Source organism: Sphingobium limneticum, assembly GCF_008710165.1.
GTDB classification, from domain to species: Bacteria; Pseudomonadota; Alphaproteobacteria; order Sphingomonadales; family Sphingomonadaceae; genus Sphingobium; species Sphingobium limneticum.
Map to the genome: position 1 here is coordinate 1 of NZ_VYQA01000014.1, position 57,671 is coordinate 57,671.

The window sequence follows — 57,671 nt, forward strand, 5'->3', positions numbered from 1 at the left end:
CGGACAACTATGCCACCCCGATCCTTGCGTTTCGGAGGACTGTCGTCCGTCTATGTTGGCGACCGTTCCGAGCGCTCCCTGATGGCAGCGCCCCGTCCGGTGAAAAGCCCTCTAAGTGGACCTGATGATTCGGTCAATAACGTTTTTGAACTTTCTGTTGCAGCCATCGAGAATGCCGACGCCTTCGCACGCAAGGCCCCGTATTTCCGGCCATTTCGCAATCGCAAAATAATCGGGCGTGGAAAGGCCATCGCCCATCCACGCCCCCGTAAAAGCCCATTCATCCGAATCAACCGACTGAACGGACAGGAGAATCATTCTCTCCGATTCAGACGAGCGGTTCACCCGCCCATGTTTCGGTATCGACCTGTGCCTGCGCTTCGCGGGGATAGCGCGGCCCCGACGGCGCATCGAAACTGAAGAGGTCGTCCACAGCCGCAATCAGATCCGCCGGCCATGCGCGCGACAGGGTCGCCAGATCCTTGTCGAGATGGGCGATGCTGGTCGTACCAGGGATCGGCACGACATGATCGCCCTTGGCCAGCAACCAGGCCAGGCAAAGTTGCGCTGCCGTACAGTCAGCCTGATCCGCCAGCCCCTTGAGTTGCGCGATCAGTTGTAAATTGGCTTCCAGATGCGGCTGCTGGAAACGGGGCATGCTACCACGAATATCGCCCGGCAGCAGGTTGGCGGCATTGGGATTGCCGGCCAACAGACCACGCCCGAGCGGTGAAAAGGCCACGAATGCCGTGCCCAATTCTGCACAGGCATCCAATACGGCGATTTCGGGATTGCGAACCCAGGGTGAATATTCGGTCTGCATCGCCGCGATGGGATGCACAGCATGGGCACGACGCAGCGTCGCTGCTGACATTTCCGACAGGCCGATCGCGCCGATCTTGCCGGCCTCGATACCACGCACCAAAGCGCCGACCGATTCCTCGATTGGCACCTTGGGGTCCAGTCGGTGCAGATAATAGAGATCGATATAATCGACTTTCAGTCGGCGCAGTGAATCTTCCAAGACGCGGGTGATCGCAGCTGGCGAACCGTCCAGTCCGCGCTTGCCGTCAATCTCTCCCAACACGCATTTGCTCGCCAGGGTGAACTCATCCCGGCGATCCATCAGCGTCCGACCCAGCAACTCTTCATTCGCGCCAAAACCATAAAGGGCCGCCGTGTCGAAGAATGTCACGCCCACATCCAGCGCATGGCGCAGCAACCGTTCCGCATCTGCCGCGTCGGGGCGCGGCAGATAAGCATGAGACAGGTTCATACAGCCAAGGCCAATGGCCGAAACGGTGAAGGGGCCGATATTGCGGGTGGGAAGGCTGGTCATGTTTACAGGGGTAATCCTACATAATTTTCCGCGATCGTCGTCTGCGCCGCGATCGAGGATGCGATATAGTCGAGGTCGGCGACCTGCATCCGGCGATCGAACGCATCGCTATCGGGGAAGCGGTGCATCAGCTTCGTCAATTGCCATGAAAAACGTTCGGATTTCCAGACGCGGGCCAGCGCCTTGTCCGAATAGCCGGCCACCGCGTCGCTGTCATGACGTTTGAAGTAATCGATCAACGACTGAGACAGGTAATGCACGTCCGACATGGCCAGATTCAGCCCCTTCGCGCCGGTCGGCGGCACGATATGGGCGCTATCGCCCGCCAGCATCAGCCGACCGTGGCGCATCGGTTCGAACACGAAACTGCGCAGCGGCGCGATCGATTTTTCCAGTGCCGGGCCACGAGTGATATGGGCGGCCGCTTCCGGCCCCAAACGGGTGGCCAGCTCGTCCCACAGCCGATCGTCCGGCCATTCCTCGACCTTCTCGTCCAACGGCACCTGAATATAATAGCGGCTGCGCGTTTCCGACCGCATCGACGCCAGCGCGAAGCCACGAGCATGATTGGCATAGATAAGTTCATGATTGCAGGGTGGCACGTCGGCCAGGATGCCGAGCCAGCCAAAAGGGTACAGCTTCTCATAAGCCGTTGCGACCGAGGCCGGGATCGCCTTGCGCGATGGGCCGTGGAAGCCGTCGCAGCCGCATAGAAAGTCCGCGTCGATCCGATGGGTCGCGCCATCCTTGGCATAGGTGAGATAGGGCGTGTCGCTATCGACATCGTGCAGCGCGACGTCCGCTGCGTCGTAGACGATCTCCAGGCCACGGCCCGCCGCCGCCGCCATCAGATCGCGCGTTACCTCAGTCTGGCCGTAGACCATCACCTGTCGCCCCGTCAGTTCGGCGATGTTGATGCGGATCAGCCGCTCGCCGTCGGCCAGATGGAAGCCGTCATGCGGCAGCCCCTCAGCATGCATCCGTGCGCCCAGTCCCAACCGGTCCATCAGATCGGTCGTGGTGCGTTCCAACACCCCGGCGCGAATGCGGCCCAGCACATAATCGGGCGACGCCCGTTCGACGATCACGGCCTCGATACCCTCGGCGCGCAGCAGATGACCGAGCATCAGGCCGGCGGGGCCAGCGCCGACGATGGCAACTTGGGTCTTCATGATATCCTCTCCAATCCATACGGAATGAGAGGGATGGTGCAGCCTGCGGAGCAAGACGCCCATGGCTGCATCACCTTAACATTTGGATGATCCACCAGCCCTACACGCCGAATCGCGAGCCTTCAGCCTGTAAACAGGTAGGATATGGGCGGGATATGCCAAATCCTTGATGGATGATGCGACAGCCTGGCTTACGCCGCAGGCAAGGTCACCACGCTGTCGGGGGCATCGCGCAGACGCAAATAGAGCTTGCCGTCGAGCGGCGCGGGCGCCTTGAGCGCCGATCCGGTATAGCCCTGCGCCACCTGCGACGCCTGATCGAGCGAAGACGTCGCGCCTACAGCATCGATCAGGAACAGATCGCGACCCCGGATGGTGCATGCCTGCGCGTCGCCTTCGCACGCCACCGCATCGATCTGCGGCAGGCGGGCCAGCGTCACCAGCGGCTGCCAGTCGCTGGCCTCATTGCCGTGCAGCAAACGAAAGTGGAGTGGGCCGAAAAGTGCGGGGGCCATCGCCTTGGGGTCCAGCCGCGCCACCATAACCTTGGGGCCTTCGAGGCGCAAACCATTGGCCGCGGTCAGTCGGATCGGCGCCGCATCCTCATCCATCCGCGCTACTTCGATCACGTCGCTGGCACTCAGCTTCGTACCTTCGCCTGCCCGCACGGAAAAGACCAACTGACCATTGTCCGGCAACAGATTGTCGCCGTTCAGCGCCAGCGCCTTGCCATTTACCGGCGGCGCACCCAGGCTGATATCCTTGCTGAGCAACCCGACCTGGGGTCGTGCTGCCGCCATCGTAACCGCCAGAGTTACAGTGCGTCCGTCGCGAAGCCGGATCCGCGCCGCCATCTCGCTTCCGGCCTCACCCGCGCCTTTGTCCCCTTGCGCCACGAGCCGCAGCCGGTCCACAGCCCCGTCCCGCGTCAGTCCGTCCGGACGTAACAGCAGGCCACCGGCCTCCACACTCTCCACCTGATCCAGCCGCTGACCGGACAGCAGTGCCGCCTTATCCCCAGCATGGAACAACAACCCATCCAGCCGACTGGCTTGCGCATAGCTGCGCAACGACAGGGCGGCGGGCTGTGCAACGCCCTGATACTTCACCTCGATGCTGAGCGCGCCTGGCTTGCGGTCCGTCAACGGCACTGTCAGCGCCAGCCGATCGCGCCCCTGCACCTTCCAGTCCATCGGGCGGGGCGCGCCATCGCCCTGACGCAACATCACGCTTTCCACGCATGCGGGTGCACCGCCCTTCAGCACCAGCCCATTGTCGCGGCCAACCACCAGAGCGGCGTCATCGCCATCGACCTGCCAGCCCCCTTCGTCGGGCATCTGCAACATGAAGTCCGGCCCCTCGAAGCGGTCGAAGCCCCAGCGGCCATAAACATGACCCTCCACAGACCCCTTGAAAGCAGGAGGCAGGCCAGCGCCCGTCAGCACATAGCCACCGCGATCGGCCCTCGCGTCCAGTGACAAATCCGCAGTTTCGCCCGAAGGCGCCTTCAGCGCCAATTTTACGTCGCGCGCATAAGCGGTGGAAAAAATCAGCGGCGCCCCTTCCACCGGCAACACGGTTCCGGCCCGTGCCGCGCACACCGGCGCATCACCGGCACGGCGCAGGCGCGGTGGGCTGTCCGCTTCGATCGCAGGCATCGCCACGACCATTACGGACTTGGGCTTCTGGAAGGAGGGCGCGGCATTGAGCAGCAGCGAAATGCCCTCAGGCTTGCGCACGCTCAGTGTCGGCAGATAGTCGAATTGCGGGCTGCTGAATGCGCCGAATATCTTTGCGATGTCGCGCACCACACCGATATAGGGACTGTAGAAACCATAGCCCGCTTCCCGCGTGGAGGCGAGCTGCATGGCAAGGTCGGTCGGCGCGCCGGTCAGCGTTTCGGCCAGAGAACTGCTGTGCACATCTGCCAGCACCAGCGATTCCCGATTGTCGAGCAGGCAGGAGGCCTGCATCTCGACCACCTTCGACAGGCAATCCTCGTTCAATTTGATCGAAAGACTGCGCGCCAGCGTCGGCGCGACGCTGCGCAGATATTCGGGATGGCTGTTTTCCTGCGCCTTGATCGCCAGCATGAACGCGTCCAGCCGCGACCGGTCGAGCGATGCCTGGTTGAGATCTTGAGTCGCACGCACGAATTCGCCCGGCTTACCCCGCACCGCGTCAGACAGCACGCTTTCCGCGCCACCGGTATCGGGTACCAGAAACAGCACCATCTGGCGCGCACCCTTGGGCACGGTCAGGACCAGCGCCTTGTCCTTGTCCTTCTTCTTCCATGTTTCGGCAAACTGCACCCAGTCCTTGGGCGGCGGGTTGGTCGCCCCGCGCAGGAAGGCCGACACCAGGATGAAGCGCGCGCCCTGATCGGTCGGCAGGTCCGCCTCGACCGACAGGCGATCGCCTTCGGACAGGCTGGGCACCTGCGCGATCGGCAAACTCTGGTCGCCGCGCATCACCAATATGTCCAGCGCAGGGCCAGGCATTTCGAACGGCGCAGGCTCGGCTGCTCCCAGGGACAGCGGCGTCAGGATAGCCAGCGCCATCGCCCCCCAAGCACAGCGGGTGGCTCGCGTCATCCTGTTGATCGGCATTGGCGTCATCTGTTCGTCCGGTATCCTGTTGGCGCGACCCAGACTTCGCCTTTCCCACATGGGCCGGCACAAGCCAAGAGTGGAAGGGTAACGCCCCACCCAGCGCGCGGTTCACTCCGCGCCCGCTTCGCCTTCCTCGGCGATCAGGCGTAACGCCTCCCGCAACAGGGTAACGTCCTTGCCCGCCAGCAACCGCTCGAACCGGGCCTCATGCCTGTCCATGATTTTGTCGACCTGCGCCCGTAGCGCCTCGCCACCTGCCGTCAGCGACAAGGCCAGACTGCGGCCGTCGACCGGCGATTTTTCCAGCAAACCACGTCCTGCCAACGCAGCGATCAGCGGCACCATATTGGCCCGCTTGATGCCCAGCATCCGTCCGATATCGCTCTGAATACAGCCGGGATTGGCGCCGACCAGAATCAGGATCGTCCCTTCGACCGGCCGCAGCCCGATGTCTGCCAACGCCGACCCCAGCCCCGCCATCATCGCCGCAGAAGCGCGCCGCAGCATGTAGCCAAGGCGTGCCGCAACCGGGTCTTGCAGGCGGTCGACGGGGGCGATGGGCTTGTCCATGGCGCCGGCAATAATGCTATTGCCTAGAACAATCAACATTGCTATGTTTCATAACAATAAGAAGGAGACGGGATATGCCTGCATCTGAGATCGCCCTGCTGATCGGGGGCGAATCGCGCACTGCCGCCGCCAGCTTCGAACGCATCAACCCGGTGACGGGCGCCGTCGCGACCATCGCGTCCGCCGCCAGCATCGCGGATGCCACCGCCGCCGTGGACGCAGCGCAGGCGGCCTTCCCTGCCTGGTCGGCGATCGGCCCCAACGCCCGTCGCGCTGCTTTGATGAAGGCGGCCGATGCGCTGGACGCGAAGGCCAGCGACTTTATCGATGCGATGATGGAGGAAATCGGCGCGACCGAAGGCTGGGCGCGCTTCAACCTAATGCTGTCCAGCTCCATGGTGCGCGAAGCCGCCAGCCTTACCACCCAGATCGGCGGCGAAATCATTCCTTCCGACAAGCCCGGTTGCATCGCCATGGCCATTCGTGAAGCGGCAGGCGTCGTCTTGTCCATGGCGCCCTGGAACGCGCCGATCATCCTTGCCACCCGCGCCATCGCCGTGCCGCTGGCCTGCGGCAATACGGTCGTGCTCAAGGCGTCGGAACAATGCCCCCGAACTCATGGCCTGATCGTGCAGGCCTTCATCGAGGCCGGCCTTGGCGGTGGCATCGTCAACCTCATCACCAACGCCCCGCAGGATGCGGGCGATGTTGTCGGCGCGATGATCGACCATGTGGCCGTTCGGCGGGTCAACTTCACCGGTTCGACCGCCGTGGGAAAGATTATTGCCAAGCGCTGCGCGGAAAACCTCAAGCCCGTCCTGCTGGAACTGGGGGGCAAGGCACCCCTGATCGTGCTGGAGGATGCGGATCTGGATGAAGCGGTGAAGGCGGCTGCCTTTGGCGCCTTCATGAATCAGGGTCAAATCTGTATGTCGACCGAGCGGATCATCGTCGTCGATGCAGTGGCGGACGAATTTGCCGCCCGGTTCCAGGCCAAGGTCGCGACCATGATCGTGGGCGACCCGCGCGAGGGCAAGACTCCTCTGGGTGCCGTGGTCGATACGAAGACCGTCGCCCATGTCCAATCGTTGATCGACGACGCTCTGGCCGCCGGCGCGACGCAACTGAACGGCGGGCAGGCCCATGGCGTGCTGATGCCCGCTCATGTCATCGACGGTGTGACGCCTGAGATGAAACTGTTTCGCGACGAAAGTTTCGGCCCGGTCGTGGGCATCATCCATGCCCGCGATGAGGCCCATGCGATCCAACTGGCGAACGATACCGATTACGGCCTATCGGCGTCCGTTTTCACCCGCGACACCGCACGCGGCTTGAAGGTCGCGCGCCAGATCCAGTCGGGCATCTGCCACATCAACGGTCCCACCGTGCATGACGAAGCGCAAATGCCCTTCGGCGGCACCAAGGCGTCGGGTTACGGCAAGTTCGGCGGCCGCGCGGGGATCGACAGCTTCACCGAGCTGCGCTGGATCACCATGGAAACCGAGCCAGGCCATTATCCCATCTGATTTTATCCCTGTTTTTGCGGAGACTTATTCCCATGACCAACATCCTTCATGTCGAGGGCGTCGAGCAGACCGAACTCGAAACCGTTGCCTATACCGTCGAAGGCGGCATCGCCTGGGTCAGCTTCAACCGGCCGGACAAGCGCAACTGCATGTCGCCCCGCCTCAACCGGCAGATGATGCGTGTGTTGGACGAGCTGGAATATCGCGCCGATGTCGGCGTTCTCGTCCTGACCGGCGAAGGCACGGCCTGGTCGGCGGGCATGGACCTCAAGGAATATTTCCGTGAAACCGAATCGCAGGGCCTGGCCGGTACGCGCGGCGCACAGCGCGAAAGCTATGGCTGGTGGCGCCGCCTGCGCTGGTATCAAAAGCCGACCATCGCCATGGTCAACGGCTGGTGCTTTGGCGGCGGCTATGGGCCGCTTTTCGCCTGCGACCTCGCCTTCGCGGCCGAAGACGCGCAGTTCGGCCTGTCCGAAATCAACTGGGGTATTTTGCCCGGCGGCGGCGCGGCCAAGGTCGCAACCGAACTCACCAATTTCCGCAACGCCATGTATCATTCGCTGATGGGGGAGAATGTCGATGGCAAGAAGGCCGCCGAATGGGGCTTCGTCAACGAAGCGCTCCCGCTCGACCAGTTGAACGCCCGCGTCACCGCGGTCGCCAATGTGCTGCTAAGCAAGAACCCGATCGCCTTGAAGGCGACCAAGGATGCCATCCGCCGCGTCCGCGAGATGACCTATGACAATGCCGAAGATTATCTGATCCGCGCGCAGGAATCGGCCAACAGCTTCGACAATGAAGGCCGCAAGGAAGGCATCAAGCAGTTCATCGACGACAAGACATATAAGCCCGGCCTGGGTGCTTACGACAGGTCGAAGCAATCGGTCTGACCGCATAGCCGGGTCGCCTTCACCGGGCGACCCGGCCTCAGGTCGCCGGACATCCGGCATCGTCATGATCCGGCCATAGATAAGGGAGAGGATATGACCCACGATATGCATCGCCGCAGCCTGTTGAAGGCCATGCCTATATTGCCGCTGGCCGGCACGGCTTCGGTGGCCGCTGCTGCCGAGCCTGCGCCGCTGGCAACGCCCGGCCTGACGCTGGCGATGCGCCTGCACGTGCTGATCGGCGCGCCCCAGGAACTGGGCATGGTGGATGGCGTGCGCAAACGGGTCATCCCCATTACCGGCGGCAGCGTCGATGGCCCGCGCCTGACCGGTAAGGTACTGCCCGGCGGTGCCGACTGGCAATCGATCCGTGCGGACGGCACCGCCGACATCCTTGCCCGCTATTCGCTTGAGGCCAGCGACGGCACGATCATATCGGTCGTCAATCCCGGCTATCGCCATGGCCCGGCACCGGTCCTGGCCCGCATCGCGGCGGGCGAAATCGTCAATCCTGCCCTCTATTATTTCCGCACCGCCCCGCGGTTCGAGGTGGCGGCCGATAGCCCCCATGGCTGGTTAGGTCAAACGCTGTTCCTGTGTACCGCCGCGCGCTACAAGGACCATGTCGCGCTGGACATTTTCGCGGTCGGCTGACACGCACAAAATCATAAGAATTCAAGGGCAGGAGCAGGCATGACCGACATCAGGCGGCAGTTGGACGCGGCACCCATGGGCCGGCTCCAGATCGCGGCGATCATCCTTTGCATCCTGCTCAACGCACTCGATGGGTTCGACGTGCTGGCGATCAGCTTCGCCTCGCCCGGCATCGCGACGGAATGGGGCATTGATCGCGCCGCGCTCGGCCTCGTCCTGTCGATGGAACTGATCGGCATGGCGGTGGGGTCCGTATTGCTCGGCAACCTTGCCGATCGCATCGGCCGCCGACCGACCATATTGGGTTGCCTCGTCGTCATGGCAGCCGGCATGGCGGCCGCGACCCAGGCATGGGATGTTCTATCACTCTCCGCCATCCGCCTTGTCACCGGCCTTGGCATCGGCGGGATGCTGGCCTGCACCAACGCCATGGTCGCCGAACTGTCCAACGCCCGCGCTCGCAGCCTGGCCGTCGCGATCATGGCGGCCGGCTACCCGGTCGGGGCGATCCTGGGTGGATCGGTTGCCTCGCAATTGCTGGTGTCGGGCGGCTGGCGCGACATCTTCCTGTTCGGCGGGATCGTCACGGCCATTTTCCTGCCCGTCTCGCTCTGGCTGCTGCCCGAATCGATCGGATTCCTGTTGCAAAAGCGCCCCGAGGGTGCACTGATGCGGATCAACCGCCTGCTCGTTCGCATGGGCCACGCCCCGGCCAGTACCCTGCCGCCGCTTGACAGCACAGCACCGAAACCCGCTTTCGCCACCCTCTTCTCACCAAGCCTTGCCCGCACCACCATAGTGCTGACGCTCGCCTATTTCTGCCACATCATGACCTTCTACTTCATCTTGAAATGGGTGCCGAAAATCGTCGTGGACATGGGTTTCGCGCCGTCGGCCGCAGGCGGCGTACTGGTCTGGGCCAATGTAGGGGGCCTCGCAGGATCGCTGCTTTTGGGCGCGCTCAGCTGGCGCCTGCCGGTGCGCGGCCTGGTCATGGTCGCCATGGTCGCCTCCACCGTTTTGGTGACCCTATTCGGTCAGGGGCAAACGACGCTGGCCGGCCTCAGCCTCGTCGCTGCCTGCGCTGGCTTCTTCACCAATGGCGCGGTTGTCGGCCTCTATGCGCTTGTCGCCCAATCCTTCCCCACGGCAGTACGTGCCGGCGGGACCGGAATCGTCATCGGCATCGGCCGAGGTGGGGCAGCACTCGGCCCGATCCTCGCCGGCTTCCTCTTCACCCTCGATTTCGGCCTGCCGCTAGTCGCGCTGGTCATGGCATCAGGTTCGCTGGTCGGCGCCGCATTGTTGGCGGGACTGCGCCCGCGCCCCGCCTGATAACTTGCAGCCGGACGGCAACAGGCGCATGATTGGACGATCCATCATGTCGACCGCGCCCGTCCCCAGCTTCTACCTTTATGGCGAACCGCAGCGTAGCGTGGCGGAAGGCTTCGTCCATGTCGAAAGCCTGGACGATCGTTCCCGCCCCAGCGAATGGACGATCCGCCCGCATGTCCATCGCGATCTCAACCATATCATCCTGATCGCACGAGGCGGCGGCGCCATGCAGGCGGAGGCGGCCAAGTTCGTTTTCGACGCGCCCTGCCTGCTGCTGATCCCGGCCGGCATCGTCCATGGCTTTACCTGGCACAGCGAATCCAGCGGCCATGTCATCACCATCGCCGATTCCTACCTGCGCCATCTGATCGCCCGTGATGCCGATTTAGCCCCCCTCTTCGTCCATCCCCATGCCGTCGCCCTGCCGCCCGGTGAAGGCTCCGGGGCTGAGGCGATCATTGCGCGCATGGCTCAGGAGTTGGACTGGGCCAGCCCCGGCCAGCGCGCAGCTGTCGAGTCCGCGCTACTCGCACTGATGGTGCTAGCGCTTCGCCATGCGACATTGGTTCAGACAAGCCAGTCCGGCACTGCCCGACAGGCCGCTCTGGTCGCTCGCTTGCGCGAGCGGATCGAGCAACGTTTCCGCCAGCGCGAGCCGGTGGCGGATCATGCACAGGCGCTCGGCGCCAGCCTCACCGCCCTGCGTCAGGCCTGCGCCCATGTGGCGGGCAGTTCCCCCGCCCAGATGCTCGACGACCGCGCCCTGCTGGAAGCGCGTCGCCTGCTGCTCTATTCGCAACTGTCGGTGACGGAGATCGCTTACGCGGTCGGCTTTGAAGACCCCGCTTATTTTTCGCGCTTCTTCACCCGTCATGTCGGCCAACCGCCGCGCGCCTATCGCGCCGCGCGCGAAGGTTGACGCCGCGCGCGGGGGCCCTACATGCGCAGCCATGACCGCGGACAAGCTCATCGACCTGCTGGTGGCCCGGCTGCTGCGCGACCATGGCAAGAGCAAGCATCATTGGCGCAAGGCGATCGGTCCGCTGCGCCTCTACGGCCGCGACACCCATCCCCATTGCAACTGGAACGCGACCCCCACCGGCAATTTTCAGGATATCGCCTTGATCGAGAGCCTGCTCGACGACCTGCGCATGACCCATCCGTTGCTGACCAACTGAAAATCAGAAAGGGCGCAGCGGATGGTTCCGCCACGCCCTTCCTTGCGACCCCGAAGGGAACCCACAGTTAGCCCAGCTGAGTCTCCAGCTCGCCCAGCACGCGATAGCAATCGAACACCTTAGCGACGCTCGAATTGGGGTCGCGGCCTTCGCGGATGGCGCTGATGAATTCGCGGTCCTGCAATTCGATGCCATTGTTGGACACGGCGACACCGGCGAGGTCGATCGGCTCTTCCTTGCCGTTCACCAGATCGTCGTAGCGCGCGATATAGGTGTCGGTATCGCCGATATAGCGGAAGAAGGTGCCGAGCGGACCGTCATTGTTGAAGCTCAGCGACAGGGTGCAGATCGCGCCCGTCTCACTCTTCAGCTGGATCGACATGTCCATGGCGATGCCCAGTTCGGGATGGATCGGCCCCTGCAATGCATGCGCCGACACGATCTTACCCGCCTGATAGGCGAACAGGTCGACCGTATGCGCGGCATGGTGCCACAACAGATGGTCGGTCCAGCTACGCGCCTCGCCCTTCGCATTGATATTCTTGCGACGGAAGAAATAGGTCTGCACGTCCATCTGCTGAACGTTGAACTCGCCCGCCTGGATACGGTTGTGGACGAACTGATGCGACGGGTTGAAGCGACGGGTATGGCCGACCATGCAGACCAGCCCGGTTTCCTGCTGCTTGGCCAGCACGGCCTGCGCGTCCTTCCAACTGTCCGCCAGCGGAATTTCCACCTCGACATGCTTACCCGCATCCATGCACGCGATCGCCTGGGCCGCGTGCATCTGCGTTGGCGTGCACAGGATTACCGCGTCCACATCATCGCGCGCCAGCGTTTCGTTGAGGTCGGTGGTGACATGGCCGATGCCATATTTTTCCGCGACCTTCTTCGTGGCTTCCAGCTCGCGGCCGATGATCGAGGTGACGGTCACGCCGTCGATATTCTTCAGGCCATCAAGATGCTTTTCGCCAAAGGCGCCGGCACCGGCCAGGGCAATACGCATAAATTATCTCCCTCTCCCCTTCAGGGGAGAGGGCCGGGGAGAGGGGCTGTCTCTCGATCCGACCCATATAGTGGTTGAAGGACAGCCCCCACCCAGACCCCTCCTCTGGAGGGGTGGGGCTTAAATTGCTTTACTCCGCCGCGATCGCACTCCCCGTATCGCTGCCGGTCATGTCCAGCCCCTCGCCATTGTCAGGGCGCAGCACCATATGGCCGATCGCGGTGTTGGAGCAGGGCACATGATAATGGCGGTGGAGCGCACGGGTATTCTTGCCCAGCGCCCCGCGCATCACCAGCCACATCACCATTTCGATGCCTTCGCTGCCCGTTTCGCGCAGATATTCGATATGCGGAATCCGGCGCAGATGGTCGCTGTCACCGACCAGACCGTCCAGGAAGCGGTTGTCCCACTCCTTGTTGATCAGGCCCGCGCGCGGCCCCTGCAACTGGTGGCTCATGCCGCCCGTGCCCCAGATCTGGACGTTCAGATCCTCGGGGAAACTCTCGACCGCCTTGCGCACGGCTTCGCCCAGCGCCCAGCAGCGATTGCCCGACGGCGGCGGATAAGTGACGACGTTCACCGCCAGCGGCACGACCTTGCACGGCCAGGCATCAGGCTTGCCGAACATCATGGAGAGTGGCACGGTCAGGCCATGATCGACGTCCATCTCGTTGATGATGGTCATGTCGAATTCGTCCAGCACCAGGCTCTGGGCGATATGCCAGGCAAGGTCGGGATGCCCCTCCACGTCCGGCACGGCGCGCGGCCCCCAGCCCTCATCGGCCGACTTGTAACGCTCGCCGCACCCGATCGCGAAGGTCGGGATGATCTTCATGTCGAAAGCGGAGGCATGATCGTTATAGACCAAAATGACGACATCGGGCTTTTCGGCCTTTTCCCATTCGCGGGTCCAGTCATAGCCTGCAAAGATCGGCCCGAAATAATCGTCCCGGTCCTTGTTGAAGTCCGACGCCACGCCCAGCAGCGGCACATGGCTCGACGCCACGCCAGCAGTAATCCGCGCCATATCAGCGATCCTCTTTCTTCGCGGCAGCGGCCGCTTCATTGGCCTTGATCGACCGCACGCCCTCGGGCGAACGGCCGCCCTTCATCATCATTTCCCGATATTCGGGGAATTTCATGTCGGTCATCGTGCTAACCGCCTCGGCAAAGGGAATGCCATCGGTCGAAAACAGCTTCGCCAGGAAATAGACATTGCCGCCCATGTCCAGACAGCGATTATAATCGCGGGCGATCAAGGCGTCCTTCTGATCCTCGGTCAGCGGCCATTCGTCCATATAGGCGCGCTCGTCCGCCTTGAACTTGGCGCGATTTTCGTCCTTCATCAGGCTCATCGCGAACTGGTTCATATGATAGCCTTGCCGGGCGCGCTTCGCGGTGAACACGCGGGTGCCGGGAATATCTTCCATCTCGGCCAGATATTCGTGGATATCCTGATGCTTGGGATCTTCTGTTATCATAGTCCCCTCTCCTTCAATTTGGCGTCGAGGCGCGGGAAGACGCGGCGGGCATTGCCCGCGAATATCGCGGCGCGCTCCTCGTCACTGATCTCCAGCGCATCGACATAGCGTTTGGTGTCGTCGAAATAGAAACCGGTGGTCGGGTCGATGCCGCGCACGGCGCCCACCATTTCCGACCCGAACAATATATTCTTATTCTCGATCACGTCAGCCAGCAGGTCCACGCCCGGCTGATGATAGACGCAGGTATCGAAGAAGATATTGTTCATCAGGTGCATCGACAGGTCGGGCTTCTTGAGCATGTCCGCCAAACCACGATAGCGCCCCCAATGATAGGGCACAGCGCCGCCGCCATGCGGGATGATGAAACGCAGCGTCGGGAAATCCTTGAACAGATCGCCTTCCAGCAACTGCATGAAGGCAATCGTGTCGGCCGCAATATAATAGCCGCCGGTCGCATGCATCGCCGGGTTGCAGCTGCCCGACACATGGATCATCGCCGGCACGTCCAGCTCGACCATCTTCTCGTAGAAGGGGTACCAATATTTGTCGGTCAGCGGCGGATGGGTGAAATGGCCACCGCCCGGATCGGGATTGAGATTGCAGCCGATGAAGCCCAATTCGGTGACGCAGCGCTCCAGTTCCGCGATCGAATTGGCCATGTCCGCCTTGGGCGACTGGGGCAGCATGCACACGCCGACAAAAGTTTCGGGGAACATTGCTACGACGCGCGCGATCAGGTCGTTGCAGCGGATCGCCCATTCCTTCGCGACGTCGGCATCGCCGACATGCGGTGCCATCGCCGAAGCGCGGGGCGAAAAGATAGTGAGGTCGGCGCCGCGCTCCTTGATCAGGCGCAACTGGTTCGCCTCGATCGTCTCGCGAATTTCCGCATCGGTGATTTCAGGATAAGCTGGCGCAGGCACGCCCGCCTTGAACGCCGCCTTCTGCTCCTCGCGCCAGGCATCATGCCCCTTGGGCAAAACGGTGTAATGACCGTGGCAATCGATAATCAGGCTCATCCGCTTTCGTCTCCAACCTTATTGTGTCACCCCAGCGAAGGCTGGGGTCTCAGGCGTCGGCGCATCACGCCCGCCCAGAAAAATCCCGTCATTCCCGCGAAGGCGGGGATCCATGTCCCAACGATTCCACGATAGCGAAGGCCGGAGCTGGCTTCCCGCCTTCGGGCGAATGACGAAGAGAAAATTCTTCGACTTTACGATTCACAATCGCATCCATCTTCGCGCCCAGCCCTTCCGGCGGCACCTTCACGCCCAGCGCACCGATCGCCCGCTGCCGCTCCACCGTGCCGCGCGTCATCGCCGCGCCGGTGCCAAGGCCCTCCAGCGTCTTGACGACTTCCTCCATCTCGGCGGCGCGGCGCAGCCCATGCACCAGCATCCGGTCGAGATTATAATCCGCCCGGACATCCCATGGCCTTGGCCGCTCGCTCGCATCCAGCGAGGCCAGCACCTCGTCCAGCACGTCCGCCGCGCTGGCCGCCAGCACGCATTCGGCGGTCAACGCCTCGATCCCTTTGATCATCACCGATCGGATCATCTTGATCGACGACGCCCGACCGACAGCCTCACCCACCACCCGGGTCTTGGCAAAGCCCAGCGCCTGCAACCGCCCTTCGGCCTCACCAGCCCGTGCCCCACTCAGCAGCAGCGGTACATTCAACCGCGCCGGATCGACCGGCGCCATCACCGCCACATCGACATAATAGCCGCCGGCCGCCTCGATCGCCTGCGCCGCTGCCAGCTTGGTCTGCGGCGCAACGCTGTTGAGGTCGCAATAAAGCGCTCCAGGCGCGATCAGTGGCGCAGCCGCCTGCGCCACGGCCAGAGCCTGATCCGCCGTCACCAGTGACATTATCAGCGATACGCCGTTCAGCGCATCTGCCAGATTGTCAGCCGCCGGAACGCCGGCTTCGACATAACGAGCCAGCATCGCGTCCCGCGTAGCGGCATCGTCCGTCTTTACATCGAATATGTGCGCAGCCGCCGCCCAGTCCCCTGCCCTTGCAAAGGTGGACCCTGCTTCGCCAAATCCGATCAGACCAATTACCTGCTCCATGGTGACGATCGATGACCCATCGGACCGGAAGCCGCCAATCGAATCCGACACGGCATCATAAGAATTTACGAAGTCATCTCTCCGACGGAAGCCTCTACCGCCGTCATGAACTGCCGCTGCAGGCGGGTCGGTCGCCAGTCGGCGCGGGTGGTCAGGCCGATGGTCCGGCTGATCGCGCCAGGCGCCGGACCGATATCCGCCAGCAACCCCGCGTCCAGCTCCAGCGCCAATTGATCGTAGGAGAGCAACGTCAGATAATCCCCGCTCACCAGCAATTGCCGAATCGTCATCACCGATCCGCATTCGATCGGCACCGCGGGCATATCGCCACCCAGTTCAGCGAACATCGCCTTCCACAATTGCCGCAACGGCGTGCCTTCCGGTGGCAATATCCACGGAAAACGGCGCAGCGCATCGGCATCCCAGCCCGCCGTCAACGGATGGCCGTGCCGCGCCAGGATGGTCGGACGATCCTCGAAAAGCGCGCGCTGCTCCAGGTCCAGCGCCATCGCCGGATCGCGCAGTGCGCCGATCATCATGTCGATTTCGCCGTCCCTGAGCGGCCCCACCAATTCGGCATGCGCGCCTTCGGCCACGCTGATGTCGACCTGCGGAAAATCGGCCCGAAACCGCATGATCGCGTCCGGCAACAGTCGCGCGCGCGACAGCGGCATCGCGCCCACCAATATCCGCCCGCCCTCTTCCCCCTTCAGGTCGGCCAGATCCGCCAGTCCCTGCCGCAATTCCGCGAGCGCCAACCGCAATCGCTGCGCGAGAGCCATGCCCGGCTTGGTCAGCATCACCCCCCTGCCCCGTCGATCGACCAGCCTGCTGCCGACCGCCAGCCCCAGATCGCCGACCGCGCGATGCAGCGAGGGTTCCGCCACGCCGGTCGCCGCCGCCGCCGCCGCATAGCTGCCCGCTCGCGCCAGCGCCACGAACGCCCGCACCTGCGCCGCCGTCACCCGATTGCTGCCAATCAGCCGCAACGCCACGTCGATCCGGGGTTTCAACCGCTGCGCCGCCTCCAGCGCTGCCATGCCGCCCGGCTGCCGGTCGAACAGCTTTACGCCCAGTTGCGCCTCCAGCTTGGCGATACCCTGCGTTACCGCCGGCTGCGTCAGGTTGACCGCGCGCGCGGCCAGGCTGACGCTGCCCTGATCGACCACGGCGGCCATGGCGGCGAGGTGACGGATATTGAACTGATCGGGTTCCATATTTGATGATTATCAAAATTTAATGGCATCGCGCCAGTTCGGATTTGAGCATCCCGCAGCAACTGTCCATGTCGCTGTCCATCTTGGGAGAAGGAACCGGTCCATGTCCAACATCGTCGTCCAGAATATCCAGCGGGCGGACCTCTCCGTCATAGACGGCCTTGCCAAGGCCGGCGTCGCCACGGTCCATGAAGCGCAGGGCCGCACCGGTCTGCTCGCTCCCTATATGCGCCCGATCTACAGCGGCGCCCGCATCGCCGGCAGCGCCGTCACCATTTCGGCCGCGCCGGGCGACAACTGGATGGTCCATGTCGCGATCGAGCAGTTGCAGGAAGGCGACATCCTTCTGCTCGCCCCGACCAGCCCCTGCACGGACGGCTATTTCGGCGATCTGCTGGCCACTTCGGCGCAGGCGCGCGGCTGCCGTGGCCTTATCATCGATGCAGGGGTCCGCGACGTACGTGACCTCACGCAGATGAACTTCCCGGTCTGGTCGAAGGCCGTGCATGCGCAGGGCACGGTCAAGAATACGCTGGGCAGCGTCAATATCCCCGTCATCTGCGCCAATGCGCTGGTCAATCCGGGCGATGTCATTGTTGCCGACGATGACGGCGTATGCATCGTGCCGCGCGCCGACGCCGCGTCCGTGCTGGAGAAGGCACAGGCCCGCGAAGCCGCCGAAGAAGCCAAGCGCGTCCGCCTCGCCGCCGGCGAACTTGGTCTCGACATCTACAATATGCGCCCGCGCCTGGAAGAAATGGGCCTGAAATATGTCTGACAGCCAGACCAGCGCCCGTGTTATGTGGATGCGCGGCGGCACGTCTAAGGGCGGCTATTTCCTGGCCGAAGACCTGCCTGCCGACACCAGCGACCGCGATGCTTTCCTCCTCCGCGTCATGGGCTCGCCCGATCCGCGCCAGATTGACGGCATGGGCGGCGCCGACCCGCTGACCAGCAAGGTCGCCGTCGTCAAGAAATCGGAGCGGGATGGAGTCGATGTCGACTACCTCTTCCTTCAGGTCTTCGTGGACAAGGCTGTCGTTACCGACGCGCAGAATTGCGGCAATATCCTGGCCGGCATCGGTCCCTTCGCCATCGAGCGCGGCCTTGTCGCCGCGCAGGACGGTGAGACTTCGGTCGCCATCTTCATGGAAAATACCGGGCAGATCGCAATCGCCACGGTACGGACGCCCAACGGCACGGTCCGCTATGACGGCGACGCCAAAATCGACGGCGTCCCCGGCAGCGCTGCGCCCATCCCGTTGGAGTTTCGCGATACGGCCGGCTCCTCCTGCGGCGCACTACTCCCTACCGGCAATGCCTTTGACGAGGTGGAGGGCGTGCGCGTCACCCTGATCGACAATGGCATGCCCTGCGTCGTGATGAAGGCGCAGGATGTCGGCGTCACCGGCTATGAAGATCGCGAGACGCTGGACAATGACACGGCGTTGAAGGCCCGGATCGAAGCCATCCGTCTGGCCGTCGGCGAGCGGATGGATCTGGGCGACGTCACGGACAAGTCCGTGCCCAAGATGATGCTGGTCGCCCCGCCGCGCGACGGCGGCGCGGTCACGGTGCGCAGTTTCATCCCCCATCGTGCCCATGCGTCGATCGGCGTGCTGGGCGCGGTCAGCGTGGCGACGGCCTGTCTGATCGAAGGATCGCCGGCGGCCGAAGTCGCGTCGATCCCCGATGGCAACCGAAAGACGCTCTCGGTCGAACATCCGACCGGCGAAACGACCTGCGTCATGGAACTGGATGATAGCGGCACGGTCATCAGCGCGGCCATGCTGCGCACCGCCCGCAAGTTGATGGATGGCGTGGTCTTTTCCTGATCCAGCCATTGAGAACCGTTCGCCCCGAGCTTGTCGAAGGGCCGTTCTTCTGAAAAAAAGGGCCGGGCTTCGACAGGCTCAGCCCGAACGGAGTTTTGGGATATGTCTCGTATCACGTCTTGGCACGGCAATCCGTCCAAACCGCTCTATACGCCACCCGCCGGCGCGATCGACGCCCATTGCCATGTGTTCGGGCCGATGGCGGATTTCCCCTTCAGCGCGAAGGCGAAATATCTGCCGGAGGATGCCGGTCCGGACAAGCTGTTCGCCCTGCGCGATCATCTGGGTTTCGCTCGCAATGTGATCGTGCAGGCCAGCTGCCACGGCACGGACAATGCCGCGACATTGGACGCCATCGCCAGGTCGAATGGCAAGGCGCGCGGCGTCGCCGTGGTCGATCCTGCCATTTCGGACTCCGATCTTGCCGCCCTGCATGATGGCGGCATTCGCGGCATTCGCTTCAATTTTCTGAAACGCCTGGTCGACGACGCGCCCAAGGACAAGTTTCTGGATGTCGCCAAGCGCCTGCCCGCCGGCTGGCATGTCGTCATCTATTTCGAGGCCGACATATTGGAAGAATTGCGTCCCTTCTTGGATGCGATCCCCGTCCCTCTGGTGATCGACCATATGGGCCGCCCCGATGTGACCCAGGGGCCGGACGGCGCCGACATGAAGGCCTTCCGCGCCTTCTTGGAAAGCCGCGATGACATCTGGTTCAAGGCGACCTGCCCCGACCGCCTCGACCCAACGGGTGATCCCTGGAACGCCTTTGCCGATGCGGTCGCGCCACTCGTCGCAGACTATCAGGATCGCGTCCTGTGGGGCACCGACTGGCCGCACCCGAACATGCAGGACAATATCCCGGACGACGGCCATCTGGTCGATATCATCCCGCGCATTGCGCCCACCGTCGAATTGCAACGCAAGCTGCTGATCGACAATCCGATGCGCCTTTATTGGCCCGAGGAAATCTAACCGCCTGGCTTGATATAAGGCACCGTCGCGAAGAGCAGCCGCTCTTCGCGACGCGGGTCGTTTTCGATGGCGACCTGACGGTCGAAGATCATCGTCGGCCGCGTATCGAGATCAAATTGTGGCCAGTCGGCAATGGCGCGATGGTTCGGGTTGCCGGTCCGCGCGAATGCGATGAAACTGTCCGCCATCTGCCCCGCCAGCCGCCGCGCATCGGGGCTGGTACCGGTACGCGATCCCGCCGCATCGACATTGTCGAACACCAGCGGGATATCCAGCGTGTGGAACGCCCCCAATATCCCGCCCGCTTCGGGACAGGGAAAGTCGAGCTGATACATCCAGGTCGGGGCATCGATGCGCGCGCGCTCCTCCGCCTGGATCAGATGCCCCGGCCAGGATCGGCCCGCCGTCGTCGCCGCCAATAATATCTGCCCTGGACTGCGATCGGGATAGAGTTGGCGATAGCGGCGGATGACATGATCGGGTGCCAGATCCTTGACCGTTTCGCGCGCCAGCCGGTCAGGCAGATTATCCCATGTCGTGTCACCCGCGCGCAGCATCTTTTCGATCCACAGCGCGGTTTCGTCATGGGTGTTGCCGACGATCAAAGGGATATGCGCTGCTTCCCGCGGGGCGTCGGGGAAGAAGGGATGACGGGCGAGCACGCCATGATCCAGCGTGGAAGTGAAGCTGATTTCACCCTTGCCTTCCAACGGATCGGTCATCGCCATCGCCTCGACCAGCCGTTCGATCGGCAGCCGCATCAACGTCGCAATATCGGGTGCGCCAGCCTTTTCCATCCACGCCTTCGCCCGGCGGGTAGCGTGCATCGGTCCGGCGGCGGTGACATGCTGGCCACTCATCGTAGCTGCAGCATGGAAGAGCGGACGCGCCTCCGCCATCGCCATCAGCGTCACCACTTTCGCGCCGCCGCCCGACTGGCCGAATATCATCACGCGGTCCGGGTTGCCGCCGAACCGGGCGATATTGTCGCGCACCCATGTCAGCGCCAAGATGATGTCCAGATTGCCGACATTGCCCGATTCCGCCGGCCCACCAAGCCCCGCCAGATAGGCATAGCCCATGGCCGCCAGCCGGTGGTTCAGCGTCACCACCACCACATCGCCGCGTCGGACCAGATTGCCGCCGTCATAAAGCGGATCGCTGCCCGACCCATGGGCGTGGGCGCCGCCATGGAGATAGACCATCACCGGCCGGCGCCCGGCATCCAGCGCCGGCGTCCAGACATTGAGGAACAGGCAGTCTTCGGACGTCGCCTCGGTCGCTTTGGTCTGGGGCGCGGCTGAGCCATAGCCGGTCGCGTTGGCTATCCCCGTCCATGGCCTGGGCGGATCGGCGCGACGGAAGCGGGTCGTGGCCGTATCTGCGCCATAGCGGATTGCGCGAAAGACGAGCACGTCCTTTTCGATCGTGCCCTGGACCTTTCCATAATGGGTCGTCGCGATTGGGCTGGAGCGGGTTCGGGCTGACGCGGCGATCGGGGCCGCCGCCATCCCGGCCAGCAGGGTGCGGCGGCCCATGTCGATCACGCCGTCATTTCCGTGCAGAGCTGCCGCATGGCGGGCAGCGCCGGATTGGCATTGTCGCGGCGCCAGGCCATGTGCAGTTCCACCGGCTTTTCCTGCGGCGTCATCAATCGCCGGAAATGCACGTCGCTCATATGCAGACCGGTGGCGCTTTCGGGCACGATAGCCGGCGCGACGCCGGCATGGACGAGGCCCAGCATCGAATGGATCTGAGTGACATGCTGCACATAGAGGGGCGCCGCCGCAACCTCATTGAACAGATGCTCCAGCATATTGTGGAAATAGGCCGCGCCCTGCCGCGAATACATGATGAGCGGCTGGCCATCGAAATCGGCCGGCGTCAGCGCCGCCATCGCCTTGCGCGGATCGCCGGGCGGCAGCGCGACGAACAAGGGTTCGTGCAGCACGCAGGCGCTGTCAAATTCATGACGGTTCACCGGCGGGCGGACGAAACCGATATCCACCAGACCGGTGAGCAGCGCGTCGACCTGATCGCCCGACACCATTTCCCGCAATTCCAGCTCTATATTGGGCAGTACCGCACCGGCCTGCGCCACGACGCGCGGCACGATATTATAGCCCGATACCGCCGTGAAGCCGATGGCAACGCGCCCCGCGTCGCCCTTCGCCACGCGTCGGGCGGACAGAGCCGCACTGTCGGCCAGCCGGACGATCCGCCGCGCCTCGATCAGGAAGACGCTGCCGGCCGGAGTCAGGCTGACCTGACGACTGGTGCGCTCCAGCAGCTGCACGTCCAATATCCGTTCCAGCAATTGGATCTGCCGGCTGAGCGGCGACTGGGTCATGTTGAGCCGCTGGGCCGCCCGGCCGAAATGCAGTTCTTCGGCGGCAGCGACGAAGCAACGGAGCTGGCTGAGTTCGAACATCATGCCAGACTATCCGCGCCCGTCGCCTTAGTCACGCAGTTGCGCGTTCGATCAGGACACGCAGTTGCGCTTCTTCTTCAGCCGACAGATCGGTGAGCGGGGAGCGCACCGGGCCGGCATCGCGGCCGATGATCCGCATGCCGGCCTTCACGATGGACACGGCATAGCCGCGCCCCTGATCGCGCAACGCGATATAGGGCAGCACGAAATTGCGCAGTTGCTCCATCACAAAGGCCTGATCGCCCGCCCGGACGGCGGCATAAAAGCGCAGCGCCCAGTCCGGCATGAAGTTGAAGATGGCGGAACTGTAGGTCGTGACCCCCATGGTGAGGTAAGGGGTGGCGAAGGTTTCGGCCGTGGGCAGACCCCCGATATAGGTCAGGCGATCGCCCATCCGCGCATAGATGCGGGTCATCAATTCGATATCGCCCACGCCGTCCTTGAAGCCGATAAGATTGGGGTTGCGGTCGCACAGGCGTGCCAGCGTCTCGTCATTCACGATCGCATTGTCGCGATTATAGACGATGACGCCAAGGCCGGTCGCGCGGCAGACCGCCTCGATATGGGCGGCCAACCCCTCCTGCTTGGCGTGCATCAGATAGGGTGGCAGCAGCAGCAGACCGTCTGCGCCTGCCTTTTCCGCATCGCGGGCGATGCCGGTAGCGATCGCCGTGCCATAACCACAGCCGGAAATGACGGGGATGCGACCATTGGTTTCCCGCACCGCCGCGCCGACCACCTGCGCCACTTCGTCAGGAGACAGGGAGAAGAACTCCCCGGTGCCACCGGCCGCGAACAGGCCTGTCAGCGCATGTTCCAGCATCCACCCGCAATGATCGCGATAGGGGCCTTCCTGAAATGCGCCCTCTGCATCGAAGTGCGTGACCGGAAAGGACAGCAGCCCCTGGCCGAGCTGGCGCGCCATATCTTCGGGGCTAAAATGGCTCATATCCTTGCATCTCCTCTCGTCGGCACTGTCTGTCCCTGCCGATGTTCGAGATGCTGAATAGGAAGGAGCCGGGCATATGGTCCAACTCAAAGATGCGCATGATTGATGCACGGCTTGGCATGATCGCCTGCGCCGTGCACCGTCCCGATCAGAATTCGATCAGCGCCACCTTGGTCTTGAGGTTCGCCATATAGGCTTCGCGGCCCAGATCTTTGCCGATACCGGACTGTTTGTAGCCGCCGGTCGGCAGGATGAAGTCGTTGCTGCGACCATAGCGATTGACCCAGATGGTGCCGGCCTCCAGCGACCGGGTGGCGCGCAACGCGCGGCTTACATCACCGGTATGGACGCCGGCCGCCAAGCCATAGTCGCTGTCATTGGCGAGGGCGTAGGCCTCCTCCTCATCGGCGAAAGTCTGGATGGTCAGCACCGGGCCGAAGATTTCACCCTGCACGACCTCGCTCTTCTGATCCACATTGGCGAGCAGGGTGGGCGCGAAATAGCTGCCCTCCTGCGGCGCGGTGGCGCGGCCGCCACCGGCCAGCACTTCAGCGCCAGCCGCGATGGCGCGGCCGACGATGCCGTCCATCCGGTCAAGCTGCCCATCGGAGATGATCGGCCCCAGCGTCGTATCCTCCGCCCAGGTCGGCCCCGCCTTGTGCGCATTGAAGGCAGCCGTGATGCGATCGATCACCTCATCGGCCACCTTGTCCTGTACCAGCAGCCGAGATCCCGCGACGCACACCTGCCCGGCGTTGAGCGTGATGGCGCGCGCGACGATGGCCGATGCCTTGTCGAGCGTGGCGTCGGAAAAGATGATCTGTGGGCTTTTCCCGCCCAGTTCCAGCGTCACCGGCTTCGGCCCGGTTTCCGCGCAGGCCGCCATGATGGCAGCGCCCGTGCGGGTCGATCCGGTGAAGGTGACCTTGGCCACTTCGGGACGACGGACCAGCGGATCGCCGACGCTGCGCCCGTCGCCCTGCACCACGTTGAAGATGCCGGCCGGCAACCCTGCCTCGATCGCCAGTTCGGCCAGGCGCACGATGCTGAACGGCGTCATTTCGGAGGGTTTGAGGACGATGCTGTTGCCCGCTGCGATGGCGGGCGCGATCTTCCACCCGGCCATGACCAGCGGCAGGTTCCACGGCGCAATCGCTGCGACCACGCCATAGGGTTCGGTGATGGTCAGGCCCAGCTTGTCGGGCGTCGTGGCGGCCACTTCGCCACCGACCTTGTCCGCCCATTCGGCGAAGAAGCGGATGGTTTCGGCGGTATAGCTCAAATCCCAGGCGTTGATTTCCTTGAGCATGCGGGTCGAACCCAATGCCTCCAGCGGGGCGAGCGTCGCCGCGTCCGCTTCGATCAGGTCGGCCCAGCGGCGCATCACTTTCATCCGGGCGCGCGGATCGCTCTGTGCCCAGCCGCTGGTCCTGTAGGCGCGCTGCGCGCTTTCGACCGCTTCGGTCAGCTGGTCGGAATCGACGCTGTCCAGTTCCGCCTGCACCCGACCGTCGGAAGGCCGCCGCACGACGATGGCCGGACCGCGACCCGCGACCCGTCGCCCACCGATGAAATTATTGGCATGGGGCAGGCTGATCTGATCGGGGTTGAAACCGGTCACGGCATAATCTCCTTCATACGGGCATTCCGATAAAATAGGCGTGCGCAGCGGCATTTGTTGCAATTGCACGGGAAAATGTGCGCGATAATCTTCCAAAATCGGCGCGAAGGCAGCAGCCAATGCTTGGAGCGGCCTCCTAATGTCCGACCACTGATTCCCAAAGTAAGGCAGGCGGGCGTTCCTTTCCCGCCAAGGAGCAAGCGCATGGCGACAGGCATAGAGGCGATGGTGGACTTGCGACGGATGACCGTCGACGATCTGGCCGCCGCCCATATACTATCGAGCGAACAGAAATGGCCCCATCGGATCGAAGATTGGGAAATGCTGTTCGGCCTTGGCTTTGGCTATGTCGTGGAACGCGATGGTGCGGTGGTCGGTACCGCCATGGCCTGGCTCTATGGTGACAATGCCGCGACGCTGGGCATGGTCATCGTATCGCCCAGCGCGCAGGGCATGGGCCTTGGCCGCCAGTTGATGGAAGCGGTGCTGACCGAGCTGGGCGACCGCACCGTGCTGCTCAACGCTACGGACGAGGGCGTACCGCTCTACCGCAAGCTGGGGTTCGAGCCCGTCGGCCCCGTATTCCAGCATCAGGGCGCAGCCTTCGCCGTGCCGATGGCGGAACTGATACCGGAAGAGCGGGTCCGGCCGCTGGGTGCGAAGGACATGCCGACGCTGCATGCGCTCGCCCGCCGCGCCACCGGCATGGATCGGGACGCGCTGCTCGACGCGCTGGTTCCGGGCGCGCAGGGTGTGGTGCTGACCCGTGGCAACGAGCCGGTGGGCTTCGCCTTATTCCGCCGTTTCGGCCGGGGCTATGTCGTGGGCCCGACCATCGCGCCGGATACGGGCGGGGCACGGGCGCTGATATCCCACTGGCTGGGGTCCAATAGCGGCATGTTCTGCCGCCTGGACATACCGGAGGAAAGCGGCCTTGGCGCCTGGCTGGACGAGCTTGGCCTGCCCTGCGTCGGCCGGGTGATGCGCATGGTGCGCGGCCCCGCGCCCGCCAGCGATCCGTCGATCACTACTTTCTCTCTGACCACACAGGCGCTCGGATGACCATCAGCCTCAAATACTCCGCCCTCTTCATCGAACGCGCCTTCATCGGCGGCGCCTGGGTCGGCGCGACGTCGGGCGCGACCCTGCCGGTCGACAATCCCGCGACCGGCGCGATCATTGGCACCGTGCCCGATTGTGGCGAGGCGGACACGCTGGCAGCCATTGCTGCGGCCGAAGCGGCTTTCCCGGCGTGGAAGGCGCGTACGGCAGCCGACCGCGCCGCCGTGCTGGAGCGCTGGCACGCGCTGATCCTGGACAATGTCGCCGACCTTGGCCGGATCATGACTGCGGAGCAGGGCAAACCGATCGCGGAGGCCGAAGGCGAAATTCGCTACGCTGCCAGCTTCGTCAAATGGTTTGCCGAAGAGGCCCGCCGCGTCGATGGCGGCATCATCCCCGCGCCGGAAGCCAATCGCCGCATATTGGTGATGAAGGAGCCGGTCGGCGTGTCGGCCGCGATCACGCCATGGAATTTCCCGGCGGCGATGATCACGCGCAAATGCGCGCCTGCTTTGGCAGCAGGATGTCCGGTCGTCGTAAAGCCTTCCGACATGACGCCCTTTAGCGCGCTGGCGCTGGCGAAGCTGGCGGAGGAAGCGGGCGTGCCGGCGGGCGTGTTCAATGTCGTTACGGGCATGCCGACTGCGATCGGCGGCGCTCTGACGGCCAGTCCCGTGGTGCGCAAGCTGTCCTTCACCGGGTCGACCCGCGTCGGTGCGCTCCTGATGCGGCAGTGCGCAGATACCATCAAGCGGGTGAGTTTCGAGCTGGGCGGCAATGCGCCGCTGATCGTGTTCGATGACGCTGATGTCGACATTGCCGTCGCCAGCGCCATGGTCAGCAAGTTCCGCAACGCGGGCCAGACCTGCGTCTGCGCCAACCGCATATTGGTGCAGGACGGCGTCTACGACCAGTTCGCCGAAAAGCTGGCCAAGGCCGTCAGCGCGCTCAAGGTCGCGCCGGGCGATGTGCCGGGCAGCACGATCGGACCGCTGATCAATGCGGCCGCTGCCGACAAGGTGAAGGCGCATGTCGAGGATGCGCTGTCCCATGGCGCCACCCTGTTCGCGCAGGCGCCCAATGAAGCGGCAGGCGATCGGTTCGCCACGCCCGTGATACTGACCGGGGCGACGCGGAACATGCGGCTGGCCGAGGAAGAGACGTTCGGCCCGGTGGCGCCGCTGTTCCGCTTTACGCATGAGGAAGAAGGGATCGAGTTGGCCAACGCCACCAGCTATGGTCTGGCCGCCTATTTCTACACCGAAAATCTGCACCGCGCCTTCCGCGTGGCCGAGCGGCTGGAAGCCGGCATGGTCGCGCTCAACAGCGGCGCGATCGCCATGGAGGTCGCACCCTTCGGCGGGGTCAAGATGTCGGGCCTGGGCCGCGAAGGCGCCCACGCCGGAATAGAGGAATATCTGGAAACCAAGGCGTTCCATATTGCGGGGCTGAAACTCTAAGTCCCGCCCCTTTTTCTTCAGACAAAAGCGCCCTTCGACAGGGGAGGGCGAACGGAGTGATTATGTCCGCCACCAACCGTAATTATGCCATCTCCGTCATACCCGGCGACGGGATCGGCAAGGAGGTCATGCCCGAAGGCATTCGCGTGCTGGAGCGCGCGGCGAGCCTCTATGGCTTCACCATCGAGCAGACGTGGCAGGATTTCGCCTGCTGCGACTATTATGCCAAACATGGCCAGATGATGCCGGATGACTGGAAAGCGCAGATCGGCAATCCCGATGCCATTTTCTTCGGCGCGGTCGGCTGGCCCGATACGGTGCCGGATCATATCTCGCTCTGGGGTTCGCTGCTCCAGTTCCGCCGAGAATATGATCAATATGTCAATCTGCGTCCCGTCCGCCTGATGCCGGGCGTGCCTTGCCCGCTGGTCGGGCGCGAGCCGGGGGATATCGATTTCTGGGTGGTGCGCGAGAATACCGAGGGCGAATATAGCTCGGTCGGCGGCAAGATGTTCCCCGGCACGCCGCGCGAGGTGGTGATCCAGGAAACGGTGATGACCCGTCACGGCACCGACCGCGTGCTGCGCTATGCGTTCGAGTTGGCCGCAACGCGGGATCGCAAGCATGTCACGTCGGCAACCAAGTCCAACGGGATCGCCATCACCATGCCCTGGTGGGACGAGCGGGTGGAGGAAATGGCGAAGAATTATCCGACCGTCACCCATGACAAATATCATATCGATATTTTGACGGCCCAATTCGTGCTGAACCCCGATCGGTTCGACGTGGTGGTCGCGTCCAACCTGTTCGGCGATATCCTGTCCGACCTTGGCCCAGCCTGCACCGGCACGATCGGTGTCGCGCCGTCGGGCAACATCAACCCGGACCGTACCGCGCCCTCGCTGTTCGAGCCGGTCCATGGGTCGGCGCCCGATATTGCGGGCAAGGGTATCGCCAATCCGGTCGGCCAGATCTGGTCGGCAGCGATGATGCTGGAGCATCTGGGCGAAGCAGATGCCGCGGCTGCGATCATGCGCGCGGTCGAAACGGTGCTGGCGCAGCCGGGGCTGCGCACCGGCGACCTCAAAGGCAAGGCCAATACCGAACAATGCGGCAAGGCGATTGCCGACGCGCTGGCGTGAAGTAGGAAATACCGCGCTTAACTTCGCACATTTCCCGCTGGATCGGACATAATGTTGCGTTAGCCCGATCCTATCGAAAAGCCTATTGGAGGGCCGTCCCATGAGGGCGGCCCTCTCTTCATCTACCAAAAAGTCTCTTAGTAGGACAGCGGCATATTATGCCGTCCGCCTTCGCCATTATGTAATGACAGGGTCGCCAATCGCCGCATATCAGGCTTTGCAACTGCGGCATGCAGATAGGCTGGCGTTCAGAACCACAATGGCGAGCCCCCTGATGACGCTGCAATCCAACCGTTCCCTGCTGGACATCGACCGCGACCACCTGATCCACCCCGTCACTTCCTTCCGCGGGCATGAGGCGCATGGCGCGCTGCTGCTGGAAAGCGGCAAGGGCATGTGGCTGAAGGACATGGACGGCAAGGAACTGCTGGACGCCTTTGCCGGCCTGTGGTGCGTCAATGTCGGCTATGGCCAGGACAGCATCGCCGAGGTCGCGGCCGAGCAGATGCGCCGCCTGCCCTATGCCACCGGCTATTTTCATTTCGGCAGCGAGCCGGCAGTGCGGCTGGCGCAAAAGCTGGTCGACCTGAGCCCTGAAGGGCTTGATCATGTCTATTTCACGCTGGGCGGATCGGACGCGGTGGACAGCGCCATCCGCTACATCACTCATTATTTCAACGCGATCGGCAAACCGGAAAAGAAGCAGTGCATCGCATTGGAGCGCGGCTATCACGGGTCGAGCACGACCGGTGCGGGTCTGACGGCGCTCGCGAATTTCCATCGCGGTTTCGACCTTCCGCTGCGCTGGCAGCATCACATAGCGTCGCCTTATCCCTATCGCAGCGATCTGGAGGGCGACGACGCAGCGATCATCGCCCGGTCGGTGCAGCAATTGAAGGACAAGGTGGCGGAGCTGGGCGCAGACAATGTCGCCGCCTTCTTCTGCGAGCCGATCCAGGGATCGGGCGGCGTGATCGTGCCGCCGGTCGGCTGGCTGAAGGCGATGCGCCAGGCCTGCGACGAACTGGACATCTTGCTGGTCGCCGATGAGGTCATCACCGCCTTTGGTCGTACCGGTCCCATGTTCGCTTGCGAAGCGGAGGATGTGACGCCCGACCTGATGACCGTCGCCAAGGGCCTGACTGCGGGCTATGTGCCGATGGGCGCGGTGCTGATGTCAGACCATATCTATCAGGGAATCGCCAACGGCGCGGCGCCCGAAGTGGTGATCGGCCATGGCGCGACCTATTCGGGCCATCCGGTCAGCGCAGCCGTGGGGCTGGAAGTGCTGCGCCTCTATACCGAGGGCGGGATATTGGCAAACGGGCAAAAGGTCGCCGCGCGCTTCGACGCCGGCATGGCGGGCCTGATGGATCATCCCATGGTTGGCGACACGCGCGGGCGCGGCTTGCTGGGCGCGATCGAGCTGGTCACGGACAAGGGCAGCAAGGCGCGGTTCGATCCCGCCCTGAAACTGGCCGATCGGTTGTTCGCCAAAGCCTATGATAATGGCGTCATTTTCCGCGCCTTTGCCGACAATATCATCGGCCTGGCCCCGGCGCTGTGCGCGTCGGACGCGGAGATGGACGAGATATTCGCGCGCATCGCCAAGACGCTGGACGATCTGCTCGAAGAAGCCGATATTCGTGCGGCGGTGAGATAAGAGACGGGGAGCAAGGCAGATGTTGGGCGGACCCAGACTGGACAGGATCGACCTCAAGATCCTGACGCAACTTCAGCAATCAGGCCGCATCACCAATGTCGAATTGGCCGACGCGGTCGGCCTGTCGCCCAGCCCCTGCCTGACGCGGGTGAAGCGGCTGGAAAAGGCTGGCTACATCACCGGCTATGGTGCGCACATCAACCTGCACAAGCTGGGCGAATATCTGACCGTCTTTACCGAAGTGACGCTGACCGAACATCGCGCCGGCGACTTTTCCCGGTTCGAGACGCGCATCCGCAAGCTGGACGAGATCGTTGAATGTCACCTTGTCAGTGGTGGCTACGACTATCTGCTGAAATTCGTAACGCGCGGCGTGGCCCATTATCAGTCGATCATCGAAGGCATGCTGGAGAGCGACTACGGCATCGAGAAATATTTCAGCTATGTCGTGATCAAATCGCCCTTCATCAAGCATCATTACCCGATCCAGCATCTGTTCGGGGAACAGAGATAAGGTTTGGCTGGCATCTAAATGATGCGTTCCCCGGCGAAGGCCGGGGTCCAGTTGATACGGTCGGACTGGACCCCGGCCTTCGCCGGGGAAACAGATTTTGGTGAGACAGCATCAACCGATTGGGGCTAGCTTTACATCATGACCGACATATCCGACCTGATCGAACCGCTCGTCGCGTTCCGCCGCGACATCCATGCCCATCCCGAACTCGGCTTTTGCGAGCATCGCACCGCAGGAAGGATCGCCGAGCAACTACGCGCGCTGGGGCTGGAGGTGCATGAGGGGATCGGCAGGACCGGCGTGGTCGGCGTGCTGCGCAACGGCACATCTTCGCGCAGCATCGGGCTGCGCGCCGACATGGACGCGCTGCCCATCCATGAGCAGACCAACCTGCCTTATGCCAGCACGACGCCCGGCACTTTCCATGGCTGCGGCCATGATGGCCATGTCGCGATGCTTCTCGGTGCTGCGCAGCATTTGACGCGCAGCCGCAATTTCGACGGGACGATCAACTTCTTCTTCCAGCCCGCCGAAGAAGGCCAGGGCGGCGCGCGGGAAATGGTGAAGGAAGGCCTGTTCGAGCGTTTTCCCTGCGACCGTGTGTTCGGGCTGCACAATTGGCCCGATCTGCCCGCCGGCACGATCGCGACGCGCCCCGGCCCGATCATGGGCGCGGCCGACAAGTTCGAGATCAAATTAGAGGGCCGCGGGGGACATGCCGCGATCCCGCAGGATACGCCCGACGCCATAGTTGCTGCAGCATCATTGGTGCAGCAATTGAACGCCATCGTGTCGCGCCGGATCGCGCCGACATCGTCGGCCGTGCTGTCCATAACCCAGATTCATGGCGGACATACGCATAATGTGATCCCGGAACTGGTGACGATTTCGGGCACGGTGCGCACCTTCGATCCCAAGGTGCAGGACCGGATCGAGGAGTCGATCCGGCAGATTGCGGCAGGCGTGGCGCTGGCCGGAGAGTTGACCGCGCGCGTCGATTATACGCGCTATTATCCCGCGACGATCAACGATGCGGAAGCGGCGCAGGAAGCGCTGGATGCCGCCGCGACTGTGGGCGAAGCACAACTGGCGCCCGACCCGGCCTTCACGTCGGAAGATTTCGCCTTCATGCTGCAAGCCTGCAAGGGCGCCTATATCTGGCTGGGGCAGGCGAAGCCGGAAGGGTCGGTGCCGCTGCATAACCCGCATTATGACTTCAACGACGATGTGCTGGCGCTCGGCATCAAGCTGCACGTCGCACTGGCGGAGCGACATCTGGGCTGACCACGATGTCCCCGGCGCAGGCCGGGGTCCAGTTCGGAACATGGGACTGGACCCCGGCCTGTGCCGGGGAACATTTATCAGGCACGGGATGAGTCTGATCCGTCCTAATCCGGCCGTGCGGAAAACATCAGAACCAGAAGCGGATGCCCATCACCAGGCTTGTGGCCGATGCCCGCTCTCCCGCCGCGCGGGCGTAGCGCGCGGTGCCGCCGAAGCTACGTTCCCAGTTTACGCCAATATAGGGTGCAAATTCGCGGGCGAATTCATAACGCAAGCGCAAACCCAGTTCGATGTTGGACAGACCCGATCCGATGCCCAGCTCCGGCACGTCCTGCGCCGCGATATTCACTTCGGCGGCGGGTTGCAGCACCAGGCGCTGCGTGATGCGCTGGTCATAGCTACCCTCGGCGCGGACATGAACGTCACCCTTGTTCGACAGGAAGGCTTGCGCCTCCACCTCGAACCAATAGGGGGCGAGGCCCTCTATGCCGACGGTGGCATAGGTGCGCTGGGGCTGCGGCCGGAAATCATGCCGCACGCCGCCGACGATGTTCCACCAGGGATCGATCGCGCGGCTGTAGAGCGCCTGGAGTTCCGCGTTTTCGAGCGCGCCGCGCACGTCGCCCTCCCCTTCCGACTTGATGGCGAGGCGATTGATGTCGCCGCCGATCCAGCCTTCGCCCTCCCAATGATAGCCGTCGCCGCCCTTTTGCGCGCGATATTCCAGCCGGTCGATCATGAGCTGCGAAAAGGTCATGCCGCCGCTTTCCTTGAGCATGGCGGCGCGGGCGCGGGCCATGACGGCAGGGTCGTAAAGAGCTTCGGCGGCATGATCGGTGGGGACTGGCGGGGCGACGCCCCTGGGCACGCCATCATCCGATGCGGGCATGGCGTGACCGGCATGGGGATCGGCGGGTTGATCCGACGCCGCATCCTCCTGCCCTGGCGGCATCTGGTGCGCGCTATGGTCCATCTGGCTGTGGTCCTGTGCCAAAGCAGGCATGGCGGTGCCGGCCAGCAGCAGTACGGCGGAGGTGATCAGGCGCTTCATGCCGCGTCCTCCTCATGACGCACCGTGACGACGCGCATCATCCCGGCGTGCATGTGCATCAGCATGTGACAGTGAAACGCCCAGTCGCCCAGCGCATCGGCGGTGAGGTCAAAGCTGATCTTGCCGCCGGGCAGGACATTCACCGTATGCTTGCGCGGATTATGGGTCGGATCGTCGCCGGTCAGCAACTGGAAGAAATGGCCATGGATATGGATGGGATGCGGCATCATCGTGTCGTTGATGAGCGTGATGCGCACGCGCTCCATATGACGGAAGGCGATCGGGTCCGCACCGTCCGACAGCTTCACCCCATCGAAGGACCACATATAGCGTTCCATGTTGGCGGTCAGGTGAATGTCGAGGGAACGGGTCGGCGTGCGGATATCTGCGTTGGGTTCCAGCGACCGCAGATCGGCGTAAGTGAGGACGCGATGGTCGACATCCTCCAACCCTGTCGGCCGGTCGGCGGTACGATCGGCCGGCATGGAGGATAGGGTCGCGACTCCCGGTCCCATCGGCACGTCGGGCGCCACCGATGGATCGAGCATCTTCATGGCATGGCCGGACATGCTGTCGTTCGCTGGCTGGCTGAGGTCGATCACGCCGCCCTGCCCCATGTCCATGCCGGACATGTCCATCCCCATATCCTTCATGGTGAGGAGCGGACGCGCGCGCAGGTCGGGGATGGGCGCCACCATGCCGATCTGCGGCGCAAGTGTGGCACGGACCTGCCCCGAACGGTCGATGGCTTCGGCAATCAGACCATAGGCTTTCGCTTCGGTCGGCTGCACGATGACGTCGTAGCTTTCGGCGATGCCGATCTGGAACTCGTCCGTCTCGACCGGCTGAACATGCTGGCCGTCGCACTGGACCACGGTCATCGGCAGGCCGGGCAGGCGGATGTTGAAATTGGTCATGGCCGAAGCATTCACGATGCGCAGGCGCACCCGCTCGCCCGGCGCAAAGAGCCCGGTCCAGTTTTCCGGCGTGCCATGGCCGTTGATGAGGAAGCTATAGGTCGAGCCGGTGACATCGGAAATGTCAGTGGGGTCCATGCGCATCTTGCCCCAGTCCATCCGGTCCTTGAGGCCCTGATCCTTACCGGCCAGCAGCCCCGCCAACGTCTGACGCTGGAAATTATGATAGCCGCCCATCTGTTTCAGCCGCTTGAGCAGCACATGCGGATGGACCAGCGACCAGTCGGCCAGCACGATGACATGTTCCCGGTCCGACTGCACCGGATCGACGCCGGCGGGATCGATGACGATCGGGCCATAATGGCCCATCGCCTCCTGCATGCCCGAATGGCTGTGATACCAATAGGTGCCCGACTGACGGATCGGGAAATCATAGGTGAAAGTTTCGCCCGGCCGGATACCAGGGAAGCTGACGCCGGGCACGCCATCCATCTGGAAGGGGACGATCAGGCCGTGCCAGTGGATCGACGTGTCTTCTTTCAGATTATTGGTGACGGCGAGCTGAACCCTTTGCCCTTCCTTCAGACGGATGAGCGGCGCGGGCACGGTGCCGTTGATGGTGATCGCATGGGCCGACCGGCCGCCGGTGCCGAAATGACTGTCGCCCACGGTGAGCGCGATGCGATCGCCCGACAGGACTCCCGGCGCGGGATGCAGGCCAGCAGTGCCGCTGCGTGCCCAGGCGGGGACGGCGCCGGCCAGAGTCAGTGCGGCGGCGCCTTTGAAGAGGGTGCGGCGGTCAAGGGACAGATCGGTCATGCCCCTTCATACGCGGGCGGGGCTTCAATCCCTCAAAATTTCAGCGAGTTTTGCGCGAGCGCGGTAGAGGCGGGTTTCGACCGCCTTCTCTGTAATGCCCAGCACCTGCGCGGCTTCGGCCTGGCTCATCTGCTCGATCGTGCGGAGCAGCAGGACATTCTTCAGATTGGCCGGCAGCGTAGCGATGACAGCGTTGATGCGGGCGACCTCCTGCGCGGATCGCGCCGCTTCCTCCGGTGTCGCACCGGCGTCCGCAATGTCGAGCGCATCGTCGATGGGGTTGGCAAAGGCGAAGAAACGACGGACGGCACGGCGACGCCCCCAGTCGCGGCATTTGTTGAGGGTGATGCGCGCGATCCAGATGCGGAACGGGCGCGATCCGTCATAGCGGGCGAGCGCGGCGAAGGCGGCGACGAAACTTTCCTGCGTGATGTCGAGCGCTTCGTCAGGATCGCCGATGGCCCCGCGCGCCAGCCGAAACATGGCGTCGCGATGCCGCCGCATCAGCGCCCCATAGGCGGCCTGATCCCCGGCCAGCGCGCGAGTGGCCAAGGCGCGATCATCAGGATCGGCTGTCGTCACCGGGCCGGCTGGGTCAGCGCCTTGACGATCGCGGCATCGAACTGCGCCGCCTGATCGGGGCGCAATACACCGCGCATCGCGAAGATATGCTGGAGCGTTTCCTTTTGCAGCTGACCCATCACATGATGCGATCGATCGACGGCTTCGGCCACTTTGGGACCATAGCCATGTTCAACCTCGATCGCGGTGGCCAGCCGCTCATTGTCGGCACGCATTTCCGCCTCCAGCGCTTCGCGGCGCTTGGCGAAGGTGGCCTCCAGTGCGTGGATGCGCCGTTCCTGCGCGGCGTCGAGCGTCAGCCGCTGATGGAGGAGGGCGTGGACCTCGCTTTCGACGCGGGGTGGCGGCGCCAGCCAGATGCGCGCGACCAGCACGGCGGCAAGCGCCGCAGCGAAGGCCACCAGCGCCACCCATATATAACGCCGGCCGTTCATTGGCCGAGCAGGCGGGACGGCGCATAGTCGGACATGCCGATCGGCAGGGGCGCCGCTTGTGCAGGCGCACCGGGCACGATGCTGCCGGCCCAGCCGATGCCGATCGCCAGAAGGCCGGCCAGCATCAGGCTGCGCCGGGCCATCGCCCGGTCGCGCCGTCGGGCGAGGCCACCCATCACCGCCGCGTCCATATCCGCCAGGCGCGCGTCGGTCGGCATTGCCCGCACCGCCCCCAGCAACTGATCCAGATCGCTCATCATCTAATCTCCATCCTTCCCCACGCATACGCGCGAGCGACGGCTATCCCTCATCTGTACGGACGAAAAAATATGCCCATGGGTCGAGGGGTACGGCAAGTCCATGCGTATCATCCCCTGACCACCCTATCTGGCCACCCCGATGGAGACTATCCCATGACCCGTTATTTCCTGACCGCTGCTGCCGCCCTTGCGCTGGCTCTGCCCGGCGTAGCGAGCGCGCACAGCAAGCTGGTGTCGTCCACCCCGGCCGCCAACGCGACCGTCGCCAAGCCGACCAAGCTGAGCCTGACCTTCTCCGAAACCTTCCTGGCCCCCATGAGCAGCGCGGAGCTGGTGATGACCGGGATGCCGGGCATGGCCAATCATGAACCGATGCCGATCAAGGGATTCAAGACCGACGTCAACGGCAAGACCATGACCCTGACCTTCCCCCGCGCTCTGCCCGCCGGCAGCTATGACCTGAAATGGCATATCGTCGGCGCCGACCAGCACAAGATGGAAGGCGGTTACAGCTTCAAGGTCAAGTAAGAGCCGATGACCGAGGGGGCACTGATCGGCGCGCGCTTTGCACTGATGATCGACCTCGCCCTGCTCATGGGCCTGCCGCTATTCTGGTGGGCCATGGGCATGGCGGGGAGAAAGAGCCTGCTGGTCATTTTGGCGCTGGGCGGCATGGCGCTGTCTGCGCTGTGGTTGCTGGCCAGCGCCGCCGCCATGACTGGCACGCCGATCAGCAGCCCCGACTGGGCCAGCGCGCAGATATTGCTGACGATGACACCGATCGGCCCGGTGCTGGCGGTGCGCAGTGGCGCACTGCTGTTGACGCTGGCTTGCCTTCTCCTGCCGCAGGGCCTTCGGGTCGCACTGATCCCTGCGGCGGTCGCGGCTGCAACGCTGGCCTGGACCGGTCATGCCGGCGCGACGGAAGATATGGCGGGTACGCTGCACCGGGCTGCCGATGTCGCCCATATATGGGCGGCGGCTGGATGGATCGGGGCACTCGCGGTGCTGCTGCATGCGGTGGTGACGCTGCGTCATGATGTGCAGCGGGTGGCCGCGATGCTGGGCGGCTTTGCCCTGATGGGGACGCTGATCGTGGCGACCCTCATCATCAGCGGCGCGATCAATCTGGTGACGATCGTGGGGTTGGCGGACGCGCCGGCGCTGGTGGGCAGCCGCTATGGTATGTTGCTTGGCGCCAAGCTGGCACTCTTCGCACTGATGCTGGGGCTGGCGGCGGTGAACCGCTGGCGGCTGACGCCCTTGCTGGAGCGGGGCGAGGCGCAGCGGGCCATTGCCCATCTGCGCCTGTCGCTGGCCATCGAAACGAGCGCCGCCATCGCCATCATAGGGCTGGTGGCATGGCTGGGGACGCTCGATCCGATGGCCTGACCAGCCTTCCGTGTCAGGCCGGTCGGTAGATGCAGTAGACTTTCTTCACATGGACCTGGCTGTCCCAGCTACATTGTGCGCCCTGTTCCACCAGAAAGATGTCGCCCTTGTGGAAAGTCCCTTCTTCGCCGGCTTCGTCGACGAAGGTGACGCTGCCTTCGAGCAGGTACATGAGTTCGAAATGGCGATAGGCCATGGCGCGGCGATAATAGGGCGTCGAATCCCAGGTACCGACCATATATTCGCCGTCGTCCGATTTATAATCGCCATGGTTGCGGCACTGCGGCGTCGGGCCGACCAGCAATTCGGCAAGCGGGGCACCCGATGGTTCGAGCGGCGCACCGGTATCGACCGGGATGATCGCGCCATCGCCGGCCGGGCCGCCGCTGCGGCGCATGAAGACAAGGCGAACGTCGGCATCGGCCGACCAATCGAAGGTCGCGCCGTCGCGTAGCAGCAGGCTTTGGCCTTCGGTCAGCGTGAAGCGCTTGCCCGCCTGTTCGATGCGGACGGCGCCGGCTTCCACGATGATGAACTCTTCGCCGGGCAAGGCGGAAACGGTGCCGTTGCCCTGCGGCAGGAGGATAAGGCCGGCGCTGATCGGCCCGTCGGCGAGTGGCAGGGCTGCGCGAGCGCCCAGGAAAGCGTCGCCGATTGCCGGGGCGACGGTGACGCCTGCGGCCCATTGACGCAGGTCGATGAAGGAGCGGATTTGCGAAGCGGTGCTGGTCATGCCGGCCTTTTCCTGTGCTGGACGAAGGCGGCAGGATAAAAGCGGCGGCGCAGCAGGAGGCACCGATCGCGGCAGGATATGCCGCGATCGGTGCCGTTTGCGGCGGCAGCGGCCGTTACAACTGCCGCAGGGCGCGGGCCGGGCGGATCGACATCAGCGGAATCGCACCGGCAAGGCCGATGCCCAGCGTCAGCAATGCGCCGCCGCCCAATGTCGCCAGCACCACCCACCAGTCGGGCGCCCAGGTAAATTCGAAGATCCGCACGATGACGAACCAGGCCGCCGTCAGCCCGAGCCCTAGCGCAACCAGCGCCAGCATGGACGCAAGCAACCCATATTCGATCGCCTGCCCGCCCAATATCTGCCAGCGGGTCGCGCCCAGCGTCTTCAATATCACGCTGTCATAACTGCGCGCCGCGCGGGAGGCGGCGATGGCGCCGACCAGCACGGCGATGCCCGCCAGGATCGCGACCGAGGCGGCAGCGACGATGGCGCGCGACATCTGCGTCATGATGGTACCGACCTGATCGATCACATCGCCCACGCCGATCACCGACACGCCGGGGAAGGCGGCGAGCAGCGCGCGGGTCATGGCCGCGTCGTGGCGGGCATCCATGGTGATGGTCGCGGTCATGCTGTGCGGCGCGGCGGCCAATGTGTTGGGGGAGAAGACGAGGATATAGTTGAAGCCCATCGTGTCCCAGTTGACCTTCCGCAGGGAGGCGATGCGCGCAGTGATTTCCCGGCCGAGGATGCTGACGGTCAGATTGTCGCCGATGCCGATCCCCATGACCTTCGCCGCTTCTTCGTCCAGCGAGACGAGCGGCGGGCCGGCATAGGCGCGCGGCCACCACTGACCAGCGGTCAGGTCGCTGCCCTGCGGCAGGGCAGCGCTATAGGTGACACCGCGCTCGCCGCGCAGGAACCAGGCACCTTCGGGCAGTTCCTTCAGATCCGCGACGCGTTGCGCGCCATAGGCGACGATCGTGCCGCGCAGGGACGGCACGATGTTGAGTTGCGCTTCGGGTGCCTGCTTGCGGGCGATTGCGCGGAAGCGGTCGACTTGCACCGAGGGGATGTCGAGGACGAACTGATTGGGCACCTTTTCCGGCACGACGTTGCGGATTTCGCGATCGAGGCTGGTCTGGATGCCGGCCAGCGTCACGAACAAAGTGAGCGCAAGGCCCAGTGCCACGATCAGCGCGGCCGTTTGCGCGCCGGGGCGGTGAAGATTGGCCAGCGCAAGGCGCAGCAGCGGACGGCGCGGGCGCGGCGCGATCAGGGCGAGGCGGCGGACTGCCCAACCCAGGCCGAGGAGCAACAGCAGAACCGCCGCCGTCGCGCCGAGGACGGCGGCAGAAAAGAGCGGTTCGCGCGCGGTCAGCAAAGCCAGCGCGACGAGCAGGCCCCCTGCCCCGCCCATGGCGATCAGGCTGCGCCGGTCGATGCCGCCCCGCGTTTCCACCGCACCACGAAAGATGGCGGCGGCCGGCTGGGTGCGGGCGCGACCGAGCGGCGGGAAGGTGAAAAGGAAGGCGATGAGCAGGCCGTAAGCGGCGCTGGTGACAAGCGGCAGCGGATGGAGCCGGAAGCCGGGGCTGACCGGCAGCACATCACCCGCCAGCGCGACGATCAATGGCGGCAACAGCGCGCCCACGACAAGACCGGCGGCGATGCCGAGCAGCGCGACCACGCCGACCTGCATCCTATATATGCGGCCGATATCGGTGGAGGTCGCGCCCAGCACTTTCAATGTCGCGATGCCGCCGCGCTTGCCGGCGAGATAGGAGGCGACGCCGTTGCTGACTCCGATGCCGGCGATGACGAGGGCGGCCAGCCCGATCAGCGACAGAAACTGCCCCATGCGTTCGATGAAGCGATTGGCGCCCGGCGCTGCACGATCGCGGTCCTTCAGCGTCCAGCCGTCGGTTTCATGCGCCTTTTCCATGTCCTTGCGCACCGTGGCAGGATCAAAACCGGGGTTCAGGCGGATACGATATTTGGCGGTATAGAGGCTACCCGGCTGGATCAGGCCGGTACGGCGCAGCCCATCGATCGAGACGATCGCGACCGGGCCCAGGGTGAAGCCTTCGCCCAGCCTGTCCGGCTCGTCGGCGATGATGCCGCCGATGGTGAAATCGGCGGTACCATAGCGCAGCCGGTCGCCGGGACGAATCTCCAGCCGCTCCGCCAGCGCTTGGCCGATCAGCATATGATCGGGATCGAGTGGACTATATGTGCCGCTTTTCAGCGTAAGGGTACCATAAAGCGGATAGACGGCATCGACCCCCTTCAACTCGGTGAGGATCGCCGGCGGCGCATCTTTGGCCCCCTGCCCCACACGCTGCGCCATGGCGCGCAGGCGGATGGTTTCGCTCAGTGTGCCGAGTTGGCGGAAGGCTTCCTTGTCGCCCAGCCGTGCCTCCCGCTGCGTCATGGCGATTTCGATGTCGCCGCCCAGCAGATTGCGGCCGCGATCGCTCAGCTCCTGCGTGATCGCGGCGGTCAGACTGCCGATCGCGGCCAATGTCGCCACGCCCAGGAACAGGCAGAGGAAGAGAAGGCGCAGGCCGCGAAAGCCCAGATGCAGGTCGCGCCGGGCGATGCGCCAGCTGGCGCGCCAATTCAGCGCGTTCACGCCGCGCGGTCCGATATGATGTGGCCGTCGCGCATTTCCACGATCCGGCCGCAGCGCTGCGCCAGCACCGAATCATGGGTGATGATGACCAGGGTCGCGCCCGCCGCCGCCTGCCGTTCGAACAGCAGGTCCATGATGGTGGCGCCGGTGGTGACATCCAGATTGCCGGTCGGCTCATCGGCAAAGAGCAAAGTCGGGCGCGGCGCGACGGCGCGGGCGATGGCCACGCGCTGCTGCTCGCCACCCGAAAGCTGGGCTGGATAATGGTCGAGCCGATGGCCAAGGCCCACGGCGCGCAATTCCGCCGCCGCCCGATCGAAGGCATCGGCATGGCCGGCCAGTTCCAGCGGCACGGCGACATTTTCATGCGCGGTCATGGTCGGCAGCAGGTGGAAGCTTTGCAGGATGATGCCGATGCGGCCGCGGCGGGCCTGCGCCAATGCGTCCTCATCCAGCGCGCCGAAATCGACGCCGCCCACGCTGACGCTGCCGCCGCTCGCCTGTTCAAGGCCCGACAACACGGCCATCAGCGAGCTTTTGCCCGATCCCGATGCGCCGAGGATGGCGATGCTCTCCCCGCGCAAGATGGTAAGATCCACCCCCTTGAGGATCGCCACCGGCGCTTCGCGCGTTCCAAGCGAAAGGGTGACATCCTGCGCGCGGATCGCGATAGTGGTGGGATCGATGGGCAGATGCATGAAGAAGGAGCGCTCCTTGGGCCACAAGTGGATGCAATATGGGGCGTTGGCGCTGATTGTCCAACTGGCGGTGGCCTGTTCGGATAAAACACCCACTTCGCCGCCCGCCGGTCATGAAGCGCAGGTGGCAAATCAGGCACAGCCGGCGGTGCCGGCGGCGGACGAACCGCTGGTGGTCGCCTTTGGCGACAGCCTTTATGCCGGCTATAATCTGGATCAGGACAAGGGGCTGGCGCCGGTGCTGGAAAAGGCGCTGACGGCGCACGGCATGAAGGCGCGGGTCGTCAATGCCGGCGTGTCGGGCGACACCACGGCGGCGGGGCTGACGCGGCTCGCCTTCACGCTGGACGGCTTGCCCCGTAAGCCCGACCTGATGCTGGTGGGGCTGGGCGGCAACGACATGCTGCGAGGCCTGTCTCCAGCGGAGACGCGCACCAATCTGGACGCGATATTGGCGCAGTTGCAGAAACGCGGCATCCCGGTGCTGCTGACCGGCATGCTGGCGTCACCCAATATGGGGCCGGACTATGCCGCCGCCTTCAACCCCATCTATCCCGAACTGGCGCAGAAATATAAAGCCGGCCTCTATCCCTTCATGCTGGACGGGGTGATCGGCGATCGGACGCTGCAACTGCCCGATGGCATACACCCCAATGACAAGGGCGTGACGGTGATCGTCGGCAAGCTGGCGCCTGTGGTGGCCGAGGCGCTCAAGCCATGACGGCACGGATCAAGGTCGGCCTGATCGGCTATGGTATGGCCGGGCGGGTATTTCATGCGCCGCTGATCCGCGCCGCAAAGACGCTGGATCTGGTGGCGATCGCGACCAGCAGGGCCGATGAGGTGGCCGCGCTCGATCCCACCATCGCCTGCATGGAAGCGGCCGCCCTGCTGGCCGATCCGGCGATCGCGTTGGTGGTGGTTGCGACACCGAGTGCGACACATGCAGCGCTGGCCGCAGATGCCCTGCGAGCGGGCAAACATGTGGTCGTGGACAAGCCTTTCGCCCTGTCGCTGGCCGAGGCGCGCGATCTGGTAAAACTGGCGCACACCCATGGGCGGCAGCTGACGGTCTTCCACAATCGACGGTTCGACAGCGACTTCCTCAGCATCCGCGCGGCGATAGAGGAAGGCACGATCGGGCGGGTGACGCATTTCGAATCCCATTTCGACCGCTTCCGCCCGGAAGTGCGAGACCGCTGGCGTGAGGATGGATCGGCGGGATCGGGTGTCTGGTTCGACCTCGGCCCACATCTGGTCGATCAGGCGCTGGCGCTGTTCGGCCGGCCGCTGGCGGTCAGCGCGGATATTGCCGCGCTGCGCTCCGGATCGGCCGCGGACGATTGGGCGCATGTCGTGCTGCGCTATCCGGGGATGCGCGCGGTGCTGCACGCCAGCCTGAACGCGCCGGGTGGCGATATTGGTGGCAGTCCGCGCTTTGCCGTGCATGGCAGCGGGGGATCGCTCATCAAGCGGCAGCTCGATCCGCAGGAGGCGCAGTTAATCGCTGGCCTGCGTCCAGGTGAGCTGGGTTGGGGCGTCGATCCCGATCCGCTGGAAATTCATGACGGTGCCGGCGGCGTGACGCTGCGCCCGGCTGCGATGGGGTGCCAGCAGCTTTATTATGCCGAATTGGGCGCGGCCCTTCTGGCCGGCACCGCCCTGCCGATTCCGCTTGATGAAGCGGTAGCGGTGCAGGAGATTGTCGAAGTCGCGCTCTTGTCGGCGCGACAGGATCGAGTGGTGTCGCTGCCCTGAACTGACCTATAAAAAATATGGAGGATGAGAGATGAGCCTGACCCTGCGTACCGTGCTGATGGCCGCTGCCCTTACCGCCCCGATCGCTGACGCCCGGACCAATTCCGCGGCGCCGGTGGTGACCATAGCAGACGGCGCGCTGCGCGGGGTGGAGGAGGATGGCGTCATCGCCTTTCGCGGCATCCCCTTCGCTGCGCCCCCGGTCGGCGATCTGCGCTGGCGCGCGCCGCAAGCCGTGGCGCGTTGGCAGGGCGTGCGCGATGCGAGCCGCTATGGCCATGACTGCATGCAGCTCCCCTTCCCCAGCGATGCCGCGCCACTCGGCACGCCGCCGTCCGAAGACTGCCTCTATATGAATGTGTGGAAGCCGGCAGCGGCCAAGGCCAAGTTGCCGGTGATGGTGTGGATCTATGGCGGCGGCTTCGTCAATGGCGGATCGTCCCCACCCACCTATGCCGGCGCGGCGCTGGCGCGGCAGGGGATCATGATGGTCAGCTTCAACTATCGGATCGGTCGGTTCGGCACCTTCGCTCATCCCGCATTGACGAAGGCCGATGCGGACAAGGGGCTGCTCGCCAATTATGGCTATATGGACCAGATCGCGGCACTACGCTGGGTGCAATCGAACATCGCGGCTTTTGGCGGCGATCCGGCCAATGTCACCATCGTGGGCGAAAGCGCGGGCGGCATGTCGGTCCATGCACTGCTGACATCGCCCATGGCGCAGGGGCTGTTCCACCGGGCCGTGATCCAGTCAGGCGGCCCGCGCCTGATGGAGGAAGCGACGATGGCATCGGCAGAACAGGTGGGCGCAGCCTTTGCCGAGAAGAAGGGGGTCGCCTCCGGCGCACCCGATGCGCTGGCCAGGCTGCGCGCCCTGCCAGCGGACACGATGATCGATGGGCTGAACCTGGCCACCTTGTCCGCGCCGGGACCGCGCACCTATAGCAGCCCGATCGCCGACGGGCGGATCGCGGTCGACGCGCTTGCCGCCTATCAGGCCGGCAAGTTTGCACGGGTGCCCGTGATGATCGGCGCGACCAGTAACGATATTGGCGGTCCGACCGGCACGATGGTGACCGGTGCGCGGTCCATGGCGCAGTTGTTCGCCAGCCAAAACCTGCCGACCTATTATTATCGCTTCTCCTATGTCGCGCAGTCGTTGCGCACCGCCGACACCAGGGGTGCAGGCCATGCGAGCGAAATCCCCTATTTCTTCGACACCGTCGGGATCAAATATGGCGATGCGACCACGGCTGGCGACCGTGCACTGGGCCGCTTGGCCAGCGGCTATCTGGTCAATTTCGTAAAAAGCGGCGACCCTAATGGGAAAGGCCTGCCCGCCTGGAAAGCCTATGCGCCTGCAACATCGACGCTGATGGACATCGGGACACAGGGCAGCGCAGCCATCGTTCCCGACCGTTGATCGGCTGAAAATTCAGCGTGTTATCAAGACTCGCACGACGTACTTTCGGAATCATCACACCGTGTTATCGGTTCCGATCCGTCGTGCGATCAGTTTTCGGACGTCGCTTGCGAATCGCAGGATTCCCGCCATGAATCGCTGTCTCGATGGGATGGTAATCAGTATAATCTCCTCATAAAAATCTCTAATGCGCGTTTGCCGCCAGAATTGCGTCATGGTTAGAGATCCAAGGGCTATCAGCTGGCGCCGATCCTTTCCCTCAGTTCATCGATCAACGGTTGTGCTTCGCGGTGACGCAGTGCAGCAAGGAAGCAATTCCTGCCCACCCTTCCGTCAGGTTTGACTTTCATGGCTAAATGAGCGCATTAAACGCTAACCATTTTACCGCCATGATTCGGCAATGAGGGGCGCTATGTCGTTTACCGTCAACACGCTGCGTAACGTCACCACTGCGTGCCAGCAAATGCGCGATCATATCAAGACGATCGTGTTCCGCCCTGACACGCGCAAGACGCTCGATATCACCTTCGGACCGACGGTTGCCGCCGAACTGATCGGCCGCACGCCCGAAGCATTGGCCAAAGCGGAATCCAAGGGGCGCCTGCCCCAGCCCAAGCAGCAGCCCAATGGCCGCCGCTATTACACGCTGGAAGACCTGACCCAGATCCGCGAGGCTTTGGGCATCCATGTCGGCAAGCAGCCGGACGAGGATGCGGTCGTCCTGGCGGTTCAGAATTTCAAGGGCGGCGTGGGCAAGAGCACCATTACCAAGCATCTGGCCGACTATCTGGCGCTGCATGGCTATCGCGTGCTGGTGATCGACTGCGATCCCCAGGCATCGACCACCACCATGTTCGATATCCAGCCCGAAACGCTGATCGACGATGATCAGACGCTGGGCACATTCCTGTCGCCGCGCAGCACCTTCAGCGATTTCGCCCAGACGATCCGCGACACGCCCTGGCCCACGATCAAGATCGTCCCGTCCAGCCTTGGCCTTCAGGACGCGGAATGGGATCTGACCTCTACCCTGCGCGAAGGCGGGCAGGCGGTGCGCGAAAGTCTTCAGGCACTGCGTATCGGCATATCCAGCGTGGCCAAGGATTTCGACGTGATCCTGCTCGATCCCCCGCCAGCCATGGGCTTTCTGGGTCTCAATGTGATGGCGGCCGCGACCGGCCTGCTCATCCCCGTACCCGCGCGCCAGCTCGATTATCTGTCCACCATCCATTTCATGGACACGATCGCGGACAATATCGAAATCCTCGAACAAAATGGCACGCCGGTCAATTATGGCTTCATCCGCGTCGTCTGTTCCACCTTTTCGCCCAGCAAGCCGGGTGAAAATGATATGTGGCGGATCATGCAGGCGACCTATGCGGGCCTGTTGCTGGGCCAACCGATCCTGGCTTCCGAAGAAATCAAGAATGCCACACAGGCCTTCCGCTCCATCTATGAATCCAAACCGTCGGCGTCGCATCAGACCTATATGCGGTGTCGCGACAATCTCGATGCCGTGTTCGGCGAGGTCGAACAACAGATCAGGCAGCAATGGGCATCGACCAGCCTGACCGGCGCTGCTGACGCTGGCGTGAGTGTCGCGGCATGAGCCGGCGCTCGCTGATCAGCGAGGCGCTTGCCTCCGTTCCCGCCGAACCCGTCGTGGCGCCTGATCCGGTTACGGGCGAAACCGCGGCGCCCGGCCGCGTCAATTTCACCAACAAGCGGTTGGAAGCTTTTGGCGAAGCCGCGCGGATCGTGAAACGGCCGACCATCCGGTTGAAGCCGGCGGAATGTTCGATCTGGCCCGGCAATGCGCGTGACTATTCGCTGCTGGACGAACATCGGCTGCGCAGCCTGATCGATTCCATCCTGGCCGAAGGCGGCAATCGTATTCCTGCGGTTGTGCGGCGTACGCCCAACGGCCCCCTGCCCTATGAACTGGTCACGGGAACCCGGCGTCACTGGGCGATCAGCTGGCTTAACGGCAACCATTATCCCGACATCGATCTGATCGCGATCATCGAGGATCTGGACGATGAGGCGGCCTTCCGTCTGGCCGATATCGAAAATCGCGAGCGGGAGGATATTTCCGATCTGGAGCGTGGCTTAAATTACAAGGCTGCGGTCGATCGCTTCTATGGCGGTGTGCAGTTGCGCATGGCCGAGCGGCTGAAAATCTCCAAGTCGCAATTGTCGCGTTATATTGCGTTGACCGACATCCCCCCCTTCCTCGTCAGCGCCTTCCATTCGCCCATGGATCTGCAGGCCAAATATGGTGAGAAGCTGCTGCCGCTGTTGCGCGATCCGGCAAGCCGGACGAAGCTGGAGGCGGCAGCTGACCAGATCGCATCGGAGCAGAGTTTCCGTCGTTCGGGTGACGAACAGCCCATTGCGGGCGCGGAGGTGATGAGCCGTCTGCTCAAGGCGATGACGGCCAAGGGGCGCGTGCAAAAGGCGGCGATTGCGGGCAGCAATGGCAAGCCGATCGGCGAGGTGCTGAAGGATCAGCAGAAGGTTCTGACGCTCACGCTCACCCCGTCGGACCTGTCGACCGATGCCATATTGGAAGCGTTGCGCCCGGTGATCGACGCGGCGCGTATTCGCACCGCAAAGCGGCGATAAACAGGCGCTTTGCAGGAACGAAAAGCTGAAAATAGAGGAATAAACCTTATATTTCAGTTTGTTATATCGATTTCCCCCCGGGGGGACAGCAAATGGGATGATGCAGGGTGGCGAATGAGGGCGAACTCAAGACGGCGCTGAAGGAGCGCAAGGTCCAGTTCGAAATGTTCTTCACCCTGCCGGATTTCAGCGACATCTCCCTGCGCGATTATCAGGAGACGATGCAGCGGCCGTTCTTCAGCCTGTCGAAGCGCAAGCGCGTCAAGCCGATCGATTATGTCAGTCCGGACAAGGCGGTCACCGTCCATGTTTCGCCCAATCCTACCTATGGAATGGCGACGATCTGGGACGCGGATATCATGATCTATCTGGCGTCACATCTTAACGAGCTGCGCGAGCGTGGCCTCAACGATCTCTCGCCCGTTATTCGCCTTCAGCCAGGCGATCTGCTCAAGCGCATTTGCTGGGGCACCAGCGGGCGGGCCTATGAGCGGCTGGTCAGCGCGCTCGACCGGCTGCAGGCGACGACGATCAAGACCAATATTCGCGCCAGCGCCAAGAGCCGGGAAACGACCTTCTCCTGGATCGACAGCTACACCCATCTGGTGGATGAGCGGACCCAGCGTTCGCTCGGCATGGAAATCACCCTCTCCAAATGGTTCTTCGACGGGGTTATGGACAAGCGCAATGTGCTGGCCATTTCACCGCTCTATTTCGAGATTACCAGCGGCCTTGGCAAATGGCTGTACCGCGCCTCGCGCAAACATGCGGGCGGCAACGGCGCGGAAGGCTTCGTCATCGGCTTCGAAACGCTCCATCAGAAGAGCGGTAGCGAGAGCAGCTATCCGGTATTCAAGCGCAAACTGCTCGACCTTGCCAAGGCGAATGAATTGCCGGACATCAGCCTTGAGGTCGTCAATCCCGATAGCACGAAGCCCAAGATGCGGATGGTCATGCGTCGGCACATGGCCGAACGCGCGCGATCTGTCCGGGCGAACCCCCTCCCCTCCTCTGTCACGCCAGCAGAGGATGACGAGCAGGCGATGATCGATCCGCGGCAGGCCATGACGCTGATCGCGCAAGCGGCCGGCGGGTTGCGAAGCCCGGGTGCGGACAGAAGCAAGGCCAAACCGGTCCCCCTATCTGGCGGGCGGGCGCGCGATATATTGGACGCCCACGTTCATGACGCGATCCGCAGCGACTTTCCCGGCTGGGACTATGATGAACTGATGCGTAGGTTCGATGCCTTTCTGGGCGCCAATCCGCATGAGTTGCCGCGCAACTATTCCAAGCGCTTCTATGGCTTCGTGAAGGAACATCACCGCCGCAACAAATATAAGTTGCGGCCCTGAATTCTTCATTCGACGTGTTTTTAGAATCACGTCATCATTGACGCCCGACGATGGCAGCGGTCGCGGATGAGCCCTGCGCAATATCACGACATCAATGGATAGCGACGCAAATCCGTCCTTCTCAGCCCCTCGACCGATGAGGTCGTCACCTGCCGATCTGTAACCGCGGCGATGTTGCGGTCTGAATGAGGTGATTCTGAAAACACGATGCTTAGCAACCTGACACGTCGCTGAGCCTCCTCCGCACGCAAGGCCGAGTCAGATAGCTGCTGTTTCCGGACATTCATCGCATTGACACGCTCCGCCTGCTCAGGCCCGGTTACAGCAAGCGGCCGCTGAACGTGTTTTCGAACAGATCGCAAGAAACGGTGTTGCCCTCTGTTACGCAACTTCGAAACATGTTGGATGGGAGGGAGTCCCGAAGTGAAGTGACGGCCGGTGCGGCCCCCCTCCCCCTATTCCCAGCTGACGCAAGCGGGAAAACCGCGTCCCATTAGCGCATGCGTCGTCTTTTTGGCAAAGGCTCAAAATATGCGGCGGTCGCGAACTGAATCCGACGTGCGGAATAGAACAAAAGTGGGAAATGCCATGAGGCGGCCTGAGGGGCCCGTAGGACACCGAAGGGCCTTCCAGATCATACGGCCTATCTGAGCCTCGAAAAGGCGCTCAGCGAGCTTCTGGCGAGGCCGATTTTTTCATGCCTCCGACCAAAAATCATGCATTTGGGGATCGGTAAGCGGATCTGAGATGCTCGATGTAGACGGCAGGTTGCTTACCGGGATGCTGTAGGTGCGGTAGCTGGCTTGGCCAGAGCGCTCCACAAGCAGCCCGGCTTCGGTCGCGATGGTCAGCAATTTGATCGCGCCGGCAGAGGTGATGTCAAGTCGATCGGCAACGAGCCGGCTGCCGATATGAGGATGCGCCATGGCCAGCATCACGACTTCTTTCAGTCGGCCCGGACGACGACGGTTGGCAATGTGCGCGGCGGTGCGATGGGCATAGCTGCGCAGTCGCAGTTCCTGATCGAGCAGGTGCCGCGCGCCATCCGCAATCGCTCGCAGCCATAGCCGATCGTACCGATCAGGATCGGCAATTTTCCAAGCCGTGCCGTTCAACTGGAAACCCAGGGCCACGAGTCCGCCTGACGAAACATCGAACCGGCCCGGTCCGAAACGGTCACCGATCAGAAAACTGGCAACTGCATCACCGCGACCGATCGGCGTACGCGACCACCAGGATTGGGCGAGACGTGCACCATAGAGCAGGGGCGGGGAGGGGGGCAGCGTTGCCACGGCCTTCTGCCACGCTTCCACCCGTATCCGGATGTCGGACAGCGGCAGGGCAGGGGCCGCCCAAGGCGTAGCTGCAACGGTGGCATCCTCCACCCCCAGCCAGTCGAGCAAGCCTGCGCTGTCGCTTCTTATCATATCCAGTGTCACAGGCGCCCCGATCGCTCTGCGCCAATGGGTGAGGTCGAAATCCGCCCCGCTTACATGCCCGCGCCCGTCGACCGTAAAGGCGTCCGCGTCGATCGCGGTGGCATCGATCCATGCAAGGGACTGGCGTTCGGTGATGAAGCGTCGTATCCCCCAGGGACGACGTACCGGGCTGAGCCTTTGCCGTTCCTCGATACGCGCAAGCAGGGATTGGGCGTCGGCATAGGCGACCAGCAACGTGTTATCATTCATACCACGTTCGATATCCGCCGGATTTTCGTTGAGATCGAACAATTCAAGTCCTGAGAAATATCGCTATTTATCAATAATATCATCACTGATATTCAACGATAAATGCGTTTTAGATAGTCATCTTGTACAGCGAATTTCAACGACCGCCAATCCCTCCCTCTTTCGTGCGGATTGGCGAGGGTCACAGAGGCGATTATGCCTAGGCCATGTCCATCACCATCCTCCTGGCCATCCTCTATGCCGCGCTGTTGTTCGGCGGCGCAGCTTTTGTCCATCGCTATCGCACACGGCTCAGCGGCTCACGCTGGCGCATTCATGCCTATGGGCTGGCCCTCGCGGTCTACTGTACCAGCTGGACCTATTTCGGTGCGGTCGGCAGCGCTGCGACGGGCGGGTGGGACTATCTGCCCATCTATCTGGGGCCAGCGCTGCTGATGGCGCTGGGCGGGGGCTTCCTGCGCCGCCTGCATGTCGAGGTACATCGCGACGGCGCGACCTCCATATCCGACTTTATCGGCTCCCGCTTCGGCAAGAGCCGGGTGATGGCCGCGCTGGTGACGATCATCCTGCTGTTCGGCACCATCCCCTATGTCGCGTTGCAACTGCGGTCGGTCGCCTTCAGCTTCGCGCTGGTGTCGCGCACGCCCGAAAGCACGATGCCGTTGATCGGCGCATCGGCCGCGCTGGCGCTGTTCGCCCTGCTGTTCGGCGCGCGCCGTTATCAGGTAGCCGGCCAGAATGAAGCGATCCTGTTCGCGGTGGCCGGCGAATCCGTGCTGAAGCTTGCGGCGTTGCTGCCCGTGGCGGGGCTGGCCGGCTGGCTGCTCTGGACCATGCCCACGGCGCAGATCGCGGAGGGGGTGGCGGCTTTCCGCAGCGCCTTCGCACCGGCGAGGCTGGGTGGCGACTTCCTGGTCACCACGCTCCTGTCGATGCTGACCATCCTTTGCTTGCCGCGTCATTTCTTCGTCAGCGTCATGGAAGCGCGTGGGCCGGATGACATCATGCGCGCACGATGGGGCTTCATCGCCTATCTGCTGGTGACCGTGCTGGCGGTGCCGCCAATCGCGGCTGCAGGGCTGGCCCTGTTGGGGGAGGGAGCGGCGCCCGACCTGTTCGTCCTCAGCCTGCCACAGCATTTCGGCTTCGATGCGCTGGCGCTACTCGTCTTTTTCGGTGGCTTGTCGGCGGCGATGGCGATGGTGGTGACGGAAATCGTCGCCATCTCCAGCATGATCTCCAACGATCTGTTTGCACCCATATTGCTGCGTCGATCCGATGCCGGCAGCCATATGGGCGAACGGCTGCTGTGGGTGCGGCGCATCGCCATCATCGGCCTGATCGCGGCGGCCACCGTCTATGCGATGGCTACGCCGCTGACGACCGGGCTGGCCTCGGTCGGCCTGATCGCCTTCGTCGCCATTGCCCAATGCGCGCCGGCACTGATCTGCGCGGTATATCGGCCGCATAATGATCCGGTCGCGGGCGGGGCGGGGCTGCTCACCGGCTTTGCCATCTGGATGCTGGCGCTATTCCTGCCTTCGGTAGATCTGCTGCCCGATTGGATCGCGCGCTGGACGGACGGCAATGTGGTGACGCTGGGCACGATCGCCAGCCTGGGCGGCAATATGCTCGCAACCCTGCTGGTGTCGGTCCGCGTGGTCGGCACGGCCGGACTGGTGCGTCAGCGCGGGATCGCCCCGATCGGTACGATGGCGGCGCTGGGCGATCTGGTCACCCGCTTCGTCGGCGTAGATGCCGCGGCAGAGGCCTTCGGCGCGGAAGAGCCTTCGGACCGGCCGATCGACCAGGGCAGCGCCCGCACGGCCGAACGGCTGATCGGCAGCGTGGTGGGCGCATCCTCCGCGCGCGCGATCATGGCGTCTGCCATTTCCGGGCAGGGCATGGGCTTTGCCGAGGTCGCGCAGATGCTGGATGCGTCGGGCCAGTCGCTCCATTTCTCCCAGGGGCTGTTGGCAGCGACGTTGGAGAATATCGATGTCGGCGTCAGCGTGATCGACCGCGACCTGCGGCTGATCGCCTGGAACAGCCGCTATCTCGACCTGTTCCGCTATCCGCCCGGTCTGGTCCGGGTGGGCGTGCCGATCGCCGATTTGATCCGCTTCAATGCCGAGCGTGGCGATTGTGGCCCTGGCGAAGTGGACGACCATGTCGCCCGGCGCCTGGGCCATATGCGCAGCCGCAAGCCGCATAGTTTCGAACGCTATCGGCCCGACGGACGTGTTATCAAGACGGTGGGCGGGGCGATGCCCGATGGCGGTTATGTGATGAGCTTTACCGACATCACGATCGAGGCGCAGGCGCGCGCCGCGACCGAAACCGCCCGGCGCGACCTGGAGCAGGCGGTGGCGCAACGCACGGCGGAATTGTCGCAGGTCAATGCGAAGCTGGCCGCGGCGATGGCGGACAAGACGCGCTTCCTGGCGGCGGCCAGCCATGATCTGTTGCAACCGCTCCACGCGGCCATGCTCTTTTCTGCTGCGCTACGCAGGCGGCTGGAGGAGCCGGAGCGGGCGATGCTGGCGCGGCTGGACCGCTCGATCGAGGGGGCCAATGATCTGCTCGGCGCGCTGCTCGACATATCCCGGCTGGATGCCGGCGGGGTGACACCGCAGCCGAGCCGTTTTGCGGCGAGGGCGATGCTGGTCGATCTGACCGAGAGCCTGGCGCCGTTGGCAGCGGAGAAGGGGTTGTCGCTGCGCGTCGGGGCAGGGGATGGCTGGGTCGAGACGGACCGGTCGCTGTTACGGTCGATCGTTCAGAATTTCCTGTCCAATGCGATCCGTTATACCGAGCGCGGCGGGATCATCGTGGCAGCCCGGCGGCGCGGACAGGGACTGCGGATCGAGGTGCGCGACAGCGGCATCGGCATCGCCCCCGATAAGCTGGATATCATTTTCCGAGAATTTGAACGGCTCGGGCAGGGGAGCGAAAATGGTATCGGCCTGGGGCTGGCGATCGTGGAACGCTCCGCCGCGCTGATCGGCGCGAAGGTGGATGTATGGTCGCAGCAGGGGCGGGGAAGTTGCTTTGCCATCAACCTGCCCTGTGTGCCCGCCGATCCGGGCGAGGCTACGCATGCGGGTAGCCTCGCATTGGCGGCGCCCGGCTTGCGGCTGCTGGTGGTCGATGATGACGGCGCCAACCGCGCGGCGATGCGGGCGGTGCTGGAGGCGTTGGGCAATGACTGCGTCGTGGCGGCGAGCGAAAGGGAAGCGCTGGCTGCCGACGGGCCGTTCGACGGGGCTTTGGTCGATTTCGCGCTGGGGGCTGAGCGGGACGGCATCGACTTGATCGACGCGTTGCATGCACGTTGGCCCGGCCTGCCTGTGGCATTGGTGACGGCGGAACGTGGCGTGTCGATGCTGGAGCGGACGAAGAAGCGAAATGTCGCGATATTGGCCAAGCCGCTAAGCGGCCCGATATTGGAGCAATGGATAGTCAATATGGATCGTTGATCGCTGAAAATGAACCATATAGGTTCAAGTTGTCACCGATCCGCGCCCAGCCCGAGCGCGCGCGCGGCCAGTGCTGCCTGCGTGCGGTTCTGTACGCCCAGCTTCGCCAGCACAGTCGTCATGTGCGACTTGATGGTCGATTCCGCCACGCCCAATTCATAGGCGATCTGCTTGTTCAACTGACCATCCAGCACGCCCAGCAGAACGCGCAACTGCGTGGGTGTGAGCGATGCGACCTTATGCGCCATATCATCGATATCGCCGGCGGGCACGGCCACCGGGGCAGGGCTGTTGCCCTCCAGCGCAGCGGCGATCGCCTGTTCGATCACGGACAGATCCTGATCCTTGCCGATGAAGCCGACCGCGCCATAGCGGCGGGCTTCGGGGGAAGCGACCTGCGCCTCCGCACTGGAAATGACGAGGATGGGGACGGAGGGGCGCTCGGCATGGAGCAGGGCGACGCCCGAAAAGCCAGCCGATCCGGGCATTTTGAGGTCCAGCAGGATGAGGAGAAGATCGCTGGTCGCGTTGGCGATCTCCACGGCGCGATCGAGGGTCGATGCTTCTGCGACACGCGCCTGCGGGGCGACCGCCTCCACCGCCATGACCAGCGCCTGACGAAACAGCGGATGATCGTCCGCCACCAATATGGTGCCCAATGTCGCAGGCGTCGTCGTCAGCGTCGCTTTCCTCTCCGGGGCCGATACGGCCGGTCTTTCACCGGTCCGGGATAGGGACTTGCCCCGACAGGGGGCAAGCCCTTTATGGTTATTTTCCGTTGCTCAAACGGTCTGTCAGGCGTGCGCCAACTGGCTGTCGGCGATCAGTCTTTCGACCACCGACGGATCAGCTAGCGTCGAAATATCGCCCAATGCGCCGGTTTCGCCCTCCGCGATCTTGCGCAGGATGCGGCGCATGATCTTGCCCGACCGGGTCTTGGGCAGGCCGGGCGCGAACTGGATGATGTCGGGCGTCGCGATCGGCCCGATTTCGTTGCGCACCCAGGCGACGAGCAGCTTGCGCAACGCGTCCGACGGCTCTTCGTTCGCGTTCAGCGTCACATAGGCATAGATGCCCTGACCCTTGATCGCATGGGGCATGCCGACGACGGCGGCTTCGGCGACCTTGGCATGGGCGACCAGCGCACTTTCGATTTCCGCCGTGCCCATGCGGTGCCCGGACACGTTGATGACGTCGTCCACGCGCCCGGTGATCCAATAATAGCCATCCTCGTCGCGGCGGGCGCCGTCGCCGGTGAAATAGCGGCCGGGATAGGTCGTGAAATAGGTCTGGAAGAAGCGCTCATGGTCGCCATAGACGGTGCGCATCTGCCCCGGCCAGCTTTTGGCGATGCACAAATTGCCCTCGGTCGCGCCGTCCAGCGCCTTGCCCTCCGCATCGACCAGCAGGGGATGAACGCCGAACAGCGGCTTTGTGGCGGAGCCGGGTTTCAGGTCGGTGGCGCCGGGCAGGGGGGCGATCAATATCCCGCCGGTTTCCGTCTGCCACCATGTGTCTACGATCGGGCAACGCCCTTCGCCCACGATGCGGTGATACCATTCCCAGGCTTCGGGATTGATCGGTTCGCCCACGCTGCCCAATATGCGCAGCGACGTGCGGCTGGCGGCCTGCACATAGGCGTCGCCTTCGCGCATCAGCGCGCGCAGCGCCGTGGGCGCGGTGTAGAAGATCGACACCTGCCACTTGTCGCATATCTGCCAGAAGCGGCTATGGTCGGGATAGTTGGGGACGCCTTCGAACATCAAGCTGGTCGCGCCATTGGCCAGCGGGCCATAGACGACATAGCTGTGGCCCGTGACCCAGCCGATGTCGGCGGTACACCAATAGACCTCGCCGGGGCGGTAATCGAACACATGCTCATGCGTCATCGACGCCCAGAGCAGATAGCCGCCGGTCGAATGCAGCACGCCCTTGGGCGTGCCGGTGGAGCCGGAGGTGTAGAGGATGAAGAGCGGGTCTTCTGCGCCCATCGCCTCGGGCGCATAGTCGGTGGCAGCGGCATCGCGGGCGGGGCCGTAGAACAGGTCGCGGCCGTCTTGCATCGGTACGTTCGCGCCGGTGCGCTGGACGACGATGACCTTTTCTACCGAGGTACAATGGGCGATGGCGGCATCGACATTGGCCTTGAGCGCGACCTTCTTCCCGCCGCGCAGCCCTTCGTCGGCGGTGATGACGATGCGGGAGTCGCAATCGCGGATGCGGCTGGCCAGACTGTCGGGCGAGAAGCCGGCAAAGACGATCGAATGAACCGCGCCGATCCGGGTACAGGCCAGCATGGCGAAGGCGGCCTCCGGAATCATCGGCAGATAGAGCGTGACGCGATCGCCGCGTTGCACGCCCTGACTTTTGAGCACATTGGCGAAGCGGCAGACTTCCTCATGCAGCTGCGCGTAGGTGATGATGCGGCTTTCGGAAGGATCGTCCCCTTCCCAGATGATCGCGGGCTGTTCGCCACGCCCGGCCAGATGGCGGTCGATGCAGTTGGCGCTGACGTTCAGCTGTCCGTCGGCAAACCAGCTGATGCCGAAATCGGCCTCATCGAAGCTGCTTTCATTGACCTTGGTGAAAGGGGTAATCCAGTCCAGCCGCTGGGCCTGCTCGCGCCAGAAGGCATCGGGGTCGGACGCGGCCATCGCGTGCATGTCGGCGGCGGTGGTGGCGGTGATGCGGGCGTCGGCAGCCAGGGCGGCAGGAACGGGGTATAGCGCTTCGCTCATATATCGAGAACCTCTCCAGCTCTTTGCCTCAGCCTAACGCAGCGCCCGGCGCCCGCCATCCTCGACCAAAGTCGAGGGTCTTTGGCACCATGGTCCGCCTTCTCTCCACCCCCGCTTCCTCCGCATGATGGCGACACAGGCCGGACTTGCCACCAACCCCGCACAGACGGGATCGTCCGGCACGGAGAGGCATGATGACATTAGCGACGTCGGCAAGTTGGCCGACTTATCGAAACTGGCGAAATAGCGCCGCGATAGGCGCTCTGACGGCGGCCATTTTTGCCGGGCCGGCCGTCCGCGCCCAGACTCCGCGCGAGGCGGAACTCGAAGCGCGCCTCAACCAGTTGGAAGCGGCGGTGACGGCGCTCAAGGGCGAGTTGCAGGCGGCCCGCACAGACCAGCAGGCCGACCGGCAGGCGTCGGCGCAGATTGCCCGAAAGGCCGACGATCGCGTTGCCGCGCTGGAAAACAAGCCAGCGGCGGAAGGCTTCCAGATTGGCGGCACCAGCTTCAAGATCGGTGGATTCGTCAAGATGGTGGGCAGTGCGACCCGCTATGATGATGGCGAAATGCCGGGCGGCGCGCTGGGCAAGGAATTCTACCTGCCGCAGCAGATTCCGGTCGGTGGCCGCAGCAGCCACGACGTGATCGGCCATGCCCGGCAGAGCCGACTGTCTTTCGAGACGGAAACGCCGGTGGGCGCCAAGACGCTCAAAAGCCATATCGAGTTCGACTTCGGGCTGGCGACCGCCCCGGCCGGGGCGCAGCGCGCGACCAATCCCTATACGCCGACGCTGCGCCGTGCCTATTTCACCTATGGCAACTGGCTGCTGGGGCAGGAATGGACGACGTTCCAGAGTCCCAGCCTGCTGCCCGAAACCACCGATTTTGTCGGACCGATGGAGGGCACCGTTTTCGTGCGCCAGTTGATCGCGCAATATCGTCAGCCATTGGGCGACAATCTGTCGCTCTATCTGGCGGCGGAAAACCCACAGACGGAGACGGTGACGCCGGCTGCTGCGGCGCTGGTCGACCGTGACAATGACCGGATGCCCGATCTGGTGGCCAAGCTGGCGTATAAGA

Annotated in this window: 50 protein-coding genes (1 of these 50 running past the window's edge); 25 read left to right on the forward strand and 25 right to left on the reverse strand. The window is 63.7% G+C overall.

The annotated features are described in order from the left end of the window. Positions 1-328: 328 nt before the first annotated feature. The 4 genes from F4U95_RS17145 to F4U95_RS17160 form a co-directional block, all read right to left on the reverse strand. Entirely contained in the window at positions 329-1,339 is a 1,011-nt protein-coding gene (locus tag F4U95_RS17145; protein WP_150426554.1) for an aldo/keto reductase, read from the reverse strand. Between the two features lie 2 nt (positions 1,340-1,341). Then, positions 1,342-2,511: a 4-hydroxybenzoate 3-monooxygenase gene (gene pobA, locus F4U95_RS17150; protein WP_120253394.1), complete on the reverse strand. Its 1,170-nt coding sequence runs from the start codon at positions 2,509-2,511 to the stop codon at positions 1,342-1,344. Between the two features lie 191 nt (positions 2,512-2,702). Beyond that, on the reverse strand, positions 2,703-5,105 hold the full coding sequence (locus F4U95_RS17155; protein WP_425505078.1) for a hypothetical protein: 2,403 nt from the start codon (positions 5,103-5,105) through the stop codon (positions 2,703-2,705). A 126-nt stretch (positions 5,106-5,231) separates the two neighbouring features. Continuing rightward, entirely contained in the window at positions 5,232-5,693 is a 462-nt protein-coding gene (locus F4U95_RS17160; RefSeq protein WP_211363301.1) for a MarR family winged helix-turn-helix transcriptional regulator, read from the reverse strand. 74 nt (positions 5,694-5,767) lie between these two features. Between F4U95_RS17160 and F4U95_RS17165 the strand changes: the two genes are divergently transcribed. From F4U95_RS17165 to F4U95_RS17190, 6 genes are all read left to right on the forward strand, one after another. Continuing rightward, a complete protein-coding gene (locus F4U95_RS17165; RefSeq protein WP_150411943.1) occupies positions 5,768-7,219 on the forward strand; it encodes an aldehyde dehydrogenase in 1,452 nt (483 codons plus the stop codon). Positions 7,220-7,251: 32 nt separating this feature from the next. After that, complete coding sequence (locus tag F4U95_RS17170; RefSeq protein WP_120253396.1) at positions 7,252-8,112, forward strand: p-hydroxycinnamoyl CoA hydratase/lyase; 861 nt, start codon at positions 7,252-7,254, stop codon at positions 8,110-8,112. A 93-nt stretch (positions 8,113-8,205) separates the two neighbouring features. Beyond that, on the forward strand, positions 8,206-8,766 hold the full coding sequence (locus tag F4U95_RS17175; protein WP_120253397.1) for a DUF3237 domain-containing protein: 561 nt from the start codon (positions 8,206-8,208) through the stop codon (positions 8,764-8,766). Positions 8,767-8,805: 39 nt separating this feature from the next. Beyond that, positions 8,806-10,101 carry an MFS transporter gene (locus F4U95_RS17180; protein ID WP_120253398.1) on the forward strand — a complete coding sequence of 432 codons (1,296 nt, stop codon included), beginning with the start codon at positions 8,806-8,808 and terminating at the stop codon, positions 10,099-10,101. Between the two features lie 46 nt (positions 10,102-10,147). After that, positions 10,148-11,020, forward strand: coding sequence for a helix-turn-helix domain-containing protein (locus tag F4U95_RS17185; protein WP_120253618.1), 873 nt, complete (start codon positions 10,148-10,150; stop codon positions 11,018-11,020). A 31-nt stretch (positions 11,021-11,051) separates the two neighbouring features. Then, entirely contained in the window at positions 11,052-11,279 is a 228-nt protein-coding gene (locus F4U95_RS17190) for a hypothetical protein (protein WP_120253619.1), read from the forward strand. 67 nt (positions 11,280-11,346) lie between these two features. Here the strand turns inward: F4U95_RS17190 and F4U95_RS17195 are convergent, their stop codons facing one another. From F4U95_RS17195 to F4U95_RS17220, 6 genes are all read right to left on the reverse strand, one after another. After that, positions 11,347-12,285, reverse strand: a complete 939-nt coding sequence (locus tag F4U95_RS17195; protein ID WP_120253399.1) for a Gfo/Idh/MocA family oxidoreductase — start codon at positions 12,283-12,285, stop codon at positions 11,347-11,349. Positions 12,286-12,415: 130 nt separating this feature from the next. Further along, positions 12,416-13,312 carry a class III extradiol dioxygenase subunit beta gene (locus F4U95_RS17200; protein ID WP_120253400.1) on the reverse strand — a complete coding sequence of 299 codons (897 nt, stop codon included), beginning with the start codon at positions 13,310-13,312 and terminating at the stop codon, positions 12,416-12,418. A 1-nt stretch (position 13,313) separates the two neighbouring features. Beyond that, positions 13,314-13,766 carry a protocatechuate 4,5-dioxygenase subunit alpha gene (ligA, locus tag F4U95_RS17205; protein ID WP_120253401.1) on the reverse strand — a complete coding sequence of 151 codons (453 nt, stop codon included), beginning with the start codon at positions 13,764-13,766 and terminating at the stop codon, positions 13,314-13,316. Continuing rightward, positions 13,763-14,788 carry an amidohydrolase family protein gene (locus F4U95_RS17210; protein WP_120253402.1) on the reverse strand — a complete coding sequence of 342 codons (1,026 nt, stop codon included), beginning with the start codon at positions 14,786-14,788 and terminating at the stop codon, positions 13,763-13,765. Before F4U95_RS17210 ends, ligA begins: the two co-directional genes overlap by 4 nt. A gap of 88 nt (positions 14,789-14,876) precedes the next feature. After that, positions 14,877-15,845 carry an NAD(P)-dependent oxidoreductase gene (locus F4U95_RS17215; protein WP_120253620.1) on the reverse strand — a complete coding sequence of 323 codons (969 nt, stop codon included), beginning with the start codon at positions 15,843-15,845 and terminating at the stop codon, positions 14,877-14,879. Between the two features lie 65 nt (positions 15,846-15,910). Next, positions 15,911-17,062, reverse strand: coding sequence for a LysR substrate-binding domain-containing protein (locus F4U95_RS17220; RefSeq protein WP_120253403.1), 1,152 nt, complete (start codon positions 17,060-17,062; stop codon positions 15,911-15,913). 103 nt (positions 17,063-17,165) lie between these two features. On the opposite strand from F4U95_RS17220, the gene ligK reads away from it, so the two are divergent. The 3 genes from ligK to F4U95_RS17235 all read left to right on the forward strand — a co-directional run bounded on the left by ligK (position 17,166) and on the right by F4U95_RS17235 (position 19,872). Then, positions 17,166-17,840, forward strand: a complete 675-nt coding sequence (ligK, locus tag F4U95_RS17225) for a 4-carboxy-4-hydroxy-2-oxoadipate aldolase/oxaloacetate decarboxylase (RefSeq protein ID WP_120253404.1) — start codon at positions 17,166-17,168, stop codon at positions 17,838-17,840. Then, the gene (locus F4U95_RS17230; RefSeq protein WP_120253405.1) at positions 17,833-18,897 is read left to right on the forward strand and encodes a 4-oxalomesaconate tautomerase; all 1,065 of its coding nucleotides are present in this window, start codon (positions 17,833-17,835) and stop codon (positions 18,895-18,897) included. The genes ligK and F4U95_RS17230 overlap by 8 nt, the downstream gene beginning before the upstream one ends. A gap of 102 nt (positions 18,898-18,999) precedes the next feature. Then, positions 19,000-19,872, forward strand: coding sequence for an amidohydrolase family protein (locus tag F4U95_RS17235; protein ID WP_120253406.1), 873 nt, complete (start codon positions 19,000-19,002; stop codon positions 19,870-19,872). Here the strand turns inward: F4U95_RS17235 and F4U95_RS17240 are convergent. The 4 genes from F4U95_RS17240 to F4U95_RS17255 form a co-directional block, all read right to left on the reverse strand. Continuing rightward, positions 19,869-21,410, reverse strand: coding sequence for a carboxylesterase/lipase family protein (locus F4U95_RS17240; protein ID WP_170267503.1), 1,542 nt, complete (start codon positions 21,408-21,410; stop codon positions 19,869-19,871). The genes F4U95_RS17235 and F4U95_RS17240 overlap by 4 nt on opposite strands. A gap of 5 nt (positions 21,411-21,415) precedes the next feature. Continuing rightward, on the reverse strand, positions 21,416-22,306 hold the full coding sequence (locus tag F4U95_RS17245) for a LysR family transcriptional regulator (RefSeq protein WP_120253408.1): 891 nt from the start codon (positions 22,304-22,306) through the stop codon (positions 21,416-21,418). 28 nt (positions 22,307-22,334) lie between these two features. After that, positions 22,335-23,252: a 5-dehydro-4-deoxyglucarate dehydratase gene (kdgD, locus tag F4U95_RS17250; protein ID WP_120253409.1), complete on the reverse strand. Its 918-nt coding sequence runs from the start codon at positions 23,250-23,252 to the stop codon at positions 22,335-22,337. 148 nt (positions 23,253-23,400) lie between these two features. After that, positions 23,401-24,873, reverse strand: coding sequence for an aldehyde dehydrogenase family protein (locus F4U95_RS17255; protein ID WP_172598888.1), 1,473 nt, complete (start codon positions 24,871-24,873; stop codon positions 23,401-23,403). A 204-nt stretch (positions 24,874-25,077) separates the two neighbouring features. On the opposite strand from F4U95_RS17255, the gene F4U95_RS17260 reads away from it, so the two are divergent. From F4U95_RS17260 to F4U95_RS17285, 6 genes are all read left to right on the forward strand, one after another. After that, positions 25,078-25,935 carry a GNAT family N-acetyltransferase gene (locus F4U95_RS17260; RefSeq protein WP_120253410.1) on the forward strand — a complete coding sequence of 286 codons (858 nt, stop codon included), beginning with the start codon at positions 25,078-25,080 and terminating at the stop codon, positions 25,933-25,935. Next, entirely contained in the window at positions 25,932-27,395 is a 1,464-nt protein-coding gene (locus F4U95_RS17265; RefSeq protein WP_120253411.1) for an NAD-dependent succinate-semialdehyde dehydrogenase, read from the forward strand. Before F4U95_RS17260 ends, F4U95_RS17265 begins: the two co-directional genes overlap by 4 nt. A 62-nt stretch (positions 27,396-27,457) precedes the next feature. Further along, on the forward strand, positions 27,458-28,537 hold the full coding sequence (locus F4U95_RS17270) for a tartrate dehydrogenase (RefSeq protein WP_120253412.1): 1,080 nt from the start codon (positions 27,458-27,460) through the stop codon (positions 28,535-28,537). 259 nt (positions 28,538-28,796) lie between these two features. Next, the gene (locus F4U95_RS17275; protein WP_246171634.1) at positions 28,797-30,200 is read left to right on the forward strand and encodes an aspartate aminotransferase family protein; all 1,404 of its coding nucleotides are present in this window, start codon (positions 28,797-28,799) and stop codon (positions 30,198-30,200) included. A 19-nt stretch (positions 30,201-30,219) separates the two neighbouring features. After that, positions 30,220-30,714: an Lrp/AsnC family transcriptional regulator gene (locus tag F4U95_RS17280; RefSeq protein WP_066855158.1), complete on the forward strand. Its 495-nt coding sequence runs from the start codon at positions 30,220-30,222 to the stop codon at positions 30,712-30,714. A gap of 138 nt (positions 30,715-30,852) precedes the next feature. Then, positions 30,853-31,998 (forward strand): M20 aminoacylase family protein, encoded by a 1,146-nt coding sequence (locus F4U95_RS17285; protein WP_120253413.1) that lies wholly within the window; start codon positions 30,853-30,855, stop codon positions 31,996-31,998. A 127-nt stretch (positions 31,999-32,125) separates the two neighbouring features. Here F4U95_RS17285 and F4U95_RS17290 read toward each other — a convergent pair whose 3' ends face one another. Genes F4U95_RS17290 through F4U95_RS17310 form a run of 5 tightly spaced genes read right to left on the reverse strand, consistent with a single transcriptional unit; the run spans position 32,126 to position 36,061 of the window. After that, positions 32,126-33,049, reverse strand: coding sequence for a copper resistance protein B (locus F4U95_RS17290; RefSeq protein WP_120253414.1), 924 nt, complete (start codon positions 33,047-33,049; stop codon positions 32,126-32,128). Then, positions 33,046-34,785, reverse strand: a complete 1,740-nt coding sequence (locus F4U95_RS17295) for a copper resistance system multicopper oxidase (protein ID WP_120253415.1) — start codon at positions 34,783-34,785, stop codon at positions 33,046-33,048. The genes F4U95_RS17290 and F4U95_RS17295 overlap by 4 nt, the downstream gene beginning before the upstream one ends. A 24-nt stretch (positions 34,786-34,809) precedes the next feature. After that, on the reverse strand, positions 34,810-35,367 hold the full coding sequence (locus F4U95_RS17300) for an RNA polymerase sigma factor (RefSeq protein WP_120253416.1): 558 nt from the start codon (positions 35,365-35,367) through the stop codon (positions 34,810-34,812). Next, positions 35,364-35,801 (reverse strand): periplasmic heavy metal sensor, encoded by a 438-nt coding sequence (locus F4U95_RS17305; RefSeq protein WP_120253417.1) that lies wholly within the window; start codon positions 35,799-35,801, stop codon positions 35,364-35,366. Before F4U95_RS17305 ends, F4U95_RS17300 begins: the two co-directional genes overlap by 4 nt. Next, positions 35,798-36,061, reverse strand: a complete 264-nt coding sequence (locus F4U95_RS17310; RefSeq protein WP_232016377.1) for a hypothetical protein — start codon at positions 36,059-36,061, stop codon at positions 35,798-35,800. Before F4U95_RS17310 ends, F4U95_RS17305 begins: the two co-directional genes overlap by 4 nt. A 153-nt stretch (positions 36,062-36,214) precedes the next feature. Between F4U95_RS17310 and copC the strand changes: the two genes are divergently transcribed. After that, a complete protein-coding gene (copC, locus tag F4U95_RS17315) occupies positions 36,215-36,589 on the forward strand; it encodes a copper homeostasis periplasmic binding protein CopC (protein WP_120253418.1) in 375 nt (124 codons plus the stop codon). 6 nt (positions 36,590-36,595) lie between these two features. Further along, positions 36,596-37,453, forward strand: coding sequence for a copper homeostasis membrane protein CopD (gene copD / locus F4U95_RS17320; RefSeq protein WP_120253419.1), 858 nt, complete (start codon positions 36,596-36,598; stop codon positions 37,451-37,453). A gap of 13 nt (positions 37,454-37,466) precedes the next feature. Here the strand turns inward: copD and F4U95_RS17325 are convergent, their stop codons facing one another. The 3 genes from F4U95_RS17325 to F4U95_RS17335 form a co-directional block, all read right to left on the reverse strand. Next, the gene (locus F4U95_RS17325; RefSeq protein ID WP_120253420.1) at positions 37,467-38,186 is read right to left on the reverse strand and encodes a cupin domain-containing protein; all 720 of its coding nucleotides are present in this window, start codon (positions 38,184-38,186) and stop codon (positions 37,467-37,469) included. A gap of 115 nt (positions 38,187-38,301) precedes the next feature. Beyond that, a complete protein-coding gene (locus F4U95_RS17330; protein WP_120253421.1) occupies positions 38,302-40,824 on the reverse strand; it encodes an ABC transporter permease in 2,523 nt (840 codons plus the stop codon). Then, entirely contained in the window at positions 40,821-41,522 is a 702-nt protein-coding gene (locus F4U95_RS17335) for an ABC transporter ATP-binding protein (protein WP_120253422.1), read from the reverse strand. The genes F4U95_RS17330 and F4U95_RS17335 overlap by 4 nt, the downstream gene beginning before the upstream one ends. Between F4U95_RS17335 and F4U95_RS17340 the strand changes: the two genes are divergently transcribed. The 6 genes from F4U95_RS17340 (at position 41,521) to F4U95_RS17365 (ending at position 48,683) form a co-directional block, all read left to right on the forward strand. Continuing rightward, positions 41,521-42,243, forward strand: coding sequence for an arylesterase (locus F4U95_RS17340; RefSeq protein WP_120253423.1), 723 nt, complete (start codon positions 41,521-41,523; stop codon positions 42,241-42,243). The genes F4U95_RS17335 and F4U95_RS17340 overlap by 2 nt on opposite strands. Continuing rightward, positions 42,240-43,280, forward strand: coding sequence for an oxidoreductase (locus tag F4U95_RS17345; protein WP_120253424.1), 1,041 nt, complete (start codon positions 42,240-42,242; stop codon positions 43,278-43,280). Before F4U95_RS17340 ends, F4U95_RS17345 begins: the two co-directional genes overlap by 4 nt. Before the next feature lie 31 nt (positions 43,281-43,311). Continuing rightward, positions 43,312-44,706, forward strand: a complete 1,395-nt coding sequence (locus tag F4U95_RS17350) for a carboxylesterase/lipase family protein (RefSeq protein WP_232016379.1) — start codon at positions 43,312-43,314, stop codon at positions 44,704-44,706. Positions 44,707-45,118: 412 nt separating this feature from the next. Beyond that, positions 45,119-46,315, forward strand: a complete 1,197-nt coding sequence (locus tag F4U95_RS17355; protein WP_120253425.1) for an AAA family ATPase — start codon at positions 45,119-45,121, stop codon at positions 46,313-46,315. After that, a complete protein-coding gene (locus F4U95_RS17360) occupies positions 46,312-47,331 on the forward strand; it encodes a ParB/RepB/Spo0J family partition protein (RefSeq protein ID WP_120253426.1) in 1,020 nt (339 codons plus the stop codon). Before F4U95_RS17355 ends, F4U95_RS17360 begins: the two co-directional genes overlap by 4 nt. A 164-nt stretch (positions 47,332-47,495) precedes the next feature. Then, positions 47,496-48,683, forward strand: coding sequence for a replication initiator protein A (locus F4U95_RS17365; protein ID WP_120253625.1), 1,188 nt, complete (start codon positions 47,496-47,498; stop codon positions 48,681-48,683). Between the two features lie 695 nt (positions 48,684-49,378). Here F4U95_RS17365 and F4U95_RS17370 read toward each other — a convergent pair. Then, positions 49,379-50,413: a hypothetical protein gene (locus F4U95_RS17370; RefSeq protein WP_232016383.1), complete on the reverse strand. Its 1,035-nt coding sequence runs from the start codon at positions 50,411-50,413 to the stop codon at positions 49,379-49,381. Between the two features lie 164 nt (positions 50,414-50,577). Here F4U95_RS17370 and F4U95_RS17375 point away from each other — a divergent pair, with 164 nt between their 5' ends. Further along, positions 50,578-53,850: a hybrid sensor histidine kinase/response regulator gene (locus tag F4U95_RS17375; protein WP_120252328.1), complete on the forward strand. Its 3,273-nt coding sequence runs from the start codon at positions 50,578-50,580 to the stop codon at positions 53,848-53,850. A 32-nt stretch (positions 53,851-53,882) separates the two neighbouring features. Here the strand turns inward: F4U95_RS17375 and F4U95_RS17380 are convergent, their stop codons facing one another. Together F4U95_RS17380 and acs are read right to left on the reverse strand one after the other, a co-directional pair. Beyond that, complete coding sequence (locus F4U95_RS17380) at positions 53,883-54,497, reverse strand: response regulator transcription factor (RefSeq protein WP_269462557.1); 615 nt, start codon at positions 54,495-54,497, stop codon at positions 53,883-53,885. 147 nt (positions 54,498-54,644) lie between these two features. Further along, on the reverse strand, positions 54,645-56,588 hold the full coding sequence (acs, locus tag F4U95_RS17385; RefSeq protein WP_120252330.1) for an acetate--CoA ligase: 1,944 nt from the start codon (positions 56,586-56,588) through the stop codon (positions 54,645-54,647). Between the two features lie 191 nt (positions 56,589-56,779). On the opposite strand from acs, the gene F4U95_RS17390 reads away from it, so the two are divergent. After that, positions 56,780-57,671, forward strand: partial view of a DcaP family trimeric outer membrane transporter gene (locus F4U95_RS17390; protein ID WP_232016392.1) — the 5' portion only. Its footprint extends 533 nt past the window's final position; only the first 892 of its 1,425 coding nucleotides appear in the window; the start codon lies at positions 56,780-56,782; its stop codon lies beyond the right edge, outside the window.

Coding starts and splice junctions, on each gene's coding strand:
- F4U95_RS17145 (WP_150426554.1), bottom strand. CDS start 1,339: ATGACCAGCCTTCCCACCCGCAATATCGGCCCCTTCACCGTTTCGGCC.
- pobA (WP_120253394.1), bottom strand. CDS start 2,511: ATGAAGACCCAAGTTGCCATCGTCGGCGCTGGCCCCGCCGGCCTGATG.
- F4U95_RS17155 (WP_425505078.1), bottom strand. CDS start 5,105: ATGACGCGAGCCACCCGCTGTGCTTGGGGGGCGATGGCGCTGGCTATC.
- F4U95_RS17160 (WP_211363301.1), bottom strand. CDS start 5,693: ATGGACAAGCCCATCGCCCCCGTCGACCGCCTGCAAGACCCGGTTGCG.
- F4U95_RS17165 (WP_150411943.1), top strand. CDS start 5,768: ATGCCTGCATCTGAGATCGCCCTGCTGATCGGGGGCGAATCGCGCACT.
- F4U95_RS17170 (WP_120253396.1), top strand. CDS start 7,252: ATGACCAACATCCTTCATGTCGAGGGCGTCGAGCAGACCGAACTCGAA.
- F4U95_RS17175 (WP_120253397.1), top strand. CDS start 8,206: ATGACCCACGATATGCATCGCCGCAGCCTGTTGAAGGCCATGCCTATA.
- F4U95_RS17180 (WP_120253398.1), top strand. CDS start 8,806: ATGACCGACATCAGGCGGCAGTTGGACGCGGCACCCATGGGCCGGCTC.
- F4U95_RS17185 (WP_120253618.1), top strand. CDS start 10,148: ATGTCGACCGCGCCCGTCCCCAGCTTCTACCTTTATGGCGAACCGCAG.
- F4U95_RS17190 (WP_120253619.1), top strand. CDS start 11,052: ATGACCGCGGACAAGCTCATCGACCTGCTGGTGGCCCGGCTGCTGCGC.
- F4U95_RS17195 (WP_120253399.1), bottom strand. CDS start 12,285: ATGCGTATTGCCCTGGCCGGTGCCGGCGCCTTTGGCGAAAAGCATCTT.
- F4U95_RS17200 (WP_120253400.1), bottom strand. CDS start 13,312: ATGGCGCGGATTACTGCTGGCGTGGCGTCGAGCCATGTGCCGCTGCTG.
- ligA (WP_120253401.1), bottom strand. CDS start 13,766: ATGATAACAGAAGATCCCAAGCATCAGGATATCCACGAATATCTGGCC.
- F4U95_RS17210 (WP_120253402.1), bottom strand. CDS start 14,788: ATGAGCCTGATTATCGATTGCCACGGTCATTACACCGTTTTGCCCAAG.
- F4U95_RS17215 (WP_120253620.1), bottom strand. CDS start 15,845: ATGGAGCAGGTAATTGGTCTGATCGGATTTGGCGAAGCAGGGTCCACC.
- F4U95_RS17220 (WP_120253403.1), bottom strand. CDS start 17,062: ATGGAACCCGATCAGTTCAATATCCGTCACCTCGCCGCCATGGCCGCC.
- ligK (WP_120253404.1), top strand. CDS start 17,166: ATGTCCAACATCGTCGTCCAGAATATCCAGCGGGCGGACCTCTCCGTC.
- F4U95_RS17230 (WP_120253405.1), top strand. CDS start 17,833: ATGTCTGACAGCCAGACCAGCGCCCGTGTTATGTGGATGCGCGGCGGC.
- F4U95_RS17235 (WP_120253406.1), top strand. CDS start 19,000: ATGTCTCGTATCACGTCTTGGCACGGCAATCCGTCCAAACCGCTCTAT.
- F4U95_RS17240 (WP_170267503.1), bottom strand. CDS start 21,410: ATGGGCCGCCGCACCCTGCTGGCCGGGATGGCGGCGGCCCCGATCGCC.
- F4U95_RS17245 (WP_120253408.1), bottom strand. CDS start 22,306: ATGATGTTCGAACTCAGCCAGCTCCGTTGCTTCGTCGCTGCCGCCGAA.
- kdgD (WP_120253409.1), bottom strand. CDS start 23,252: ATGAGCCATTTTAGCCCCGAAGATATGGCGCGCCAGCTCGGCCAGGGG.
- F4U95_RS17260 (WP_120253410.1), top strand. CDS start 25,078: ATGGCGACAGGCATAGAGGCGATGGTGGACTTGCGACGGATGACCGTC.
- F4U95_RS17265 (WP_120253411.1), top strand. CDS start 25,932: ATGACCATCAGCCTCAAATACTCCGCCCTCTTCATCGAACGCGCCTTC.
- F4U95_RS17270 (WP_120253412.1), top strand. CDS start 27,458: ATGTCCGCCACCAACCGTAATTATGCCATCTCCGTCATACCCGGCGAC.
- F4U95_RS17275 (WP_246171634.1), top strand. CDS start 28,797: ATGGCGAGCCCCCTGATGACGCTGCAATCCAACCGTTCCCTGCTGGAC.
- F4U95_RS17280 (WP_066855158.1), top strand. CDS start 30,220: ATGTTGGGCGGACCCAGACTGGACAGGATCGACCTCAAGATCCTGACG.
- F4U95_RS17285 (WP_120253413.1), top strand. CDS start 30,853: ATGACCGACATATCCGACCTGATCGAACCGCTCGTCGCGTTCCGCCGC.
- F4U95_RS17290 (WP_120253414.1), bottom strand. CDS start 33,049: ATGAAGCGCCTGATCACCTCCGCCGTACTGCTGCTGGCCGGCACCGCC.
- F4U95_RS17295 (WP_120253415.1), bottom strand. CDS start 34,785: ATGACCGATCTGTCCCTTGACCGCCGCACCCTCTTCAAAGGCGCCGCC.
- F4U95_RS17305 (WP_120253417.1), bottom strand. CDS start 35,801: ATGAACGGCCGGCGTTATATATGGGTGGCGCTGGTGGCCTTCGCTGCG.
- F4U95_RS17310 (WP_232016377.1), bottom strand. CDS start 36,061: ATGATGAGCGATCTGGATCAGTTGCTGGGGGCGGTGCGGGCAATGCCG.
- copC (WP_120253418.1), top strand. CDS start 36,215: ATGACCCGTTATTTCCTGACCGCTGCTGCCGCCCTTGCGCTGGCTCTG.
- copD (WP_120253419.1), top strand. CDS start 36,596: ATGACCGAGGGGGCACTGATCGGCGCGCGCTTTGCACTGATGATCGAC.
- F4U95_RS17325 (WP_120253420.1), bottom strand. CDS start 38,186: ATGACCAGCACCGCTTCGCAAATCCGCTCCTTCATCGACCTGCGTCAA.
- F4U95_RS17340 (WP_120253423.1), top strand. CDS start 41,521: ATGAAGAAGGAGCGCTCCTTGGGCCACAAGTGGATGCAATATGGGGCG.
- F4U95_RS17335 (WP_120253422.1), bottom strand. CDS start 41,522: ATGCATCTGCCCATCGATCCCACCACTATCGCGATCCGCGCGCAGGAT.
- F4U95_RS17345 (WP_120253424.1), top strand. CDS start 42,240: ATGACGGCACGGATCAAGGTCGGCCTGATCGGCTATGGTATGGCCGGG.
- F4U95_RS17350 (WP_232016379.1), top strand. CDS start 43,312: ATGAGCCTGACCCTGCGTACCGTGCTGATGGCCGCTGCCCTTACCGCC.
- F4U95_RS17355 (WP_120253425.1), top strand. CDS start 45,119: ATGTCGTTTACCGTCAACACGCTGCGTAACGTCACCACTGCGTGCCAG.
- F4U95_RS17360 (WP_120253426.1), top strand. CDS start 46,312: ATGAGCCGGCGCTCGCTGATCAGCGAGGCGCTTGCCTCCGTTCCCGCC.
- F4U95_RS17365 (WP_120253625.1), top strand. CDS start 47,496: ATGTTCTTCACCCTGCCGGATTTCAGCGACATCTCCCTGCGCGATTAT.
- F4U95_RS17375 (WP_120252328.1), top strand. CDS start 50,578: ATGTCCATCACCATCCTCCTGGCCATCCTCTATGCCGCGCTGTTGTTC.
- acs (WP_120252330.1), bottom strand. CDS start 56,588: ATGAGCGAAGCGCTATACCCCGTTCCTGCCGCCCTGGCTGCCGACGCC.